The organism is Cellulomonas sp. NPDC057328 (assembly GCF_042667215.1).
Taxonomy (GTDB): Bacteria; Actinomycetota; Actinomycetes; order Actinomycetales; family Cellulomonadaceae; genus Cellulomonas.
Genome location: NZ_JBHUZW010000012.1, coordinates 1 through 57,671 on the forward strand (window position 1 = coordinate 1; position 57,671 = coordinate 57,671).

50 protein-coding genes, 1 other RNA gene and 1 pseudogene (1 of these 52 running past the window's edge) are annotated in these 57,671 nt (G+C 71.9%); 24 read left to right on the forward strand and 28 right to left on the reverse strand.

The features are described from left to right. Positions 1-30 precede the first annotated feature (30 nt). Entirely contained in the window at positions 31-2,562 is a 2,532-nt protein-coding gene (locus ACFUMH_RS03920) for an MMPL family transporter (RefSeq protein ID WP_378200713.1), read from the reverse strand. 155 nt (positions 2,563-2,717) lie between these two features. Between ACFUMH_RS03920 and ACFUMH_RS03925 the strand changes: the two genes are divergently transcribed. Continuing rightward, positions 2,718-3,371, forward strand: a complete 654-nt coding sequence (locus ACFUMH_RS03925; RefSeq protein WP_378200716.1) for a TetR/AcrR family transcriptional regulator — start codon at positions 2,718-2,720, stop codon at positions 3,369-3,371. A 49-nt stretch (positions 3,372-3,420) separates the two neighbouring features. After that, a complete protein-coding gene (locus ACFUMH_RS03930; RefSeq protein ID WP_378200719.1) occupies positions 3,421-4,914 on the forward strand; it encodes a cryptochrome/photolyase family protein in 1,494 nt (497 codons plus the stop codon). A 24-nt stretch (positions 4,915-4,938) separates the two neighbouring features. On the opposite strand, the gene ACFUMH_RS03935 is transcribed toward ACFUMH_RS03930, so the two are convergent. The 5 genes from ACFUMH_RS03935 to ACFUMH_RS03955 all read right to left on the reverse strand — a co-directional run bounded on the left by ACFUMH_RS03935 (position 4,939) and on the right by ACFUMH_RS03955 (position 9,015). Beyond that, the gene (locus ACFUMH_RS03935) at positions 4,939-6,048 is read right to left on the reverse strand and encodes a right-handed parallel beta-helix repeat-containing protein (RefSeq protein WP_378200722.1); all 1,110 of its coding nucleotides are present in this window, start codon (positions 6,046-6,048) and stop codon (positions 4,939-4,941) included. A gap of 121 nt (positions 6,049-6,169) precedes the next feature. Continuing rightward, positions 6,170-6,958: a hypothetical protein gene (locus ACFUMH_RS03940; RefSeq protein WP_378200725.1), complete on the reverse strand. Its 789-nt coding sequence runs from the start codon at positions 6,956-6,958 to the stop codon at positions 6,170-6,172. A 125-nt stretch (positions 6,959-7,083) separates the two neighbouring features. Beyond that, positions 7,084-7,450, reverse strand: a transfer-messenger RNA (tmRNA) gene (ssrA, locus tag ACFUMH_RS03945). A 126-nt stretch (positions 7,451-7,576) separates the two neighbouring features. Continuing rightward, a complete protein-coding gene (locus ACFUMH_RS03950) occupies positions 7,577-8,617 on the reverse strand; it encodes a peptidase (RefSeq protein ID WP_378200728.1) in 1,041 nt (346 codons plus the stop codon). Beyond that, the gene (locus ACFUMH_RS03955; RefSeq protein WP_378200731.1) at positions 8,614-9,015 is read right to left on the reverse strand and encodes a hypothetical protein; all 402 of its coding nucleotides are present in this window, start codon (positions 9,013-9,015) and stop codon (positions 8,614-8,616) included. The genes ACFUMH_RS03950 and ACFUMH_RS03955 overlap by 4 nt, the downstream gene beginning before the upstream one ends. 113 nt (positions 9,016-9,128) lie before the next feature. Between ACFUMH_RS03955 and ACFUMH_RS03960 the strand changes: the two genes are divergently transcribed. Then, positions 9,129-10,190: an ATP-dependent DNA ligase gene (locus tag ACFUMH_RS03960; RefSeq protein WP_378200733.1), complete on the forward strand. Its 1,062-nt coding sequence runs from the start codon at positions 9,129-9,131 to the stop codon at positions 10,188-10,190. Between the two features lie 95 nt (positions 10,191-10,285). Then, entirely contained in the window at positions 10,286-10,588 is a 303-nt protein-coding gene (locus ACFUMH_RS03965; protein ID WP_378200736.1) for a DUF427 domain-containing protein, read from the forward strand. 96 nt (positions 10,589-10,684) lie between these two features. Here ACFUMH_RS03965 and ACFUMH_RS03970 read toward each other — a convergent pair whose 3' ends face one another. Further along, the gene (locus ACFUMH_RS03970) at positions 10,685-10,933 is read right to left on the reverse strand and encodes a DUF6480 family protein (protein ID WP_378200739.1); all 249 of its coding nucleotides are present in this window, start codon (positions 10,931-10,933) and stop codon (positions 10,685-10,687) included. An 82-nt stretch (positions 10,934-11,015) separates the two neighbouring features. Further along, the gene (locus ACFUMH_RS03975) at positions 11,016-12,611 is read right to left on the reverse strand and encodes a RecQ family ATP-dependent DNA helicase (protein WP_378200742.1); all 1,596 of its coding nucleotides are present in this window, start codon (positions 12,609-12,611) and stop codon (positions 11,016-11,018) included. Between the two features lie 162 nt (positions 12,612-12,773). Here ACFUMH_RS03975 and ACFUMH_RS03980 point away from each other — a divergent pair, with 162 nt between their 5' ends. Further along, positions 12,774-14,237 carry an NAD(P)/FAD-dependent oxidoreductase gene (locus ACFUMH_RS03980; RefSeq protein ID WP_378200745.1) on the forward strand — a complete coding sequence of 488 codons (1,464 nt, stop codon included), beginning with the start codon at positions 12,774-12,776 and terminating at the stop codon, positions 14,235-14,237. Between the two features lie 102 nt (positions 14,238-14,339). On the opposite strand, the gene ACFUMH_RS03985 is transcribed toward ACFUMH_RS03980, so the two are convergent. From ACFUMH_RS03985 to ACFUMH_RS04015, 7 genes are all read right to left on the reverse strand, one after another. Next, positions 14,340-16,343, reverse strand: a complete 2,004-nt coding sequence (locus ACFUMH_RS03985) for a DUF2207 domain-containing protein (protein WP_378200748.1) — start codon at positions 16,341-16,343, stop codon at positions 14,340-14,342. Beyond that, positions 16,340-16,813 (reverse strand): SsrA-binding protein SmpB, encoded by a 474-nt coding sequence (gene smpB, locus ACFUMH_RS03990; RefSeq protein WP_378200751.1) that lies wholly within the window; start codon positions 16,811-16,813, stop codon positions 16,340-16,342. Before smpB ends, ACFUMH_RS03985 begins: the two co-directional genes overlap by 4 nt. A gap of 162 nt (positions 16,814-16,975) precedes the next feature. Beyond that, on the reverse strand, positions 16,976-18,424 hold the full coding sequence (locus ACFUMH_RS03995) for a peptidoglycan DD-metalloendopeptidase family protein (protein ID WP_378200755.1): 1,449 nt from the start codon (positions 18,422-18,424) through the stop codon (positions 16,976-16,978). A gap of 1 nt (position 18,425) precedes the next feature. Beyond that, positions 18,426-19,340 (reverse strand): permease-like cell division protein FtsX, encoded by a 915-nt coding sequence (ftsX, locus tag ACFUMH_RS04000; protein WP_378200758.1) that lies wholly within the window; start codon positions 19,338-19,340, stop codon positions 18,426-18,428. Between the two features lie 10 nt (positions 19,341-19,350). Continuing rightward, a complete protein-coding gene (gene ftsE / locus ACFUMH_RS04005) occupies positions 19,351-20,040 on the reverse strand; it encodes a cell division ATP-binding protein FtsE (protein WP_378200761.1) in 690 nt (229 codons plus the stop codon). A 184-nt stretch (positions 20,041-20,224) separates the two neighbouring features. Continuing rightward, complete coding sequence (gene prfB / locus ACFUMH_RS04010; RefSeq protein WP_378200764.1) at positions 20,225-21,346, reverse strand: peptide chain release factor 2; 1,122 nt, start codon at positions 21,344-21,346, stop codon at positions 20,225-20,227. A 138-nt stretch (positions 21,347-21,484) separates the two neighbouring features. After that, entirely contained in the window at positions 21,485-21,883 is a 399-nt protein-coding gene (locus ACFUMH_RS04015; RefSeq protein WP_378200767.1) for a hypothetical protein, read from the reverse strand. A gap of 156 nt (positions 21,884-22,039) precedes the next feature. Between ACFUMH_RS04015 and ACFUMH_RS04020 the strand changes: the two genes are divergently transcribed. From ACFUMH_RS04020 to ACFUMH_RS04030, 3 genes are all read left to right on the forward strand, one after another. Then, complete coding sequence (locus ACFUMH_RS04020; protein ID WP_378200770.1) at positions 22,040-22,336, forward strand: hypothetical protein; 297 nt, start codon at positions 22,040-22,042, stop codon at positions 22,334-22,336. Positions 22,337-22,419: 83 nt separating this feature from the next. Next, the gene (locus ACFUMH_RS04025; protein ID WP_378200774.1) at positions 22,420-23,508 is read left to right on the forward strand and encodes a LacI family DNA-binding transcriptional regulator; all 1,089 of its coding nucleotides are present in this window, start codon (positions 22,420-22,422) and stop codon (positions 23,506-23,508) included. 64 nt (positions 23,509-23,572) lie between these two features. Then, a complete protein-coding gene (locus ACFUMH_RS04030; RefSeq protein WP_378200777.1) occupies positions 23,573-24,595 on the forward strand; it encodes an HD domain-containing protein in 1,023 nt (340 codons plus the stop codon). Positions 24,596-24,640: 45 nt separating this feature from the next. On the opposite strand, the gene ACFUMH_RS04035 is transcribed toward ACFUMH_RS04030, so the two are convergent. From ACFUMH_RS04035 to ACFUMH_RS04060, 6 genes and pseudogenes are all read right to left on the reverse strand, one after another. Further along, entirely contained in the window at positions 24,641-25,063 is a 423-nt protein-coding gene (locus ACFUMH_RS04035; RefSeq protein ID WP_378200780.1) for a pilus assembly protein TadG-related protein, read from the reverse strand. A 77-nt stretch (positions 25,064-25,140) separates the two neighbouring features. Continuing rightward, on the reverse strand, positions 25,141-25,620 hold the full coding sequence (locus ACFUMH_RS04040) for a pilus assembly protein (protein ID WP_378200783.1): 480 nt from the start codon (positions 25,618-25,620) through the stop codon (positions 25,141-25,143). A 14-nt stretch (positions 25,621-25,634) separates the two neighbouring features. Next, complete coding sequence (locus ACFUMH_RS04045; RefSeq protein ID WP_378200786.1) at positions 25,635-25,973, reverse strand: TadE/TadG family type IV pilus assembly protein; 339 nt, start codon at positions 25,971-25,973, stop codon at positions 25,635-25,637. A 32-nt stretch (positions 25,974-26,005) separates the two neighbouring features. Continuing rightward, on the reverse strand, positions 26,006-26,227 hold the full coding sequence (locus tag ACFUMH_RS04050; protein ID WP_378200788.1) for a hypothetical protein: 222 nt from the start codon (positions 26,225-26,227) through the stop codon (positions 26,006-26,008). Positions 26,228-26,284: 57 nt separating this feature from the next. Further along, positions 26,285-27,214, reverse strand: coding sequence for a type II secretion system F family protein (locus ACFUMH_RS04055; RefSeq protein ID WP_378200791.1), 930 nt, complete (start codon positions 27,212-27,214; stop codon positions 26,285-26,287). After that, positions 27,211-27,462, reverse strand: a pseudogene (locus tag ACFUMH_RS04060) (type II secretion system F family protein); the annotation flags it as partial. The pseudogene ACFUMH_RS04060 and the gene ACFUMH_RS04055, both read right to left, overlap by 4 nt. A 146-nt stretch (positions 27,463-27,608) precedes the next feature. Here ACFUMH_RS04060 and ACFUMH_RS04065 point away from each other — a divergent pair. Continuing rightward, positions 27,609-28,409: a metallophosphoesterase gene (locus ACFUMH_RS04065; protein WP_378200794.1), complete on the forward strand. Its 801-nt coding sequence runs from the start codon at positions 27,609-27,611 to the stop codon at positions 28,407-28,409. Positions 28,410-29,785: 1,376 nt separating this feature from the next. Here ACFUMH_RS04065 and ACFUMH_RS04070 read toward each other — a convergent pair. Both ACFUMH_RS04070 and ACFUMH_RS04075 read right to left on the reverse strand, forming a co-directional pair. Beyond that, positions 29,786-29,986, reverse strand: coding sequence for a hypothetical protein (locus ACFUMH_RS04070; protein ID WP_378200797.1), 201 nt, complete (start codon positions 29,984-29,986; stop codon positions 29,786-29,788). A 34-nt stretch (positions 29,987-30,020) separates the two neighbouring features. Next, a complete protein-coding gene (locus tag ACFUMH_RS04075) occupies positions 30,021-30,539 on the reverse strand; it encodes a hypothetical protein (RefSeq protein WP_378200800.1) in 519 nt (172 codons plus the stop codon). Positions 30,540-30,979: 440 nt separating this feature from the next. On the opposite strand from ACFUMH_RS04075, the gene ACFUMH_RS04080 reads away from it, so the two are divergent. The 6 genes from ACFUMH_RS04080 to ACFUMH_RS04105 all read left to right on the forward strand — a co-directional run bounded on the left by ACFUMH_RS04080 (position 30,980) and on the right by ACFUMH_RS04105 (position 38,946). Beyond that, positions 30,980-31,759 (forward strand): hypothetical protein, encoded by a 780-nt coding sequence (locus ACFUMH_RS04080; RefSeq protein WP_378200803.1) that lies wholly within the window; start codon positions 30,980-30,982, stop codon positions 31,757-31,759. A 230-nt stretch (positions 31,760-31,989) separates the two neighbouring features. Next, a complete protein-coding gene (locus ACFUMH_RS04085; RefSeq protein ID WP_378200806.1) occupies positions 31,990-32,322 on the forward strand; it encodes a hypothetical protein in 333 nt (110 codons plus the stop codon). A 28-nt stretch (positions 32,323-32,350) separates the two neighbouring features. Further along, positions 32,351-35,935 (forward strand): hypothetical protein, encoded by a 3,585-nt coding sequence (locus ACFUMH_RS04090; protein ID WP_378200809.1) that lies wholly within the window; start codon positions 32,351-32,353, stop codon positions 35,933-35,935. Positions 35,936-36,617: 682 nt separating this feature from the next. Next, the gene (locus ACFUMH_RS04095; RefSeq protein WP_378200812.1) at positions 36,618-37,097 is read left to right on the forward strand and encodes a hypothetical protein; all 480 of its coding nucleotides are present in this window, start codon (positions 36,618-36,620) and stop codon (positions 37,095-37,097) included. Between the two features lie 419 nt (positions 37,098-37,516). Then, a complete protein-coding gene (locus ACFUMH_RS04100; protein WP_378200815.1) occupies positions 37,517-38,530 on the forward strand; it encodes a putative T7SS-secreted protein in 1,014 nt (337 codons plus the stop codon). Next, positions 38,527-38,946 carry a hypothetical protein gene (locus ACFUMH_RS04105; RefSeq protein ID WP_378200818.1) on the forward strand — a complete coding sequence of 140 codons (420 nt, stop codon included), beginning with the start codon at positions 38,527-38,529 and terminating at the stop codon, positions 38,944-38,946. The genes ACFUMH_RS04100 and ACFUMH_RS04105 overlap by 4 nt, the downstream gene beginning before the upstream one ends. 4 nt (positions 38,947-38,950) lie before the next feature. Here ACFUMH_RS04105 and ACFUMH_RS04110 read toward each other — a convergent pair whose 3' ends face one another. Together ACFUMH_RS04110 and ACFUMH_RS04115 are read right to left on the reverse strand one after the other, a co-directional pair. Beyond that, positions 38,951-42,658: a P-loop NTPase fold protein gene (locus ACFUMH_RS04110; protein ID WP_378200821.1), complete on the reverse strand. Its 3,708-nt coding sequence runs from the start codon at positions 42,656-42,658 to the stop codon at positions 38,951-38,953. A 685-nt stretch (positions 42,659-43,343) separates the two neighbouring features. Continuing rightward, entirely contained in the window at positions 43,344-44,189 is an 846-nt protein-coding gene (locus ACFUMH_RS04115; protein ID WP_378200824.1) for a hypothetical protein, read from the reverse strand. Positions 44,190-44,913: 724 nt separating this feature from the next. Here ACFUMH_RS04115 and ACFUMH_RS04120 point away from each other — a divergent pair. The 8 genes from ACFUMH_RS04120 to ACFUMH_RS04155 all read left to right on the forward strand — a co-directional run bounded on the left by ACFUMH_RS04120 (position 44,914) and on the right by ACFUMH_RS04155 (position 53,971). After that, positions 44,914-45,837 (forward strand): hypothetical protein, encoded by a 924-nt coding sequence (locus tag ACFUMH_RS04120; protein ID WP_378200827.1) that lies wholly within the window; start codon positions 44,914-44,916, stop codon positions 45,835-45,837. Between the two features lie 95 nt (positions 45,838-45,932). Next, positions 45,933-46,922, forward strand: a complete 990-nt coding sequence (locus tag ACFUMH_RS04125; RefSeq protein ID WP_378200830.1) for an HNH endonuclease — start codon at positions 45,933-45,935, stop codon at positions 46,920-46,922. Positions 46,923-48,081: 1,159 nt separating this feature from the next. Further along, the gene (locus ACFUMH_RS04130) at positions 48,082-48,333 is read left to right on the forward strand and encodes a hypothetical protein (protein ID WP_378200833.1); all 252 of its coding nucleotides are present in this window, start codon (positions 48,082-48,084) and stop codon (positions 48,331-48,333) included. A gap of 205 nt (positions 48,334-48,538) precedes the next feature. After that, positions 48,539-49,177, forward strand: coding sequence for a recombinase family protein (locus ACFUMH_RS04135; RefSeq protein ID WP_378200836.1), 639 nt, complete (start codon positions 48,539-48,541; stop codon positions 49,175-49,177). Positions 49,178-49,402: 225 nt separating this feature from the next. Continuing rightward, the gene (locus tag ACFUMH_RS04140; protein ID WP_378200839.1) at positions 49,403-51,232 is read left to right on the forward strand and encodes a hypothetical protein; all 1,830 of its coding nucleotides are present in this window, start codon (positions 49,403-49,405) and stop codon (positions 51,230-51,232) included. Positions 51,233-51,384: 152 nt separating this feature from the next. Continuing rightward, the gene (sepF, locus tag ACFUMH_RS04145) at positions 51,385-51,828 is read left to right on the forward strand and encodes a cell division protein SepF (protein ID WP_378200842.1); all 444 of its coding nucleotides are present in this window, start codon (positions 51,385-51,387) and stop codon (positions 51,826-51,828) included. A gap of 397 nt (positions 51,829-52,225) precedes the next feature. Then, positions 52,226-52,387, forward strand: a complete 162-nt coding sequence (locus ACFUMH_RS04150; RefSeq protein WP_378200845.1) for a hypothetical protein — start codon at positions 52,226-52,228, stop codon at positions 52,385-52,387. A 30-nt stretch (positions 52,388-52,417) separates the two neighbouring features. Continuing rightward, positions 52,418-53,971: a recombinase family protein gene (locus ACFUMH_RS04155; RefSeq protein WP_378200847.1), complete on the forward strand. Its 1,554-nt coding sequence runs from the start codon at positions 52,418-52,420 to the stop codon at positions 53,969-53,971. Positions 53,972-54,027: 56 nt separating this feature from the next. Here the strand turns inward: ACFUMH_RS04155 and ACFUMH_RS04160 are convergent, their stop codons facing one another. Beyond that, complete coding sequence (locus ACFUMH_RS04160) at positions 54,028-55,812, reverse strand: SIR2 family protein (protein ID WP_378200850.1); 1,785 nt, start codon at positions 55,810-55,812, stop codon at positions 54,028-54,030. A gap of 160 nt (positions 55,813-55,972) precedes the next feature. Between ACFUMH_RS04160 and ACFUMH_RS04165 the strand changes: the two genes are divergently transcribed. Continuing rightward, the gene (locus tag ACFUMH_RS04165; RefSeq protein WP_378200853.1) at positions 55,973-56,284 is read left to right on the forward strand and encodes a hypothetical protein; all 312 of its coding nucleotides are present in this window, start codon (positions 55,973-55,975) and stop codon (positions 56,282-56,284) included. 101 nt (positions 56,285-56,385) lie between these two features. On the opposite strand, the gene ACFUMH_RS04170 is transcribed toward ACFUMH_RS04165, so the two are convergent. Next, positions 56,386-57,030, reverse strand: coding sequence for a type II secretion system F family protein (locus ACFUMH_RS04170; RefSeq protein ID WP_378200856.1), 645 nt, complete (start codon positions 57,028-57,030; stop codon positions 56,386-56,388). Next, positions 57,027-57,671, reverse strand: the 3' portion of a protein-coding gene (locus ACFUMH_RS04175; RefSeq protein ID WP_378200859.1) for a CpaF family protein. Its footprint extends 579 nt past the window's final position; 645 of the gene's 1,224 nt are visible here — the last part of the coding sequence; its start codon lies beyond the right edge, outside the window — the gene reads right to left on this strand; it ends in the stop codon at positions 57,027-57,029. The genes ACFUMH_RS04170 and ACFUMH_RS04175 overlap by 4 nt, the downstream gene beginning before the upstream one ends.

The window sequence follows — 57,671 nt, forward strand, 5'->3', positions numbered from 1 at the left end:
GCCGTCGCTCAGACCCTGCTCACGCCGTGCTCAGGCCGTCGGCGTGCCGACGGGCTCGGGCGCCACGGGGTGCTCGCGCTCGAGCTTCGCACCCTCGACGTCGACGTCCGGCAGCACGCGGTCGAGCCAGCGCGGCAGCCACCACGCCTTCTCGCCGACCAGGTGCAGGAACGCCGGCACGAGCGTCATCCGCACGACGAACGCGTCGACCAGCACGCCGAACGCGAGCGCGAAGCCCATGGGCCGGATGACGGCGATGTGCGAGAACACGAAGCCCGCGAAGACGGACACCATGATGATCGCCGCCGCGGTGACGACTGCCCGGCCGGCGCGCACGCCCTCGGCGACCGCCTGCCGCGCCGTCGCACCGTGCGCGTACGCCTCGCGCACGCCGGACGTGAGGAACAGCTGGTAGTCCATCGCCAGGCCGAACAGGATGCCGATGACGATCGTCGGCAGGAAGCTCAGCACCGGGCCCGGGTCGTGCACGCCGAACAGGTCGCCCAGCCAGCCCCACTGGAACACGGCCGTGACGGCGCCGAACGTCGCGAGCAGCGACAGCACGAACCCGAGGGTTGCGACCACCGGCACGAGGATCGAGCGGAACACCATGACGAGGATGAGCAGCGACAGGCCGACGACCAGCGCGAGGTAGCCCGGCAGGGCGTCGCTGAGCTTCTCGGAGATGTCGATGTTCGCGCTCGCGACCCCGGCGACCGAGAACGTCGCCTCCGGCTCGTCGACGGTCATGCCGCGGACCGTGTGCACGAGCTCCTCGGTCGACGCGTCGTTCGGGCCACCCTCGGGCAGCACCTGGAACGCGAGCACCGTGCGGTCCTCGTCCGTGCCGATCGGCGCGACCGCGCGGACGTCGTCCTCGGCCATGAGCGCCGCGCCCAGGTCGGCCTGGACGCCGGGCAGCTCGTCCTCCGCGACGCCGGCGGGCACGTCCGCGACGACGAGCAGCGGGCCGTTCGCCCCCTCGCCGAACTCCTCGGCGGTCGTCATGTACGCGCTGTACTGCGTCGTGTCGGTGGCCTCCTGCGACCCGTCCGGCAGGCCGAGCCGCATCGACGCCGCCGGCAGCGCCGCGACGAGCAGGACGGCGACACCGAGCAGCAGGGACAGCACGGCGCGCGGCGTCGACATCGGCCGCACGACGGGGTGCTGCTCCGGGGTCGTGGCGGCGCGCACGCGCCGCGGCAGGACGCGCGGTCCGGCGAGGCTCAGCAGCGCCGGCGTCAGCGTCACGGCGAGCAGCACGGCGACGGCCACGCTGGCCGCGGCGGCGGTGCCCATGAGCCCGAGGAACGGGATGCCCGTGACGTTGAGCGCGAGCAGCGCGATGAGCACGGTGCTGCCGGCGAACACGACCGCGTTGCCGGACGTCCCGGTCGCGAGCCCGATGGACTCGGCGACGGGCATGCCGCGCCGCAGCTGCTGCCGGTGCCGGTTGAGCAGGAACAGCGAGTAGTCGATGCCGACCGCGAGCCCGAGCATGAGCCCGAGCACGGGCGTCACGGACGACATCTCCACGACGCTCGAGAACGCGAGCGTGCCGAGCGCCGCCACGCCCACACCCAGGAGCGCGTTGAGCAGCGGCAGCCCGGCCGCGACGACCGAGCCCAGCATGACGAGCAGGACGACGACGGCCACGGCGACACCCACGGCCTCCGACGCGCCGCCGAGCGCAGGCACGCCCGACGCCATCTCGTTGGAGAACCCGACCTCGACTCCCTCGGGCGCGGCGTCCTCGACGGCGGCGATGACCGCGTCCTTCGTCTCCGGGGTGACGTCGAACTGCGGGTCCTCGAAGACGACCGTGGCCAGTGCCGCGGAGCCGTCCTCGGAGACCTGGCGCACCTCGGCGGCCATGTCGAGCAGCGCCTGCCCGCTCTCGAGCTGCGGGGCCTGGGCCTCGAGCTCGGCGCGTCCGGCCTCGAGCTCCGCCTCGCCGGCCTCGAGCTCCGCGAGACCCGCGTCGAGCTGTGCCTGCTGCGCGTCGAGCTGCGCGCGGCCGGCGAGGAGAGCGAGCTCCGGCACGCCCTGCGCGGCGCTGGCGTCGAGCTGGGCGCGGGCGGCGTCGAGCTGGGCCTGCCCGGCCTCGAGCTCGGCACGGCCGGCGTCGATGCGCTGCTGGCCGGCCTCGAGCTCGGCGCGCCCCTGCTCGAGCTGATCGGCACCGGCGGCCAGCTGCTGCGCCTGCTCCTCGCGCTGCGCCTCGGTGGCGAACGGGTCGACGGCCGTCTCGACGCCCTCGACCTCCGCCGCAGCGGCGACCGCGTCGGCGATGCCCGTCCGCTGGTCGTCGTCGAAGGCCTCGCCGTCCGCCGTGGAGAAGACGACGGTGCCGGTGCCGCCGCTCGTGCCCGGCAGCTCCTCCTGGAGCCGCTGGGTGAGGCGGTCGGTGGCCGTCCCGGGGATGCTGACGGTCGACACGAGCGTGCCGCCGAACGCCAGGTACGCGGCGCCCGCCACGAGGAGCGCGACGAGCCACGCCGCGACGACGCGCCACGGGTGCCGTGCCGAGGACCGGCCGAGCCGGTAGAGCAGTCCTGCCATGCGAGGTCTCCTGCGGGTCGTGTGGGGGCACCGCGGCGCTGCGAGGCCGATGGCGGTCATCGGGATGCTAGGCCACGAACTTGATGCCCGGCATCCGTTTCCGCCGGCGGGAGCGCGTGAAGTTGATCGCACCTATCAGGGGTAGCCTGCCGCGCATGACGGACGACGGCGCGGCGGGGGTCGCCGAGCGGGGCCTGCGCCGCGACGCGCAGCGCAACCGCGAGCGCATCGTCGAGGCCGCGCGGGCCCTGTACGCCGAGCGCGGCCTGGCCGTCGGCTTCAACGAGATCGCGCACCGCGCCGGGGTCGGCGTCGGGACCGTCTACAACCGGTTCGCCGACAAGGACGAGCTGGTCCGCGCCGCGCTGCAGGAGCCGGCGCGCGAGCTGCTGCGGGTCGCCGAGGAGGCGCGCGCCGCGACGCGCGCCCGCGACGGCCTCGTGCTCCTGCTCGACCGCATCGTCGCCCTCCTCGCCGCGAACCTCGGCCTGCGCGACATCGCGCTGACGTTCGACGAGACGTCCGTGCCCGAGCCCGGCCCGGCGATCGCCGACGCCATCACCGACCTGCTCGCGCGCGCCGCCGTCGAGGGCGACCTGCGCGACGGCGTGACCATCCACGACCTCGTCGTCGTCTTCTGGATGGTCACGGAGGTCGCGCGGCACACGCCCGACCACCCCGGCACGTACCGCCGCTACCTGCAGCTGCTCGTCGACGGCCTCACCGACAGCGGCGCACCGCTCGCGGTGCCCGCGTCCGCCGACGCCGCCGCGGAGCTGTCCGGGCACTGGGCGGCCGCGCGCCGCTGACCCCGGTCCGCGGGTCGCGCGCCGTCGGCGCCGACCGGAGGATGACCGGGTGACCGCCGCACCGACCGGACTACGCCGCCGGTGGCTCTTCGCCGACCAGCTCGGGCCGCACTTCCTCGACCACCCGGAGCAGCCCGTGCTGCTCGTGGAGTCGCGCGCGGTGTTCCGTCGCCGTCGGTTCCACCGCCAGAAGGCGCACCTCGTGCTGTCCGCGCTGCGGCACCGCGCCGCCGAGCTGGGCGACCAGGCCGTCGTCGTCCGCGCCGACACCTACGCCGAGGCGCTCGCACAGGTCGACGGGCCCCTCGACGTGTGCGCCCCGACGTCGCGGGGCGCGCTGACGTTCGTCGAGCGGCAGCCGGGGCTGGAGGTGCTCCCCCACCGCGGTTTCGTCACGTCCCGCCCGGACTTCGAGCGCTGGGCCGGCCACCAGCGCGGCGGGCTGCTGATGGAGAACTTCTACCGGACCGCGCGGCGTGTGCACGGCGTCCTCATGGACGGCACGGAACCCGCGGGCGGCCGGTGGAACTTCGACCACGAGAACCGCGAGCCCCCGCCGCGCACCGACCGGCTCGACGTCCCGCCGCCGTGGCTGCCGGAGGAGGACGAGATCGACGCCGAGGTCCGCCGCGACCTCGACCGGTGGGAGGCCGACGGCGACGTGTCGTTCGTCGGCCGCGACGGTCCGCGGCGCTTCGCCGCGACGCGCGCCGAGGCGGAGGTCGCGCTCGACACCTTCGTCGAGCACCGCCTGCCGGCGTTCGGGCGCTACGAGGACGCGATGCTCGCCGCCGACCCGTGGCTCTCCCACTCGGTGCTGTCCGCGGCGATGAACCTGGGGCTGGTCGACCCGCGCGAGGCCGTCGACCGCGCCGAGGACGAGTACCGCGCCGGCCGCGCGCCGATCGCGAGCGTCGAGGGGTACGTCCGCCAGCTCATGGGCTGGCGCGACTACGTGTGGCACGTCTACTGGCGCACCGGACCCGACTACAAGCGGTCCAACGCCCTCGCCGCGCACGCCCCGCTGCCCGACTGGTTCCACGACCTCGACGCCGACGCCGTCGAGGCACGCTGCCTGAGCGACGTCCTCGGCCAGGTGCGCGACATGGCGTGGGTGCACCACATCCCCCGCCTCATGGTGCTCGGCAACTGGGCGCTGCAGCGGGGCTACGACCCGGCCGAGCTCACCGACTGGTTCCACGAGTGCTTCGTCGACGGCTACGAGTGGGTCATGGCGCCCAACGTCGTCGGCATGAGCCAGCACGCCGACGGCGGGTTCATGGCGACCAAGCCGTACGCGTCGGGCGGCGCGTACATCAACAGGATGTCGGACTACTGCGGCGGCTGCCGCTACCGGCCCGACGTCCGCGTCGGCGAGGACGCCTGCCCGTACAGCGCCGGCTACTGGTGGTTCCTCGACCGCAACCGCGAGCGCCTCGCACCCAACCGCCGCATGGCCCAGCCGCTGGCCGGCCTGGCGCGGCTGCGCGACCGCGAGGCGCTCGTCGAGCAGGAGCAGCTCCGGGGCGCGACGCCGCCGTGACGAGCGCACCCCCGCTGCTGCGGCTCACGACCCGCAGACGACCCCCACGCACTGCGGCTCGTTGCCGTTGCCGCGCGCGGTGTTGCCGCCCAGGTCCACCGCGTGCGGGGCGTGGATGCCCCACCCGCGGTTGCCCACGGCGCCGTTGCCGCGCAGGTCGATCTCCTCGTCCGTGACGATCCCGTCGCCGCCGTCGAGGAACCGGTTGTCGGCGAGGACGCTGTACCCGTCGGCCTGCCAGTACTCGCCCTCCTCGGTGGTGAACCCGACGTCGTTGCGCCGGAACGTGCTGCCGTGGACCGCCATCTGGGTGCTCGCCACGACCGCCGTGCCGTTGTCGGTGAAGTGGCTGGCGTCGACCCGCGTCCAGACGTGCTCGTCGGTGGCGTCGATGCCCACGTCGTTCCCGAGGAACGTGCTGTCGTCGACCCGCAGGTCCGTCATCCAGCTGCCGCGCAAGGCCACGCCGTTGGCGACGAGCGTCGTGCCGGTCAGCGCGCAGGACGACCGGTCGCAGGCGAGGCCCACGTCGTTGCCCTGCACGCGGGAGTCCTCGAGGGTGACGGTGCTGGGGCCGACCTCGACGCCGGTGCCGTTCGCGGAGAACGTCGTGCGCCGGAAGACGGCCGTCGCGCCGAGGCTGTAGAAGCCGTACCGGTTGCCCACCAGGGTCGACCGGTCGACCAGCAGGCTCTTGGAGTACCCGTTGTAGTCCAGGCTGCCGACCAGGGCCAGACGGTTGTCGCGCAGCGTCACGCGCTCCAGGGTCAGCGTCCCCTCGACCGGCTCGTACTCCTCGTCGCTGCTCGCGAGGATGCCGCGGCCCCAGCCGGTGATCGTCCCGCCGACCACGCGCACGTCGCCCTCCTCCGCGACCGTGATCGCGGTTCCGCCGCCACCACGCAGCACGTGCCCGCGCAGGTCGAGCGTGACGCCGGGCCCGAGGTGCAGGCCGTCGCCCGACGCGCACGTCAGGTCGGCCGCGAGGTGCGCGTCGGAGATCAGCACCACGCCGCACCCCGGGACCGGCTCCGAGCCGGGTGGCGCCGCGTGCGCCGGCGCGGCGGCGAGGACGAGGACGGCGACGGCAGCAGCACCGACCGCGGCGCCGGGCAGGACGGACGAGACGTGCATGGGAGCCCCCTGGTGGTCGCGCCGGCGACGTCACCGGCGGTGCGACCAGCGTGCGCGCGCCCGCGGCGCCCGATCCATGCGCTTCTGCCCTTTTCGCCCGGGTGAACGGCTCCCGCCGGCCTCAGACCGGCGGCGGCGGGAACCGGACGCCGCTCCCCCAGCCGACCTCCCACCCGGGTCCCTTGTCGAACCAGTCCGCGAACGACACCGGGAGGCGGCCCTCGCGCTCCACGAGTGCCAGCAGCTCCGCGTACCAACCGGTGTAGGTCCAGTCGCGCCACGGGCGGCCGAAGGCCGGCACGGCGGCCACGAGGGCGTCGGCCAGCGCGTCCGGCGTGGTGGCCGCGGTGACGTCGACCCCGACGACGTCCGCGCCGGAACCGCTGGACCAGCTGAGCTGCGACGGCTTCTCGTCGCCGATCGAGCCTGGCGCGGCCGACAGCGTCACGCGCCAGTACACGCCCGACGGGCTCATGCCCGGCGACACGCGCACGTGCTGCGACCCGCGCCGGTGCAGCGCCGCCACGGCTTGCAGCAGCCGGACGCCCACGAGCTGCGGCGCGTCGAGGAGCTTCGGCGACCAGTACGGCTGCTCGGTGTACAGGAAGAAGCCGTCGAGCACCTCGGCGGGCTCGCCGAACGCGACGCGGCACGGCCGCCCGGTGCGGCTGGGCACGACCCACAGGCTCGAGCGCCGGTCCATCCGGTCGAGGAACGCGGCGACGCCCGCCCGGGTCGTGTCGCCGGCGAGCACGCACTCGACGCCGCCGACGACGGCCGTGAGGTAGGCGCGGTGCGTCGACGTGCCGCCGGACACGGTGGCCTCGGTGGTCTCCTGCGTCCACCGCTGCAGCAGCCGGACGAGGTCGGACAGGTCGGTGGCGCGCTGACCGGGCGCGAGGTGCGGCACGGGACTCCTTCGGCCTTCGGGGACGGACGGGTGCACCGTACCGACGGCCGCCGGGCAGCACGAAGGCCGCCGCCCCCGCAGGGGCGACGGCCTTCGTGTCCGCGCTGACGTGCAGCGTGGGCTGGGAGTGGAGGTGGCGGGAATCGAACCCGCGTCCGATGACGTGGAACCAGGTCTTCTCCGGGTGCAGTCCGCTACAGAGTTTCTCGGCCCCCACGATCACGCGGACGAGACGTGGACGGGCCCAGTCGGCTAGAAGTCCCGCCCGCCCCACCGACGAGGACGGACAGCAGTGGCTCTCTAGATGACGCCAGTGACTAAGCCGAGAGCATGCTTAGGCTGACGGACTTCGAGGCTCGCTCAGGCGGCGAGGGCGAAGTCGGTGCGCTGAGTATCGGCACCTATGAGTCGCACGGAGCGTTTACGAGATAACCGTGCATCCTCGACCCGCTTCTCCTGGAAAGACGACCACCGTCGAAACCGATCACCCCCAGGGGTGTGTTCACTTGTCAACCGCCGTCCCGCGCCCCCAGAGGCCCGGTCCGACGAGGTCCAGCGTACGGCACAACGCGGGACGTGTCCCCGGCATTCCCCGCAGGTCGCGCGCCCGTCCGTGCGTCAGAGGTCGGGTGCGCAGACGCCCCGGCCGAGGGCGGCGAGGCCGGCGCGGTCGCCCGCCTGGAAGGTCGTGACGGCAGCCGACATCTCGGGGTTCATCAGCTGCGACGGGTCGTCGACGTGGTCGAGACCGATCACGTGCGCGACCTCGTGCCGCAGCGTGGAGAGCCACGACGGCGTGCCGTCGGGCAGTGTCGGGTCGGCGAGCGTCTCGGTGTCCAGCACCACCGCCCCGCTCACGTAGACGCGGACGTCGTCGGCGCCGGACACCCACGCGGGTCCGCCCACGCCGGCGACGTCGCCGGCGAGCACCGGCTCGCTCGTCTCGTCGGCGAACCCGAGCAGCACGGGCGCCCACCGCTCGCCGTACCGGTCCGGCTGGTACGCGTCGCGCTCGCTCGTCACCGGCTCGTCGGTCGCGCCGCCGTCGACGAACACCAGCCCGGTGGCGGCCGTGACCTCCGCGAGGACGCCCGTCACCGACGCCGCGAAGCCCTCGGGCGCACCGACCGGGTTGACGACGTAGCGGATGGGCCGGCACGGCGACCAGGCGACGGGCACCTGGGAGCCGTCCACGGCCTGCGTCTCGCTGAACGCGTACGCACCGCCGAGGGGGTCGACCGCGGGCGGCGCGCCGATCGGTGCGTCGGCCTCGCCCAGCCCGGGCGGCGGGCCCGCCTGGGCCCGCAGCTCGTCGGGCGACGCGAGCAGCGACTCGCCGATCGACGCGAGGTCCGGGTGGGCGTCCACCCACCGCCACACCTGCAGGCCGAGCGGCGCGGCGAGGAGCAGCGACACGAGGAGCGGGACGAGCCGGCGGTTGCGGGGCGCGCGCTGCTCGCCGGGCCACGGCTGCGGCGCGGCCGGCGGGGCGTACGGCCGCGGCGCGGGCGGCGGCGGCCACGACCCGTTCGGCGACCACGTCGGGGCCTGCGTGCGACGCCGCTCCGCCTCGTCGAGCACCCACCGGGGCACGCGACCGGACGGCGAGCGGGGCAGGTCGTCGGCCGGCACGCCCGTGGGGACGTCGTCGGCGCTCACGGCCGGCGCTCGTAGACGACGCGCTCGGCCCGGTCGGGGTCCGGTCGGAAGAACACCTCGTCGTCGTCCGCGACGTACAGCTGGACGCCCCGGACGCGCGACGACGACCCGACCACCTCGTCGATCGACAGGTACACGAAGCCGGGGCCGTCGAGGTGCTCCCACGTGCCGATCAGGTCCACGCTCCCCGCGTCCGCCGCCTCGAGCACCGCCGCGGGGACCCCGGCGGCGGCGAACGTCCCGTCCGCCGCGAGGGTCAGGCCACCCTCGCCCTCCCGGGCGACGTACTCGCCGGCGAGCGACGCGGCGTCGACCGTCCCGCACCCCACGCACGCGACGAACGCCGCCAGACCCACCAGCGCCCGGGCGGCACGCCGCCGCCGTCCCACCTCGTCCACGGGAGCATCATCCCCTCCCGCGGGACCCTGCGTTGCCGCACCCGCCGCCGGTGCCGACCGGGCGCGCCGTGCGTCGCGCTGACAGCGCGCTCCCCACCCGCCACGATGGGCCGATGGACCTGCCCGTGATGCCGCCCGTCGCGCCGATGCTCGCCAAGTCGGTCAAGGAGATCCCCGACGTGGGGCACGTGGAGCCGAAGTGGGACGGGTTCCGCACGATCGTGTTCCGGGACGGCGACGAGGTCGAGCTCGGCAGCCGCAACGAGAAGCCGATGACGCGGTACTTCCCCGAGCTGGTCGAGGCGCTGAAGGCGAACCTGCCGGAGCGGTGCGTGGTCGACGGCGAGATCGTCGTCGTCACCGGCGACCGGCTCGACTTCGACGCGCTGCAGCAGCGCATCCACCCCGCGGCGTCCAGGGTGAAGCTGCTCGCCGGGCAGACGCCGGCGTCCTTCGTCGCGTTCGACCTGCTGGCACTCGGCGACGACGACCTCACGGGCCGGCCGCTGCGCGAGCGCCGCGCCCTCCTCGTCGAGGCGCTCGCGGACGTGCAGGCGCCCGTCCACGTGACACCCGCGACCGGCGACATGGACGAGGCGCAGCGGTGGTTCACGCAGTTCGAGGGCGCGGGGCTCGACGGCGTCGTCGCCAAGCCCCTGGACGGCACCTACCAGCCGGACAAGCGGGCGATGTTCAAGATCAAGCACGAGCGCACGGCCGACTGCGTGGTGGCGGGCTTCCGGTGGCACAAGTCCGGCGACGTCGTCGGCTCGCTGCTGCTGGGGCTGTGGACCGACGACGGGCGGCTGCAGCACGTCGGCGTCAGCGCGTCGTTCCCGATGGCCCGGCGCAGGAGCCTGCTCGACGACCTCGCCCCCTACCGGGACGTCGACCTGGCCGACCACCCGTGGGGCTCGTGGGCCGACCAGTCCGCGCACGCCGACCGTCGCATGCCCGGCGCCGTCAGCCGCTGGAACGCCACCAAGGACCTGTCCTTCGTGCCGTTGCGCCCGGAGCTCGTCGTCGAGGTCGCGTACGACCACATGGAGGGCGACCGGTTCCGCCACACCGCGCAGTTCCGGCGGTGGCGCACCGACCGGGAAGCGCGCTCGTGCACCTACGAGCAGCTCGACGAGCCGGTGCGGTTCGACCTCGCGGAGATCCTCGGCGGGTGAGGCCGCCCCGTGCGCGACGCGCCCTCGCGACCTCGTCCGGACCGGCCTACCGTGCGAGGAGCGGCACACCGCCGCCCGTCCCACCGGAGGTCACCATGCCCACCGCCACCCTGAACGGCACCGTGCTCGCCGAGGCACCCGAGTCCGAGGTCGTGCACATCGAGGGCAACGTCTACTTCCCGCCCTCCAGCATCCGCACCGAGCTGTTCGAGACGTCGCCGACCCCGTACACCTGCCCGTGGAAGGGCGAGGCCCAGTACTGGTCGGTCCGCGACGGGGAAGAGCTGCGCAAGGACGAGGCGTGGTCGTACCCGCACCCGTACCCGAGCGCGTTCGACCGCGTCGGCAAGGACTTCAGCGGCTACGTCGCGTTCTCGCCGGACGTCGAGGTGCGCTGACGCGACCCAGCGCGACGACGGCTGCACGACGACGGCCCGGTCCCCGCAGGGGCCGGGCCGTCGCACGTCGTGGCGGTGCGGGTGGGTCGGTGCGGGTCAGTCGAGCAGACCCACCGCGTAGCCGATGAAGTACAGCGCGCACAGGGCGACGACCCCGCCGACGACCGCGTAGACGACCCAGTTCGAGCCCGTCGAGCCGACCTTGGCCTGGTGGGTCGACAGGCCCGACGTCGTCGACGACTCGCCCGGCGGCGTGTCGCCGGGCGCCACACCGCCGCCGTCCTCCAGACCGGGCGTCTCGTCGGGCTGCGGGTCGGGCGTGCTGGCTCCGGGCGACTGGCTCATGCGTCCCCTCTCGTCGGTCGTGCTCCGTCCACGGTGGGCCCGTGCGGGTGGGTCGGCAACCGGAGGCACCGACGCGGCGCCCTCATGACTCGACCGTGAGGATCTCGGCGTCGAGGGCCACGTCGGTGTCGAGGGTGACGTACCCGCGCTCCTCGAACAGCACGGTGATCCGGTCGGCCTCGACGACCGTGACGGCGCCCGGCCCGAACTCCTGGTGCCGCACGAGCTGGCCCGGCCGCACGCGGCTCTCCGACGCGCGCACCGACGTGCCGGCGTCGCACGAGTCGCAGCGCCCGCACACGTCGCGCCGCTCCTCGCCGAGCAGCTCGAGCAGCAGCCGCCGGCGGCAGTCCGTCGTGTCGGTGTAGGTGCGCACGAGGTCGACGCGGGACGTCTCCAGCCGCGCGCGTCGCTCGCGCTCGGCGCGCACGTCGGCGAGGACCCGCCGCGGGCGCGCGCCGTCGACGGTGCGGAACCGGCCGTCGTCGTCGCGGACGGCACCGACGCGCTGGAGCTCGCCGAGCGCCCGCGCGACGGTGCGGCGCGCGAGGCCGGTGCGCTCGGCGAGGCCGGCCTGGTCGGCGGCGTCCTCCTCGAGCGCGCGGACCACCGTCGTCAGGGTCTCCGGCCGTGAGCCGCCGCTCGAGCGCTGGTAGCGCGCCAGCCCGTGGTCCTCGGGCCGGTGCACGACGAGCGCACGGGCCGGCTCCTCGTCACGGCCGGCCCTGCCGACCTCCTGGTAGTAGGAGTCGAGCGTCGAGGGCGGGCCCGCGTGCACGACGAGCCGCACGTCGGCGCGGTCGACGCCCATGCCGAACGCGGACGTCGCGACGACCAGGTCCGCGTCGCCGGACAGGAACCGGTCCTGCGCGGCCGACCGCTCCTTCGCCGGGAGGCCCGCGTGGTAGACGAGCGCGGGACGCCCGTCCTCGGCGAGCGCGGCCGCGAGCTCCTCCGTGTGCGCGCGCGTCCGGGCGTAGACGATCACCGCACCCGGCTCCTCCAGCACCGCCTCGCGGACGTACGCGTCGCGCTCCTGCTCGGAGGCCGCCGGGCGCGCCCCGAGCCAGATGTTCGGCCGGTCGGCGTCGTGCACGAGCACCCGGGGGTCGCGCATCTCCAGCTGGGCGACGATCTCCTCCCGCACGTGCGCCGACGCCGTGGCGGTCAGCGCGAGCACGCGCGGCGCGCCGAGGCGCTGCACGGCCCACCCGACCAGCAGGTAGTCGGGCCGGAAGTCGTGCCCCCACTCGCTCACGCAGTGCGCCTCGTCGACGACGACCAGGCCCACGTCGGCCTGCTGGAGTGCCTCGAGGACGACCTCGCGCTGCAGCTGCTCGGGGCCGAGCAGCAGCACGTCGAGGTCACCCGACGCCGCCGCCTCGAGCGCCTCGCGCTGCTGCGCGGCGGTCCGGGCCGAGCTCACGGACGCGGCCCGCAGGCCCGACTCCCGCAGGGAGCCGACCTGGTCGCGCTGCAGCGCCAGCAGCGGCGAGACCACCACGGTCAGCCGCTCGGCGACGAGCGTCGCCACCGCGTACACGGCGGTCTTGCCGGCGCCCGTGCGCGCCACCAGGAGCGTGTCGTGCCCCGCCAGGCCGTCGAGGGCGTCCCGCTGCGACTCGCGCAGCGCCACACCCTCGCCCAGCACGCGCGTCACCGCGGCGTCGACGTCCACCCAGCACCTCCGTCCGGGTCGCCCGTGCGGCGACCCCGGACAGTCCTACCCACCCGCGGCCCGTCCCGCCCGTCGAGCCGCGATGCGCGCCCGGCCGCCGCGCGGCCCGCGAGCCGCTCACGTACGGTCGAGGCGTCCCGACCCCCCGGCAGGAGGCCGCGCATGACGACCACCGAGAGCTCGCGGCCGTCGACGGCCCGGCGGGAGCGCCCGCACGACGTGGTGGTCGTGGGCTCCGGCTTCGGCGGCCTCTTCACGACGCGCGCGCTCGCCCGCGTCCCCGGTGTGCGCGTCACCGTGGTCAGCGGCTCCAACCACCACCTCTTCCAGCCGCTGCTCTACCAGGTCGCGACCGGCGTGCTGTCGGCCGGCGAGGTCGCTCCGGCGACGCGCGACGTCCTGCGCCGCCAGCGCAACGCGCGCGTGCTGCTCGGCGTCGTCGAGGACGTCGACCTCGACGCCCGCGAGGTGGTGCACCGCTCCCCCGCCGGTGTGACCCGCACCCGGTACGACAGCCTCGTCGTCGCGGCGGGCGCCGGGCAGTCGTACTTCGGCCGTGACGAGTTCGCGGAGCACGCGCCGGGCATGAAGAGCCTCGACGACGCGCTCGAGATCCGCGGCCGCATCTTCGGCGCGTTCGAGCTCGCCGAGGTGACGCGGGACGAGGCGGCCGTCGAGCGGCTGCTCACGTTCGTGGTCGTCGGCGCGGGGCCGACGGGCGTCGAGATGGCCGGCCAGGTGGCCGAGCTCGCCCACCGCGTCCTGCCCGGCCAGTTCCGGCACGTCGACCCGCGACGCACGCGCGTGCTGCTCGTCGACCCGGTCGACCACGTGCTCCCGGGCTACCCGGAGCACCTGGGCGCGGCCGCGGCGCGCGAGCTCGAGAGCCAGGGCGTCGAGATCTGGACCGGGTGGAAGGTCGTCGGCGTCGACCAGGAGGGCGTCGAGGTCGAGGACGCCGACGGGGAGCGGCGCGTGCTCCCCGCGTCGTGCAAGATCTGGGCCGCCGGCGTGCAGGGTGCGCCCATCGGCCGCGTGCTCGCCGAGCGTGCGGGCGTCGAGGCCGACCGGTCGGGCCGCGTGCCGGTCGAGCCGGACTGCACGCTCCCGGGCCACCCGGACGTGTTCGTCATCGGCGACCTGATGAAGCTGGACAAGCTGCCCGGCGTCGCGCAGGTCGCGATGCAGAGCGCCGAGCACGCGGCCGACCAGATCCGCCGCCGCGTCGACGGCCGCCCGACCGGGCAGCCGTTCGAGTACCACGACAAGGGCAGCATGGCGACGGTGTCCCGCTTCTTCGCCGTCGCGCAGGTGGGGCGCGTCGAGACGTCGGGGCTCCCTGCCTGGCTCCTGTGGCTCGGCGTCCACCTGTTCTACCTCGTGGGGTTCAAGAACCGGGTGACGACGCTGCTGCACTGGGCGGTGTCGTTCGTCGGTCGCGGCCGCGCGGAGCGGGCGGCGACCTGGCAGCAGGTGATCGGCCGCAACGCGCTGCGCCGCGAGGGCGAGGCGTCGTTCGGCCCGCGGGACGACCCGTCGGGGACCCGGTCCGAGTCCGGCGCCGACGCGGCGGACGACGCCGCGCGCGTCACCGACCGGGGCGACCAGGACGCGCGACCGGCCTGACGGTCCGCCGCCCGCGCACCGACCGTCCCCGCACCGAGCTCGGCCGCACCGACCGGTCCCGCACCGAGCTCGTCCGCGCCGACCTGCCCGCGGCCGGGTCGGTCACCAGCCGCCGCCGCCCCCGCCGCCGACGCCACCGCCGGAGTAGCCGCCGCTCGTGCCGGAGCCGCCCGACGTGCCGGGCGTCGGCGCGCTGATGGCCTCGGTGGCGACGTGCTCGAACCGGTCCACCGCACCCGCGAAGCCGGTGCCCCAGAAGTACGGCCCGGCGGCGTACGTGCCGACGTACCAGCCCGGCTCGGCGACCACGCGGCCCTGTGCGGCGAGGTCGGCGAACACCCGCGCCCACCGGTCGGCGAGCCCGAACACGATCGCGTAGGGCAGGTAGCGCGAGAACAGGTCCTCGCCCTCCTCGAACCGCAGCTGCTCCGCCTCGGCCGTCGCGAGGTAGCGCCGGAACCCGAGCGTCTGCGCGAGGACCGCGGTCCCGTCCGCCGTGCGCGCCGGCGCCGCGCCGGAGAGCGCGAGCACGAGGACGCCCACCAGGGCGACCGCCGCGGGCACCAGCGCGAGCCCCAGCAGCGACTGCGCGCCCGCGGCGATCGCGATGACGGTGCCCACGACGCCGAGCACGAGCAGCAGCCCGCCGGTGAGGCCCCACGCCGTCCGCACGGCCTTGGGGTTGGCGCGGAACCAGCCCGTCTCCGTCACGTGCTCGTAGAGCCCGTCCTGGACCTTGCCCATGGCGGACGCGAAGGTGGTCCTGAGCTCCGAGAGGCGGACCCGTTCGCGTCCCTCGAACAGGTCCGTGAGCAGCGTCGCCTCGAACGGCAGCAGGCCGGTGGTGCCGGGGCGCAGGCGCACGAGGGTCCAGTCCTCCGGCGCGCGCCCCTCCTGCTCGGGCGCGACCTCCTCGATGCGCAGCCACCCGCGGACCGCGAGGTCGATGATCGTCGCGGTGACGTCGACCGGGTCGGCCTTCTCGTCGACGAGCGTGCCGACCTCGCCCGGCCGCGTGCCCTCGGGCGGCGTGAACTGCACCGACACGGCGTCCCGACGGTCGCGGTGACCCGTCCCGGCCTCCTGCCCCGCGGCCGGCCGCAGCCCTGGCGTCAGCCCGAGGTAGGCCTGGTCCCGCCCGGTGCGGCGGACCCGCCGCACCGCGAGGAGCGCACCGAGGCCGAGCACGCCGGCCGCGACCCCGCCGCCCACGCTCAGCGGCCGCACGGGCGCGAACGGGTCGAGCTTCTCGCGCAGGACCGGGTCGGCGCCGGTGAACGTGCCGCCGGGCCAGCCGGTCACGGTCGTGAGGCGGTCCCGGACCGGGACGACGTCCTGCGTGAACGTCGCCGACGCGCCGTCGGCCTCGGCGGCGCCGCACGGCGTCGTCGCACCCTGCGGGCCCGCGAAGCACGCCACGTCCTGGACGTCCGCCGGCCCCGTCACGGTGACCCGCACGTCGGACAGCGGCACCTCCCAGTCCCCGCCGATGACGTCCCAGTACAGCTCGTCGCCCGAGTGCTGCGCGTTCGCCGGGTTCAGCCAGCCACGCACCGTGAAGCCGACCCGGTACGTCTGCACGCCCTCGACGTCGTCGACGTCCTCGTCGCCGACGCGCAGCACCATCGCCGCGCCCTCGTCCTCACGGTGCAGGTCGGCCGGGGCGCCGGTGGGGCTCTCGACGACGACGTCGGAGTACTCGAAGACGCGGTCGAGCTCGTCGTCGTAGGACACCCGCGTCGGGTACGTCAGGTAGGGGCCGTGGCCGGGGTCGTCGCCGAAGTCGAAGTCGAGCTCGAGCTGCACCTGCACCGTGCCGTCGGCGGCGACCTCCGCCACCGCGTCGTACCGCGTGATCTCGCGCCCCGACGTCAGGTCGCCCGGCGTCGCCGGCATCGCGGACGTGGCGGGCGGCGGCGCGAGGACGACCACGCCGAGCGCCAGGACGACGGCCAGCGCGACCACCGCGAGCCGCCGGACTGCCCGCGCGACCACGTGGGCGTCGTCCGGACCGACGGCGTCGTCCGGACCGACGGCGTCGTCCGGACCGACGGCGTCGTCCGGACCGACCGCGTCGTCGGGCCGGGCCACGTCGTGCGCCGTCACCGGTCGCGCTTCTCGCGGATCGCGCGCTGCGCCTCGAGGTTGTCCTGCCGCTCGCGCAGGGTCTGCCGCTTGTCGTACTCGCGCTTGCCGCGCGCGAGCGCGATCTCGATCTTGGCGCGCCCGTCGAGGAAGTACAGGGCGAGCGGGACGATCGTCTGCCCCTTCTCGCGCGTCTTGACCTCGAGCCGGTCGATCTCCTCGCGGTGCAGCAGCAGCTTGCGCTTGCGCCGGGGCGCGTGGTTGGTCCAGGTGCCCTGCGAGTACTCGGGGATGTGCACCCCGTGCAGCCACGCCTCGTGGCCCTCGACCTCGACCCAGCCGTCGACGAGCGACGCGCGCCCGGCGCGCAGGGCCTTCACCTCGGTGCCGGACAGGACCATCCCCGCCTCGAAGACGTCCTCGATGACGAAGTCGTGCCGCGCCTTGCGGTTGGCCGCGACCATGCTGCGTCCGGTCGTCGCCTTGGCCACGGCTCGGCCCTCCTGGTGTCTGCTCGGGTGGTGCGCGCACCGCAGGGTGCGGGTGCGCGGCGGATGGCGGCGGGCGTGGTGACCGCCGTGCCGCCGCACGAGCCTACCCGCGGGCACCGACGCACCCCCAGGTGAATGCCGCGACCGTGCCCCGGCGCCGCCTCAGATGCCCAGGTAGGACCGGGGGTTCTGGGTCGCGCCGTTGACGTACACCTCGAAGTGCAGGTGGCACGCGGCGGACGTCCCGGTGTTGCCGGCGTAGCCGAGCAGCTGCCCGGCCGACACCTGCGACCCCGCGCCGACGGCGAACGACGACATGTGGTTGTAGCTCGACATGAGCGAGGAGCCGTTGACCCAGCCGTGGTCGATCATCACCTGGTTGCCGTACCCGCTGCGGTACCGGGACCACTGCACGGTGCCCGAGCGGCCCGCGTACACGGGCTCGCCGCAGCGGTCGCGCAGGTCGATGCCGGCGTGCATGCGGTAGTACCCGAGCACCGGGTGCAGGCGCATGCCGTACTCGGACGTCACGTAGATCGGGTTGTGCGCGGTGGGGTTGGCGAACATCGCGCCCGGCTTGGCGCCGCCCGGCTGCGGGCTCGTGCCACCGCCACCGCCGCCGCCACCACCGCCGCCACCACCGCCGCCACCACCGCCGCCGCTGGGCTTGCCGGCCGCCGCGGCCGCCGCGGCGCGCTCGGCCTCGATGCGGGCACGCTCGGCGCGCTGCGCCTCGACGATCTGCGCGAGGTCGGCGGCGACCGCCTGCCGCTCGGCGTCGACGGCCGCGGCCTGCGCGGCGGCCTCGGCCTTCTGCGACTCGATCGACGCCTTCTTCGCCTGCTGCTCCGCGAGCAGCCGCTCGACCTCGGCCTTGGCGTCCTCGGCCGCGGCCTGGGTCCGCTGCGCCTCGGCGAGCTTCTCGTCGGCGGCGGCCTTGATCTCCGAGACCTTGTCGCGCACGGCCGTCTGGCGGGCCTGCGCGTTCTTGTTCTTGGCGACGATCTCCTGGAGCTCGTCGAGCACCTGCGACTGCGTGCGCATCGCGGTGGAGACCATGCCGTACCGCTCGACGAAGTCCTGCGAGCTCTCGGCGTCGAGCATGACGCTCATGCCGGAGACGTCACGGCCGCCCTTGTAGGCCTCGCGCGCCATGTGCCCGATCGCGGCGCGGATCTCGACCTCGCGCGCGTCGTCGACGACGATCTGCTCCGCGATCGCCGCCTCCTCGTCCTCGGCGGCGGCGAGGCGGGCGGTCTGCAGGTCGGCCTCGCGCTGCGCGGCCTGCGCGGCGGCGACGGCGGTGTCGAGCGCGGCCTGCGCCTGCGGCAGCTGCGCCTCGACGGCGGCGAGCTCCTCGACCGCCTGGCGCAGCGCGCCGTCGAGCTCCGCCATCGCCTCGGCGAGGTCGGCGGCCCGCTGCTCGGCGGCGGAGACGCGCTGCTCGGCGGCCGCGCGGCGGTTCGACAGGTCGTCGGCGAGGGCGGGTCCCGCCACGCCGAGGAACGTCGGCACGGCGACCGCCGCGGCGGCGAGGGCGGCGGTGAGCCGGCGTCGCTGTGCGGGACGGTCGGCGGCGGGACGGTCGGTGCGGTCGGTGCGTCGTCGCATGTCAGACCTTCGTGTAGCGGCTCAGGGTGACGAGGGACGAGATGGCGGCCAGCACGACGGCCACCACCAGCAGCAGCGGTGCGATCGCGAGCACGTCCGCGGTGCTGACGTACGGCACCCACGTGACGGTCTGGCCCAGCCAGTCGGTCACGAGGTACTCCACGCCGAACCACAGCGCGGCGACGGACAGCGCCCCGCCGACGAGCGCGGCGATCGCGCCCTCCAGCATGAACGGCAGCTGGATGAACAACGTCGACGCCCCCACGAGTCGCATGATGCCCGTCTCGCGGCGCCGGCTCAGCGCGGACAGCCGGATGGTCGTCGTGATGAGCAGGACGGCCGCGAGCAGCATGATCGCCGCGATCCCGCCGGCGGCCCACGTCGCGCGGTCGAGCACGAGGAACAGGTTGTCGAACAGGCGGCGCTGGTCCTCGACGTCCTCGACGCCGGGTCTGCCCGACACCACGTCCGCGACCACCTGGTACTGCTCGGGGTCGGTCAGCTTGATGCGGTACGAGGCGTTCATGTCGTCCACGGTCGCGGCCGACGCCCAGAACTGGTCGCCGAACTGCCGCTGGAACGACTCGTACGCCTCCTCCTTCGTCTCCGTGAAGACCTGCTCGATGTACGGCGCCACCTCGGGCGCCTCGAGCGCGCCGAGGATGTCCTCGCGCTGCTCCTCGGTGACCTCGCCGGCGGCGCACGTGCGCTCGGCGGAGTTGGCGGGGCAGAGGAAGACAGAGACCTCGACCTTGTCGTACCAGTCGTCCTTCATCTTCCCGATCTGCGTCTGCAGCAGCGCCGCGGCGCCGAGGAAGGTCAGGCACACGAACGTCACGAGCACGACCGAGACGGTCATCGACAGGTTGCGGCGCAGGCCGATGCCGATCTCGGACAGGATGAACTGGGCGCGCACGGCGGCCTCCTCAGCGGTCCGAGCCGTAGACGCCGCGCGACTGGTCGCGCACCATCTCGCCCGTGCTCAGCTCGACCACGCGCTTGCGCATCTGGTCGACGATCTCGTCGTCGTGCGTCGCCATCACCACGGTGGTGCCGGTGCGGTTGATGCGGTCGAGCAGGCGCATGATCCCCAGGGAGGTCGTCGGGTCGAGGTTGCCGGTGGGCTCGTCGGCCAGCAGGATCGACGGCCGGTTGACGAACGCGCGGGCGATCGCGACGCGCTGCTGCTCGCCGCCGGACAGCTCGTGCGGGCGGCGCTTCTCCTTGCCGGCGAGGCCGACCATGTCGAGCACGTCCGGCACGGTGGTGAGGATGTGGTGGCGCGGCTTGCCGATCACCTGCAGCGCGAACGCGACGTTCTCGAACACCGACTTGTTCGGCAGCAGGCGGAAGTCCTGGAACACGGCGCCGATCTGGCGGCGCAGGTGCGGCACCTTCCAGCTCGACAGCGAGCCGAGCTCCTTGCCGGCGACGAACACGCGGCCCGCGGACGCCCGCTCCTCGCGCAGCACGAGCCGCAGGAACGTCGACTTGCCGGATCCGGACGCGCCGACGAGGAACACGAACTCGCCGCGCTCGACGTCGAGCGACACGCGGTCCAGCGCGGGGCGGGCATCCCGGGCGTAGACCTTCGTCACGTTCTCGAAGCGGATCACGGCTCGAACCTCGTCCTCGGTCGGGCACGTCGCGGGCACGACGGGCCACCCGCAGGGTCGCGGGACTCGTCGAGGGTAGGAACCCGTCCGCGCGGTCCGGGGCAGGACACGCCGCCGCGGAACCTGTGAATCGGTACGCCCGACCGGGTGATGCCCGGCTCGTCCCGGATCGTCCCGGGACGGCTCACGCGTCGGCGGGCGCGACCTGCTGGTTGCGGCGCCAGCGCACGCCCGCCTCGATGAAGTCGTCGATGTCGCCGTCGAAGACCGCGGCGGGGTTGCCGACCTCGTGCTCGGTCCGCAGGTCCTTGACCATCTGGTACGGCTGCAGCACGTACGAGCGCATCTGGTCGCCCCAGCTCGCCTTGATGTCGCCCGCCATCTCCTTCTTCGCGGCGCGCTCCTCCTCCTGGCGCTGCAGGAGCAGCCGGGACTGGAGCACGCGCAGCGCGGCGGCGCGGTTCTGGATCTGCGACTTCTCGTTCTGCATCGACACGACGATGCCGGTGGGGATGTGCGTCATGCGGACCGCGGAGTCGGTCGTGTTGACGGACTGCCCGCCGGGGCCGGACGAGCGGAAGACGTCGACCTTGATCTCCGACTCGGGGATCTCGATGGAGTCGGTCTGCTCGATGAGCGGGATGACCTCGACCGCGGCGAACGACGTCTGCCGGCGGCCCTGGTTGTCGAACGGCGAGATGCGCACGAGGCGGTGCGTGCCCGCCTCGACCGACAGGTGCCCGAACGCGTACGGCGCCTTGACCTCGAACGTCGCGGACTTCAGGCCGGCCTCCTCCGCGTAGGAGGTGTCCATGACGGTGGTCGCGTAGCCGTGGCGCTCGGCCCAGCGCAGGTACATGCGCATGAGCATCTCGGCGAAGTCGGCCGCGTCGACGCCGCCCGCGCCCGCGCGGATCGTCACGACGGCGTCGCGGATGTCGTACTGACCGGCGAGCAGCGTGCGGATCTCGAGCTCGCCGAGGTCCTTGCGGATGCCAATGAGCTCCGCCTCCGCCTCGGCGAGGGTGTCGGCGTCGTCCTCCTCCGCGGCCATCTCGACGAGCGTCTCGAGGTCGTCGATGCGCCCGCCCAGCTTGGTGACGCGGTCGAGCTCGGACTGCGCGGACGACAGTGCGCTCGTGACCTTCTGCGCCGCGTCCGGGTCGTCCCACAGGTCGGGGGCGGACGCCTGCTCGGAGAGCTCGGCGATCTTCGCCCGCAGCGCGGCGGGGTCGCTCACCGACTGGATGGACTCCAGGGTGCTGCGCAGCTCGCGGATCTCGGCGGGGAAGTCGGTGGTGGCCACGACCGTCCAGGGTACCCGCTGGGTGCGACGCGGTCGGCGCGCTGCGTCGGGTGCCGCAGCGCCGGCGTGCGGCGGCCCGCGGACGACGGCGCGCGGGCCCCCGGTCGGGTCCGGTGCCCGGTCGGACGAGGCGGACGGTCAGACGAGGCGCACGGCGACGACCGCCACGACGGCGAGCGCGGGCGGCACGAGCGCGACGAGCAGCGCCGCGACGGGCACCGCGCGGCCGGCACCGCCCCGCAGCGCCCGCACCGCGAGCACGGCCGCCGCGGCGGCGAGCACGAGCCACAGGACCGCGGCGACGAGGAAGAGCGGCCCGGCGGCGGGCGCCGTGCCCCCGAACGCGTCGGCGACCACCGAGCCGAACGCGGCGGCGGCGCCGTGCGCGGCGGCGAACGCCCCGATCGCGAGCCCGAGCGACCAGCGGGCCGCGCGCGAGCCGCGGGTGGCACGTCGCCCCTCGTCCGGCGGACCCGTCGCGCGACGGGTTCCGACGTCGGTGTCGAGATCCGTGCGGCTCGTCCGTCGAGGGGGCATGACGCGCAGCGTGACAGGCGCGCGGGGCGGAGTCACGGTGAGTCGTCCGGACGGACGCACCACGCGATGACTCGGGAGGTCTTGACCGGTCCAGGAATCGGTGGGACTGTAGCGGTACAGGCTGCTGGAGCGGTACAGAGCGAAGGGGTGAGGACCATGTCGGACCCGATCGGGATCGGTGCGCTGGGTGTGCGGCTGACGCGCGCGGAGGCGGAGAGCTCGCGCCCGTGGGCGCCGGAGGTGCCCGAGACCGCGCACGACCGGCGGATGGCGGAGCGGCGGGCACGACGGGCGCAGCGCGTGCTGGCGCGGGCGCACGCACCGGTGGCGCGTCCGCGAGCCGCGGCCGCCGGTGCCCTGCACCGCCTGGCCGACGCGCTCGCGCCCGAGGCCCGCGACGCCCGGTACGTCGACCAGCGCGCCGGCCAGCACGTCGGCCACGCGGCGCACTGACGGCCGTGCACGCGGACGGGTGGCGGCCGGCTGGGAGCCGGGCGACCTACGCTGGTCCGCATGACGTGCGGGGCGGGGCAGCCATGGGTCGCGTGACGCTGCAGACGGTGGCCGACAAGGTCGGCGTGAGCCGCATGACGGTGTCGAACGCGTTCTCGCGCCCCGACCAGCTCTCCCAGGCGCTGCGCGAGCGCGTCCTCGCGGCGGCGGCCGAGCTCGGCTACGTCGGGCCCGACCCCGCCGCGCGGGCGCTCGCGCGGCGCAGCTCGGGCGCGGTGGGCGTGGTGCTGACGGACTCGCTGGGCGAGGCGTTCCTCGACCCGGTCGCCGCGGCGTTCTTCGGCTCGCTGGCCGAGTCGCTGGCGCCGACGGGTCTGGCGGTGTCGCTCATCCCCGCGGAGAACGTCGGCGGGCACGTCCCCGCACGCGACCTGCCGGTGGACGCCGCCGTCATCTACGCGTGCGCGGGCGACACGGAGGCGGTGCAGTGGCTGCGCCGGCGTCGGCTCCCCCTGGTGTTCGTGGACCAGGACCCCGTGCCCGGCAGCACGGGCGTGCTGCTGGACGACCGCGCGGGCGGCCGCGTCGCGGTGGAGCACCTGCTCGCGCTGGGGCACCGCGACGTCGCCGTCCTGACCATGAACCACCGCCGCCCCGCTCCGGGGTGGGCGGACGACCCACGCGCCGCCGGGTCCAACCACGTCGCCCGGCAGCGCACCGCCGGTGCCCTGGACGCGCTCGAGGCCGCCGGGCTGACCGGGCGCGTGTACGAGGTCGTCGACAACCACGACCACCTCATCCGGCCGGGCGTCGCGGACCTCGTCGCGAGCCCGGACCGCCCGACGGCCGTCGTGTGCTTCTCCGACCTCATGGCCGCGGAGCTGGTGCGGGCCGCGCAGGCCGCGGGCCTCGGCGTGCCGGACGACCTGTCGGTGGTCGGGTTCGACGACAGCGTGCACGCGCACACCGTGCGCCCCGCGCTGACGACGGTCCGCCAGCACTTCGCCGCCAAGGGCCGGCTGGCCGCGGCTGCGCTCACGGAGGCGATCGCGCGGACGCGGGACGCGGAGGACGACCAGCCGGACGACCGCGACCCCGTCGTCCAGCACATCCCCGTCGAGCTCGTGGTGCGCGGCAGCACCGCTCCCCCGCGTCCGGCGCGGCGAGGCTGAGCGTGCCGTCGCGATCGCACGGGCGCGGGACCGTCGCCGCGGCGACCTCCTCCGGCGTCCGCGGGTGACCGCCCCGACGCGCCAGGTGCACCCCCACGCCGACACCGTCGGCGTGGGCGGGCTCCACACCGACCCGCTGTGGGGCACGGTCACGACGCTCACGCCGCTCGAGCTGGCGCTGCTGCGCACCTGGCCGGTCCGGCGCCTCGGGCACGTGGCGCACGCCGGGGCGGTCGCGACCGTGACGACGCAGACGTTCTCCCGGCTCGAGCACTCGCTCGGCGTGCTCGGGCTGGTCGCGCACCTCGACGGCGACGACGCCGTGACCCGCGCCGCCGCGCTGCTGCACGACGTCGGGCACGCGCCGCTGAGCCATACGCTCGAGGGGATCGCCGGCATCGACCACCACGTCACGGGGATGGCGCGGGTCCGCGCCCTGAGCGACCTGCTGGGCGAGCACGGGGTGGACGTCGACGACGTGGTCGACACCCTGAGCGGCGCGCGACGGTCGGCGCTCCGGCCACGCCTAGGGCTGGTGACGCTCGACCACCTCGACGGGTACGTCCGCAGCGCGCGCGCCCACGGGCGGCGGATGCCCGCGCCGCCACGTCTGCTGCGCCGGCTCACCCTGCAGGACGGCGTCCTGCGGACCGACCCCGCGGGCGCGCGGGTGCTCGCGCAACTCGTGGACGCCGAGGTGGCCTACCACCGCTCGCCGCTGAACGTCCTGGCGGTGGGCGTGGTGCGCCACCTCGTGCGCCGGTGGCTCGAGCCGGGGGCGGACGCCGACGCGGTGGTGGGGATGACGGACGGCGAGCTGGTCGCGGCTCTCCTGCGTGACCCGCGCACGGGCGACGAGACCCGGCACTTCCTGACCGACCCGCTGGCCTGGTGCGTCGTCCCGGCGCGCCCGGGCCCGGCGCCGGAGGGCGTCGAGCTCGTGCCGGGTGGGCGCTCGTACCACGCCCGCGCGCTCGTGCACGGCGAGCCGCTGCCCGACCACGTGCCCGTGCCGGACCGCGCTCCCGACCGGTGGGTGCTGCGCCGTGACCACCCGGAGGCGGGGTCCGCCGTAGCGATGCCCTGACCGGGGCGCGGTCGACAGGTCGCCCTTGTGCGACACCGTAGGCCGTCACGACGCGCGTGCGGTGGCCTCCGCCTCGAGCGCGATGCCGTCGGACCACGGCGCCATCACCCACGTCAGCAGCGCCGGGCGCGTGACCGCCCCGAGCCGCACGACGACCGTGCGGCCGTCCGGCGTCGACGCCTCGAGGACGGCGACGCCGTCCCACCGGGCCGCCTGCTCCGGGTGGTGGGCGACGTAGTCCGTGACCGCCGCGCGGACGCTCGCGTCGGTGAGCGGCACGCCGGACGGCCCCCGGGCCGCACCGCCCGCGAAGTAGCGGTCGTCGGCGACCTCGTCGGCGGCGGCCAGCGCGGCGAGGTCGGCGAGCGCGAGCAGGCGCTTGCGGTCCAGGTGCACACCGGTCGCCGAGACCGTGACGGTGACGAGCAGGAGCGCGAGCACCGCGAGCCCGAGCGCGAGGACCGTCACCTGGCCGTCCTCCCCGGAGGCCCGCGCGCGGCGGACCGCGCGTCGTAGCGGTCCGCTGACGCGCGCGCCGAGCGCCGTCACGGCTGCACCACCCGGTACGCGTCGACGGCTGCGGTGCGCTCCGCCCGCACCGGCACCTCGAGGGGCACGACGTCGCGCACGAACGACGGCACGAACGGCAGCGGCACGCGGACCTGCACGGTCGCGGTCACCTCGGCACCGGGCTGCAGGCAGGGGTCCGCCGAGCAGCCGACAGCGAGCGCACCGGACGGGTCGTCGCCGACGTCCTGGTCCCGCAGCGCCACACCGACGGCCGTGACCGCCCGCGTCCGACCCGTGGAGGCATCCGGCGCCGCGACGTACACGCGCGCCGCCTCCCGCGCCGCCCCCTCGACCGCGAACGTCGCCGCCTGCAGCCGGCCGAGCACCAGCACGAGGTAGATCACCGGGACGAGCAGCACGAGCGCGACGCCGAGGAACTCGACGAGCGCGCTGCCGCCGTCCGCCCCGCCGGACAGCACCCGCCGCCGCACACGGTCGACCCTGCGGGTGAGCACCCGCCGCACCGCCCTCACGGGTCCTCGACGGGCGCGTGCCCGTCGACCTCCAGCGTGCCCGCCGGGCCGAGCAGCCCCACGAGCGGCAGCGGGGCCCGCACGGTCACACGGACCAGCGCCAGACCGTCGACATCGACCCGCCGGGCGGTGACGTCGCGCCCGTAGCTCTCGGCGAGGGACGACTGCAGCAGCGTCACGGTGCGCGCGGCGCCGTCGGCGGTGGTGCGCCCGGCGTGCGCGCCGTACCGGGCGCCCTCCGCGGCGGCGTCGATGCAGGTGTTGCGCACGTGCTGGACGATCGCCAGCTGCAGCACCGACATGAAGAGCACGACGACGAGCCCGCCGACGAGCACGAAGTCGACGACGGCGGACCCGCGGTCGTCGCTCAGCCGGCGCGCGGCGCGACCGACTGGATGGCCGTCTCGAACAGCTGCGTCAGCGCGTTGCCGGCGACGAACCACAGCACCGAGACGATGCCCGCGGTCATGAGCGTGATGAGCACCCAGCCCGGGACGTCGCCGCGCTCGCCGTTCTCGGTCAGGTCGTCCGTCAGCACGTGCAGCCGCCGCTGCAGCCGCACCGCGCAGGCGCGGGCCCACTCCGTCATCGTGCACTCCCGTCGTCGCGGGACCGCCGGTCGGCGGTCCCTGCACTCCTCCGCGGGTCACAGACCGACCCGCAGGACCACCACGCTGGGGAAGACGGCGAACAGGACGGTCACCGGCAGGATGAGGAACACCACCGGGATCATCATGAGCACCTCCTTGCGCCCACCGGTCTGCATGAGCGCGCGGCGCCCCTCCTCGCGCACGTCCTGCGCCTGCGCCCGGAGCACGTCCGCCAGCGGCGACCCGCGCTCGACCGCGACGGCGACGCCCTCGGCGAACCGCGCGAGCGGCGGCATGCCGGTGCGGTCGGCAAGCCCGTGCAGGGCCGTCGTCAGGGGTGCACCGGCGCGCGCCTCGGCGAGCGTGCGCGCCAGCTCGTCGGTCAGCTCGCCGCGGGTCTGGCGCACCACCCGCTCGAGCGCCCCGACGGCCCCCTCGCCGGCACTGACCGCGAGCGCGAGCAGCTCCGTGACGGTCGGCATCTGCGCGAGCATCCGCTGCTCGCGCCGCCGCACCTGCCGGCCGAGCAGCCAGTCGGGCACGAGCACGGCGGCGAACCCGACCGCGAGGACGAGCCCGACCAGCGCGGGCGCCGCTCCCCCGCGGCTTGCGGCGAGGAGCAGCGCCAGCACCAGGCCGACCGCGAGCCCGAGCACGCCCCACAGCACCTGCTGCGCACGGAACTGCTCGACGCTCTCGCGCCGCCCGGCCCGCTCGAGGCGTCCGCGCAGCTCGGCGGCCGGCGACCCGATCCGGCCCAGCAGCCGCACCGCGTCGGCGAGGAACGGCGCCACGAGCCGCTCGAGGGTCCCGAGCGGCCCCCGCGCGACGGGTGTGCGCAGCAGGCCGGACGTGCCGCGCACCCGCAGGTACGGCGCGACGCGCTGGTCGAGCGTGATGCGCCGCGACCCGAGCCGCCACACGACCAGGGCGAGGCCCGTGCCGCCGAGCAGCCCGACGAGCGCACCGGCCAGCGCGGGGCTCACCGCAGCACCCGCGGGTCGTCGGGCAGCCGCGCGACGCGGAGCATGAGCCGGTAGGCGACGACGGTCGCGACGGCGCCGGCGAGCAGCACGAGCGCCCCCGCCGTGGAGTCGTACGCGCGCAGCGCCTCCGGGCGGGTCGCGAGCATCGCGAGCACCGCCCACGGCGCGGCGACGGCGAGCCGGGCGGCGTAGACGGTCCAGCTCTGGCGCGCCTCGATTTCGCCGCGCGTGCGCAGGTCGTCGCGCAGCGAGTAGGGGTAGAGGTGCGCTGGTTGCCGTGCCGCGTGGCGGAGGCGCGCCAGAACGGCCGAGCGGCCTTGACACCGGCGGTGCTGTTTCCCGCATCCTGACCCACCCTCTCGTGGTTGACCCATGCGGGCTGGCAGGAGACGTAATGCGCACGGAGTGGACCGAGGCGACCAGGGTGGTCGTAGCCGGTGACTGGCACGGCGACACGTTGGCCGCGGGTGCCGTCGTCGAGCTCGCAGCTGCGCGCGGGGCGACGACCCTGGTGCACGTCGGCGACCTCGGGATCGGGGTTCCCGGGTTCGTCCGCGACCTCGAAGCGGTCCTGGCGAGCGCGGGCTCGATCCTCACGACGTGCGGCGGCAACCACGACGACTGGTCTTGGCTCGCACCGGCCCACCGCGACGCGCACGGCATGCGCTGGCTCGCACCCCACCTCGCATGGGCACCGCGTGGCCACCGGTGGAGCATCGGCGGCCGCAGGATCGGAGCGCTCGGCGGCGCAGTCAGCGTCGACGCGTTCACGCGCCAGACCGACGGAGCGCAGTACCCCGACGAGGCACCGACGGCCGACGACCTGGAGATGCTCGGCAGCGAGCCGCTCGACATGCTGCTCGCACACGACGTCCCCGCGGGTGTGCCGCTGACGAGCCGCATGCCCGGCATCCCCGCCGACGTGGCCGCCAAAGCGCAGGCCGTGCGTGAGCTGCTCGCCACCGCCGTCGAGCGAACGCAGCCGAGGCTCGTCTTCTCCGGGCACTGGCACCGGCGCCTGACCCACCGACTTGGCAGCACGACCGTCGAGGTGCTCGACATGGAGTGGACGACCGGGAACGCGGTCATCCTCGACCTCGCGACATGGAGCATCGAGCCGCTCGTCCGGCCGCCCTCCGTGACCGACAACCCGAGCTGGTCGGTGGGCCTGCGGCGCACCGCCGAGGGCGAGTGATCGGGCACCGCCCCGCGGTCGTCGCCACGCGTGCAACGCCGCACGCCGTGGTCCGGGTCGCCGCATAGAGGCGGGATAGGTGGTGCCGTTCGGTCCTGTGCGGCCCACCTGAGAGGCGCCTCTCTTCCTCCAGACCCCGGCAGGTTCCCTGGCCGGCCGGGGTCCTCTCATCTCGGCGCCTACCGCGCAGGGCGGACCTCGTGCTCGCGATCCTCTGTCCGAGCTGTCTCGACGTCGCCGTCGAGGCGTGCGGCGCGTGCTCGCAGACCGGCCGGCTAACCGTGCCGGGCTCTCACGCTGACGCGCTAATGGGGGTCGTCGCAGAACAACTCGGGACAACCACGGGCTGGCTGCGCACAGCGGGAGTCGTCACAGAACTACCGCACGACTGACGCAACGCACCCCCGCCCGCCTGCGCAGATGGGCGCGTCGACGCGCCCAGAACATAGGGGCGCACTTCTCCCTATTCATCCCCTTCGTGACCTGCGGCGGTGCCAGACACCCCCGCCAGGAAGTCTCCCTGGGTAGATGGTGGGGTTCCGGTGCTCGCGGACTGGCGTGGCTGCGCTCCGGTGGGAGATGGCCAGTCGCTGCGCGACGTCAGGCGCTGCGTTGCTCGTTGCGAGCCTCCACGTCTGTTCCGGTTCTCGCTGCGCGCCCGCTTCGCCGGTGCGCTCAGACGCCGCTGTGGCTTCTCGACCCCCGCTCCGTCGGCGCGTCGGTCACCCAGCCACCCTGTCCCCCGCTCACACGCCGCGTCGGACCGCCGGGCTCATCTTCAGCCCCAGCCCCGGCGGCCCCGGCGGCGGCTTGGCCGCTGGCACGGCAACGGCGGCGGCGATGGCAGGCCCGGCGGCGGGCAGGGGCAGCGGTCGCGGCGGCGGGCGCGAGCGGCCGCTGGCCGGGAGGGGCAGTTGCGTCGGCGCCAAGGGGGTGGGTCTAGCGAATGCGACCGGTGGCTGCGCCCCGGTGCCCCGGTCTCGGCGTCGCCCCCGCTGACGCGGGCGTCGCCCCCGAGGGGGCTCGTCGTCGCTCACGCGCCGTCGTGCCGCCAGCTCCGCCCAGCCGCGACGCTGCGCGTCGCGCCTGGTCGGAGCAAACAGCGCACTGCGGCCCAGCGTGCGGGACGACCACGCCGCCGTGCCAGCGGCGGACAGGCCGACCCGCGAAGCGGACACCGCACAGACCCACTGCGGAGCCGGGCCGCGCGCCAGCGCGGAACGGCGAAGCCTCATCTACCGGCTCGCGCTCGCCCGGCGGCGGCACCGCGGGACAACCCGGCCTACCGGCCAGCAGCACGACCGCCCGGGACGGGCCCGGACGGTGACGACGAGCATCGCCTAGCGGCGGGCGGAGACGGCGCTAGCGCGAGTCGGCTAGGCGAGCAGCGCGTCGAGGCGCTCGGGGCACGGGACGGTGTGGCGCAACCGCTCGTCGCGCTCGGCGAGGGTCTCGTCGGTGTCGAGCGGGGCGAGCAGGGGACGCAGCCGTTCGGCGTGCCGCTCATCGACGTCGTCCCACGGTCCGAGGGTCGCCCCCGGCGCGAGCGCGTAGGTCTCGACGAGGACGTGGACCACGAGCGCGGGTCAAGGTCCGCGTCGCCGTCGTGCGTCACGCGCGGGGCGAGAGGGTCACGAGCACCGCGGTCGCATCAAATGCGGGGCCGTCGGCGAACAGGCCGAGGGCGATGCGCGCGATGGCGGTGCATCGGCCGGTGGCGGCTCGGCCCCACTCGCACCAGGCGCGCTTGTCCCCACCCCACGGCAGCGGCATCGTGGTGACGACGGTCCGCAGCGTCCCGCGCATGCGGGTGTTCGCTCCGGCCTGCCAGTCGCGGTCGCCGTGGGTGACCTGCGCCTGGGACTCCAGGACGACGCGGCCGAACACTGCGGTCAGCGCGCGCACGCTCGCCGCAGTGACCGGCACACCGTCGCGGCTGATCGTCTCGACCGCGAGCTCGGTGACGCCGAAGACGGCCGTGGCGGCGTACGAGTTCAAGTCGAGGTGGCCGTCGATGACCGCGCCGTCGTACGGCTTGCCCTCGCGCCACGCCCGCTGCGGCTGGCGCTGAGCCGGGCCGGTCGCTAGGCGGCGGGTCGTCGTGCGCGGGCGGCGGGTCGCCGTCGTCATGGTCGTCTCCGTCTCGTGGGTGGTGGTTGGTCAGTCGGTGCGGCCGAGCGCGCTGAGCGCCTGCGCGAGCAGAAGCGCGCACGACGATCGAGGCTGCTCCGCAGGCTGCGGCCGGGGGCAACCGCCAGGCTGGCGGCCGAACGGGGGGAGCGGGCCACCGAGCGGGTCGTCCGCGACCTCGACCGTGCCGAGAAGGCTGCCGCCACAGCGACGTCGGCCGCGGATGAGCTGGCGACAGCCGAGGCTGAGGTCCAGGCGACCTTCGTTGCAGGCGCGCGGGGCGAGGTGCTCCAGGGCTCGTGGTTCGGCACCCCGACTCGACGGCTGGACGGCGCCACGCGGCAGCGTCTGCGCCGCGCCGAGGGTCGAGAGGCGATGCGCTCGTCGGGAGGCTGAGCCTCACCGCGTACGACGACCTCCAGCCGGACCAGGTCTTCACCATGCCGTCCATCCGGGACGTGCTCGACGCGCTGCCCCGGCTCGCCCCCGGGAACGAGCGCCTGCTCGACGGCTACCGCACAACCCACCTCGTGGCGGCACGGGGCGTGCTGGAGCGGGTCTGCGACGAGATCAGCGACGAGCTCGTTGGAGGGCTGTTCCGTGTCGAGCCGGACGGGCGGGTGCACCGCGTCCGCGGGCAGCGCCTGCACCGCACGGACACCGCGTACACGAGGCGGCTCTGGTACGCCCGGCTCTGGTCGCAGGGCACCACCGACTCCGGAGACGACATCCGCCTTGATCTGACGTCCGCCGACTCGTGGGACAAGGTGCTCACCGAGTGGGAGCTCGACCCGTGGGCTGAACTGGACCGGCAGATCGCCGGGGCCATCGGCTCCAGCGCCGCGGACCGCGGCCCTGCGGCGACTCGCCCGCCGCGGCCGACCGCCGCCGCCGGAGCCGGAAAGCCCGCCCCGACGCACCACCTGCCGCCCCAGCCGCAGCCCGCACCGCAGCAGCAGCCCCAGGTCGGCGGTGTCGGTGGCGGCTCGGGCTCCGCCCCGACTCCCCCTCGTGCCCCCTCCCCGGCCCAGGCTGCACGGGCGGCGGAACGCGCCGCGGCCGCACTGGCACTGCGGGACCTGGCGGCCACCGACCCGCGCACCGGCCCCATGCTCCGACCCGACGGCACGCCTCGTTCGCGGCTCTCGCAGCGCACACGCGCTGCCCTCGGAGTCGGCGCGCCTCGGCCACGACGGACGAGACGATCCGCGCCGCGTTGAGCCGGTTTCTGCGCTGATCGGACCCCTCGGACACCTCAAATCTGACGAACGTCACACGCAGGTGGAGGCCCGATCTTGCACCTTCGCCCCAGTGCCGATCGGGCGCGATTGGGCCTCAAGCCTATGACCTCGGCAAACACCCGAAAGGGCTCCGCGATGTCTTCGCCGCATAGGGAGTAGTAGGAGCTCCCGCCACGGGGCGAGGGCGACTGCCACAGGGAGTAGCAACGATGGACGACACAAGGGACGTGGCGGCCTCGGTCCAGACCGAGGAGCCCGGATGGCGGGAGTTGTTGGAGGCATGGGCCTCCGCGGATCCGGCCTGGTGGACGGCGACAGACCTGGACGTGGAGTTCGGCAGGCTCCCCCACCTGCCGAACCCGCTCGTCTGCGAGCGGAACATGAGCGCACGAGGACGTGCGGTCGTCTGGGGGCAAGCGCTCAAGACGCTCTCGACGTTCGGGCAGCCGGTGTGCGGCTACCGCATCTACCGGCGACGGCCCGACAGCACCCGTCCGGCCACCTGGCGCATCGTCGCGGCTGCCTCCGCGCCGACCGTCTGACCCCGCGCACGCTCGGAAGAAGGACACCATGGAGAAGAACCGAGCCCTGCGGGCGGTCGAGCCGCCCGAGGACGAGTGGCCACCGGAGGAGGTGTGGGCGGCCGAGTCGGACGAGTACGACGGCTACGACCCCGCGGGTCACTACCGCTCCCCGGACGAGGAGCCGATCACCGTCAAGCGGCACCTGTCCCTCGTGCGTGACGATGACCTCGACGACGCGGACCTCCCCAGGCTCAACCTGGAACATGTAGTCGAGTTGCCTGCGAGCAATGACCCCTACGCCCAGTGGCACGCCTACTGGACCACGCTGTGGGGCTGCTTCGACTACGGCAACACACCCGCATATGTCGGACTGAGCCGGAACCCCTTCCCGGGAGACGGACACTTCGGACTCGTTGGGTGCTACGACGTGCGCGACCCTGACGCCATCTGGGACGCCATCCAGGGCGAGGAGCGCTGGGTCAAGGCTGTCCACATCAACGTCGGCCTGCTCTCCCACCGCATCGACCGCGGGCGCGGCAAGGCAGAGGACGTGGGCTGGCTCACCGGGTTCTGGGTCGACGTCGACATCGCTGACTCCGGCGCGCACGCCGAGACCAACGACCACCGGCCGCACCCGACCGAGGCGCAGGCACGCGCCCTCATCGACTCCGCGGCCTGGGAGCCGGGTCTGGTTGTCACGAGCGGGTACGGCCTGCACGTGTACTTCCTGTTCGACCGCCCGATGGACGCCCAGGCCCCTGAAACGGCCGACCTGCTCCAGCGCTGGGACGCCTACTGGACGAACATGTTCCACAGCGCCAACGTCCGCACCGACTGGGAGGACACCGAGAAGGGCACGAGCGGCACGGTCCAGGGCTTCCACATCGACAAGGGCGTCCAGAAGGACATGGCGCGGGTGCTGCGCCCCGCCGGTGCGTTCAACCGCAAGGACCGGAACAACCCCCGCCCGGTGCGGATCGTCTCGATGAGTGGAAAGCGCTACTCGGCGGAGGACTTCGCCAAGGCGCTCCCGACCATGGACGCGCAGCGCTCCGAGCGTGGCGTCAACAGTCGTACGGCGCTCACCCGCGCAGGAGAACGCAAGGCTGCTGTCGGCGACCGTGTCGGCGACCGGTTCGCCATGACCGACGGTGCCCTCGACGCGATGCTCAGCTTGCATCGCTGCGCGCCGCACGAGTACGAGGCCGACCGCTGGGTCTACGCGCGACCTGACGGGAGCTTCGGTGACGAGAGCCATGCTGTCGTGCACCACGACCCTGACGGAGTGGACCGCATCTGGCCTGCGACCGGCACCCGGATGCAGGCCGACTGGATGGACGGTGAGGAGCACACCTGGAGCGCCTGGGACATCCTCGGCAACCTCGACTGCGGCGGCGACTGGCACCTGGCCGCACGGGTCGTGCGCGCGTTCAGGAACGACGACGGGTTTGACCTGGACGCGCTGTGCGAGACGCTCGCGGACGCCACCCCCGAGACGCTGGCCGAACAGTTCCCGGAGCAGAGGCCCGCCGGACTGACCTCCGGTGAGGACATCGGCAAGGCGTTCGCGAGCCTGCCGTGCGACGACGTGCGCGGGTACGCGCTCCGCTGGGCACTCATCGAGGGCCCCCGGTTCCTGTGGAGCAGCACGTCGGAGGCCGTGGACGTAACCGACGTGGTTTGGCGCGGGTGGAACGGGCAGGTCTGGCACAAGGAGGCACGCAGCGGCCCCACCGGGCTCCAGGCGAGCCTCAACCGCATCGCCACACTGATCGAGGAGGAAGAGTCCCCCGTACGCGAGTGGGAGGCTGGAAACAAGGCCGCGGAGGCGGCCGCGGCCCGGGGAGAGAGTGAGAAGGAGGTCGCCGAGGCGAGGGCTGACGCCAGGGCTGCTACCCGCAAGTACATGCGTGCCTACGCCTCGGCCCTGACCCGCACCTCCGGGTACAGGGACGCCATCGCGCAGATCACCGCATTGTCGAGCGCCGAGAAGGAGCGGCTGGCGAGGATCGACCCGTCCATCCACCCCGACCGGCGCGTGCGCCCCGAGGTCTGGAACGCCAACCCGGCGCTGCTGGCACTGGAGGGCGACCTGGGCGTCGTCGACCTGCGCACCGGCGAGATCCGCGACTACGACCCGACCGACCGCATCACGGCCGCAGTGGCCGCGCCGTTCGACGGGCGCGATAAGTGGCTGGCCGTCATGCGAGCCGGTCTGGATGCCATCGCCAAGGGCAAGCCGCTGACCTGGCCCCGGTACATGCAGGAGATGTTCGACCGGTGGGACCGGAGCACCGCTGGGCTCGCCGAACACCTCCAGCGCTGCGCGGGCACGGCCGTGTGGGGCGACCAGGTGGGACTCATCATCCTGCTGCACTCCCCGGAGGCGACCGGCACGGGCAAGTCGACGGTGTTCAACGCCCTCGCCCGCGCGCTCGGCAGCGAACTCGCCTGCGACACCACCTTGGAGGTCTTCGGCAGCACCAACGACCCGGCGGCACCCAACCCGGCGAAGGCTCGCCTGGTCGGCAAGCGCTTCTGGTGGTCGGACGACTCGCGCTCCGCGGGCGAGGGTGAGCGGGTCTCCCGTCGCAGCACCCCCGGGCTCCAGGTGGACACCGGCGAGATCAAGCGCCTGACAACCAATGGGGCTCGTCTGACCGGGGCGCGCATGCTGCACCAGCCGGAGGAGGAGGAGCCGGTCCGCGGAACCCTCATCGCGTCGTCGCAGCACTACGTCGCCTTCACCGAGACCGACGTCGCCCTGCTGCGCCGACTCGTCGTGATTCTGTTCAGCCCGGCCGCACAGATCCCGGTGGAGCAACTCGACGACGACAAGGGAGCGCTCTGGCTGACCCCCGAGGGTCAGGCGTGGGTACTGCTGTGGGCCATCGAGGGGTGCGTCAAGTCCCGCCGGGAGCACGCCAGGCGCAAGGCCGAGGCCGGTGACGAGGGGGTGTCCTTCGTCGACTGCCTGGCCGCCCCGCCGGAGGCCGCCGAGTGGAAGGCCGCCTACGGCGAGAAGATCAACGAGGCCAGCGAGTTCTGGAACGCCTGCTTCATCCCAGGAACGGACGACGACACGGTCACCCCCCGGGAAATCGAGAAGGCGTACGAGGACTGGTACATGGACCGGTGGAGGCTGGACGGAGCCCCCGACCGGTACAAGCCGAACGCACCTCGCATGCTGAGCGACCAGCGGCTGCTCATGCTCTGCGGGCAGCTCATCTCGGCGATGGGTGGGCACAAGGTACGCCCGTACATCCTCGACGCGGATGGGAAGCGCACGGGCCAGAAGGCGACGGTCTACAAGGGGGTGCGGGCCATGCGGGAGACGGAGAAGGCGGACCGTGCCGAGCAGGCCCGCCGTGCCGAGCGACCGTGCACCGTCAAGCAGGAGGACGGTCGCGTGGTGCGGAGCACCTGCTCGGTGCCAGACTGCAACGAGAACTGCGGGCTCGGGGTCCACTCGGTGGAGCGGCAGCGCCACCTGTGCGTCGCCCACGAGAACGTGGAGAAGAAGCGGGGCGGCGACGTGGCCGCGGCAGGCTCCAGGCCCCGCGGCACCGCATCGAAGCACCTGGCTCGCCGTCGCGGCGGCGAGCCCGAGCCGTCAGACGACGAGTTCTGACGGCGAACAGGACGAGAGCCCCGGCGGGTGAACCTGCTGGGGCTCTCGTCTTGTCGTGGACAGGGGTTGGACAGGGGTTGGACACACCCACCCCTGTCCACGATCGGGGGCCATCACCGCAGGTCACAGCGCTATGGGGTGCCGAAAAGTGGCCGTAGACAGGATGGACAGGGGTTTTTCGAGTTTTCTCGCGTAGGAGAACGGACAGCACCACCTCGCTTCACGGCGATCTACTGCGACAACAATCTGCCGTAACCCCTGTCCAAGCTGTCCACGCGGCGTTTCCGCCGGTCAGAGGGTGTGCGATCGTCAAATCAACCCCTGTCCAACCCCTGTCCCAACCCCCGTCCACCCGCGTCCACGCTCATCACGACGTCCAACTCCCCCGGGAAGCACGCCGGTTTCTCCTTCGCTGCATAGAGTGCGGATGAGGTTCCTTCTCCATGGGCTCCTCCGAGCGGGCGAGAGTCAAGGGCGAGACCCCTGATCCAGCACGAAGGCCAGGCAGGGCCGCTGGATCGGGGTTCGTCACGTCCGAGCTCGCATACGCCTCTCTGCGGGCCTGAACTGCTCGCCAGAGGCAAACCCAGGCACGGGTTGCCCTGATCGCTCCGGGGAGCGGCCAGGAGCGCTGCGAGACGGCCGGATCTGCGGCCTCGGCTCCGCCGCATAGGGTGCGGGCGTGATGATGCACCGCGGCACGACCATCGATGACGTGCTGGACGCTCTCCCCGAGTGCCCGGATGAACTGAGCGCTGCACGCTACGACTATCTGTGGGCCCTGGTGCCGTATGCGGCCGTCGAGGTGCGCGGGATGGTCACCGACTTCTCCGTCGGGATCAGCACGGTCGACGGGGACGACGCGGAACTGCTCGTACAGGGCGAGGTCGCGGCCCTCTCCCCCGAGGACGCCTTCATCGCTCGCCACGCCAGCATGGCCCTCCGCGCGGCGCTCGCGCCGGAACTGCGCGTGCGAAACGACTCTCTGCGCGAGGTACATCCCCGCTTCTACGCGCAACTGTCCTTCGAGTCGAACGACCTCACACTCCTTCCCGCGGCCGTCCGACAGACCGCACAGTCGTTCGCGGGTCTCCTCGCCTCGCTGGGCCTCGTACTCGCGTTCGAGCACTACGTCGCCCTACAGACCGTCGCGGGCGAGTAGCGCACTGCCGCACGGACACGGGCGAAAAACGGAAGCAACGGCACTCCCACCGCCACGGCGGTGTGGCACCCTACGAAGGCTCATCGCGACATAGGGGGCACCTTGCCGCACTCCATCGACCGCATCGCCGTGGATCCCGACGAGGTCCGCCAGGCGGCACGAACCGTCCGGGTCATCTCCGAGGACATGCCACGGAGGCCGCTACTGCCAGGCCGAGGGGCCTACGGACACGCGGGCCTCACACATGCCGCGCGAGCCTTCGCAACGACCTGGGAGCACGCCGCCGAGGGGCTCAGCCGCGAGCTGGCTGGGTACGCCGACTCCCTCACCGCATGCGCGAACGACTATGACGCGGCGGAGAAGCAGGCCATCGATTCGCTAGGTGGGATCGACTATGCGTGCGAGGGTCCGATGCTCCGATGAGCCGACACACACTCGCCTCAGCACGTCACGGCCGCGATCTGATCCCCGGCGACCCGGAAGCGCTCTGGGAGGACGCGGCAGGGTTGGCGCGTCAAGCAGCAGATTTCGACGACTCGCGCGATCGCCTGGGGAAACTCGAAACGGGTTCCTGGGAGGGGCGCGCGGCCGACCGCTTTGCCGCCACGGTCGAAGACGCGCGACTCAAGCTCGATATAGCGCGAGACAGCCACGACGGCGCGGCACGAGCACTGGCCGAGCACGGCAACGTCCTCGCGTGGGGACAACGTGCGGCTGCGGAGTGCATCCGCAAGTGGGACGCCGGGTCGTACTGCCTGGACACTGAGCCAGGGCTGATCCGGCCGACAACGACCGCTGAGCAACAGCAGGCCATGGCGGAGCTGCACGCCGTCCGCGAAGCGGTGAACCAGTCAGCAGAGGCCACTGCGTCACTGCTCCACCAGGCAGCGTCGTTCGGCCCCGACGACATCTACGTCACGCTTGGTGGACTCATCTCTTCGGGACTCGGGGAGGTCGAGCCCAACCCGTGGCACAACAATGCGCTCGACCAGATCGCCGGACTCTCGTTGGGCATGCTGATGCCGGGGCCTGGTGTTGCGCAGTCCCTGAAGGCCGGTGCGCCGCAGCGAGTTCCACTGATGAAGCTCGGTTCGAGCACCACGAAGGACTACCGGGTCACGTTCTTCCGGACGTACCCGCACCTGCGCGACGAGAAACTGGTCGTCCACCATGCCATCGAGAAGCAGGTGATGAAGCGGTACCCCGGAACGATCACCGTCGGTGAACTGCACTCGGCACCCAACCTGCGCGGCATCCCCGCGACTGTGAACGGTGAACTTCACCTGCGGACGATCCGCACGCTGTGGGACGACTTCTATGAACTACACCCCCCGGGCACGGCTACGCGACAACAACTGCTGGAGCACGCCCGATTCGTCGACGAGCAGGTCGGGCACCGATTCCTGCCGCCATCCAAGTGGGAGACCCCGTGAGCTATGAAGTGCGACCCGAAGTAGCTGGCGGCCTCGGCGAGGGCACGATCATCGCTTTCGACCAGCCGGGCGCACCGATCACCGTCCTTCACTACGAGTTCGAAGGGTGGGGCGGTGACGACATCGTCACGACCAGCCCGGAGCACATCGTCACCGAGCGGCTCGCCGAGGCCCTCAGTGAGGCAGGGCTGAGCGGCTTCCGGTTCGACGACGTGCTAACCACCAAGTCCGAGCAGTTCGAGATGTTCCACCCCGAGGTGGTCCTGCCCCGTTGGCGGTGGTTACGCATCACCGGCCAGCCTGAGGTCGATGACGCCTGGCGCGGCGAACTCAACCGCCTCACCGTGTCGGACCGGTTCTACGCCGTGCTCAGCGGCTTCAACATCGCGAACGGTCGGAACCGCCCGCTCGAATAGCCGGTTACCGGAACTTGTGTACCCGGATCACCTTGCCCTCAACCTTGATGCTCGATACGAACCCTGCCTGCTTCATGCGCTCGACGACCGCGAGGTTCCCCGGAGTGTTCTCCACCTGCGGCTGGTCTCGTCCCCGGTAGGTCAGATCGGGATAGTCCCCGCCGAGCAAATTCAGGATGGCAATCACCTCGTCGTCGCTGAGCACATCGCCCGATTCGGCGAGCATGGCGGCGACGGCTGTGTCGGCGACGTTGCCCGCCAGTGCGCTGATCCGCCTAGCGTCCAGGGCGAGTCTGTGGGCGACGACATGTTGTGCGATCGGCTCGGCGGTGGCGGGGGAAGCGTTCACGAAGTCAATGAGGCGAGAGACAACGGCATCCTTCACGCTGCTCGAGATCTTCGGGCTCGCTAGGAGGTCTGGGACGTGAGCCGGGTGGAGTGTCTTGGGTCCGACGAACTCTCTGTAGCGCTTCGAGCGACCGATGGCGAACTCTACTGTCGGCCAGTCCGTCATGAGCGCCGGTTGGAAGGCGTACTCGTCGTCATCGATCAGGCCCTCGCTTATCAGGAGGCCGATCAGGCGGTTCGGCGACGGGTTGGACAACGCGCTCCGCCCCCCAGAGTCGGACTGCAGTTCCTCGGCGGTGATCGTCCCGGGTTGCAGCGACTTCGCGAGGCGAACCCGGAGTTCCGGATCGGGGAGGACGTCGGCGGCGTGCAAGATCGCTACAGCAAGCTGCGCGCGCTCGCCTGGGTCATCGCCGAGTTCAGTGATCGCGCCGGAATGGGTGAGTAGTACGGCGAGTGCTTCGTCGATATGCCCTTCCCATCCCACGTAGGCCCAGACGTTTGCGAACGTCGGCGGAACCCGTAGGTCGGTGACCAGCACAGAGCGTAGAGCTGTCGGAGCAGCCGTCAGGTCGGGGATCGAACAGGCGCGACTCGCGTTGGTGACCAGTGCCGCTGCGTCCCTAGGGTGACGGCTTGCTGCGTCGGTGATCAGCGCAAGAAAGCCGTCTTGATCGCTCGTAGTCCAACGCGTGTCCGAGCCGTCCCGGTACGCCGCTAGGTACGACGGCAAATTCTCGATCATGTGCTCCGCGACGATCGGGCTCGCAGCCCGGAGACTGTCCAAGGACAGGTCATTCGTGCCGGTCACGGCGACGAGGTTAGCAGCGGTAATCTGGAACGCCGGCACCGTAAGGAGTACGCGCCGGGCCTCGCTGGAGAGGCTGGTGACGTCCGCGAGGACCGCGCCCTGGTGAGCGATCATCTGCACTGCCTTCTCAACGTGCTCCGGCGGTGTGTTCGAGCGCAGGCAGTCTAATTCGGTGTACGAGTGCTCAATCCAGGCGCGAACGTGGTCAGACGGCGCGTAGGCGTCCTTGTCCTCGTCAAGCCACGAGACCAAGGCCGCGTCGACCAGCTCGGACAGATCACTAGGTGCATCTGCGATCAGGAATTCGAAGATGGTGGAGCATCGAGGGGTCAACTCGGCGACCAGCCTGGACTTCCGCCTGCCGCTGCGAAGATACAGGCGCACGAATTCTTGCTCGGACTCGCTCCACCTCGCAATTCGCGCCGCAATTTCTGCTACGTGTGGTGACTGATCATCCAAGAGGTGATCGACAATCGAGATGTTCAGGGCGCTGCGCTCTTGGATGAGGCCGTTACCGCGTTCCTTGAGGAGCGCTTCGACATCGGCACCGGTCAAGGGGATCTCAGCACCGGCCTTGCCACTCTCGACGTAGCGCATGAGGTAGGTCAGCGCTTCCTTGCTCATCATCGTTCCGTAGAACGAAGCCGCGTGCAGAGCGAAGTGTGGTGTGATGTATCCCTGCGTGACTAGATCTCTCGCGAGGGGAGAACGCATGACCGCATCGACCCACTCGCGGAAGGCCCTTGGGGAGTCGTCGCCTGGTCGCGCGTAAGTGAATCGGGTGTCAAGCGCCAGTGACTGCCAGTCGCAGTAGCGCAGGAAGTGCATCTCCCGCGGGATCTGGACAAGACGGCGCCGTCGGCGCTGGTCCGCGGGCTTCCCGCCGGCGTCAAAGTCGAACGGGTCTCCGGTGATGGCGCGCAAGTCGTCGACGGAGATCGTGATATCCGGCTGGGTATTGCCGTAATAGTCCTGGACATTGGCTACCGAGAGCGCGCGTCCCTCGCGGATCAAACTCCGCCAGAAGTCCGCCTTCGACATGTCCTCGCGGGAGACGGCAACCGAGTTGACGCGCAATCGAGGCTCGAAGTGCATACGATGCCGTTGCCCGATCAGCGACAGGTTCCGGACCACCGCCTCGGTCTTGAGCGCAAGAGCCGCGGCGTACTCGTCCGCGGACGCGTTGCGCTCGAGGAGAGCGCGGACCGTGTCCGACTCGACCCGCAGGCGCTCGAGGTTGCCCTCGACCAGGTCTCGCCAGAGTTGATACAGCTTGTCAAGGGAGCTCTCTCCGATGCGGATCGCTTCGAAGTCAGCCAGATGCGAGTTCTTGAAGAGCATCATGGCGAACAGCCGGTCGGCGGTTAGGTCTGGTGCAGGTTTGGGCACGTCTAGCACGCGCGCTTTGAAGACGGCGAACTCGTTGATGATGTTGTGAATGAGGCGCATGTCCGCCGTGTGGCGCGCGGCAACGTCCACCAGGTCACGCGATATTTCGAAGCCGCGCTCCTCCAGAAGCTCGATCATTAGGTCCCGCGCATTCTTGTGCGTGATGAACGGCGCGACCGGGATGACTAGATCGAAGAATTTCGTCCGGTTCGACCGCACGATCTCGGCTTTCGCCTCGTCGGACCCAGCCAGGTCCGCGTTGTGGCCGAGCTTCTCAAAGATGCTGTCCCGCAGCGCGTACACAAAGCGTATCGAGCGTCCGTCGAGTTGCTTCGCAGTGTTGAGCAGGTTGTTGAGTGCGCGCAGGGCCTCGAAGATGTGCGGGTCGTCGAAGCGGTCCAGGTCCTCGAGGATCACGACATTCCGGCGGTTGTTCGTCTCGAAGAAGTAGATAATCTCGTCGAGGTACTCGTCGAAATAGCTTGCCGAGCGTGGGGGCAAACTGATCGTCGCCGGGCCAGCGGTGACCTTCTCCACCTGAAGTCGCTGATGCATAAGATGACGCGCGAGGTAGATCAGCGCACCGATGACGGCCGTGGCCCCGACGTATGCGCCAACGGCGAGCAGCCAAACAGGAGGCTTGCCCATCTCGACGCCGACAAGATTCGTCAGGACCGGATTGACTAGGCCGGTAAGCGCGAGGAAGGTCATGAGCAGCAGGCTCGCGCCGAGCGACGCCTGCATCACACGAGCGCGCGGGAAGTGAGCGATCCGACGAAAGCGCGACTCTGGCGCCTCAGATGGCAACTGCTGGTAGAGCAGTTGCTTAACGATCTCCTTCTGAATGCGGTTGGTCTTCGTCGTCGCGGCAGGGTTGCTATCTTCCCCGAGCTCTACGGTCGTCGGCTCGCTCCCGAGTGTCGACAAAGAGACTTCGACGACCGCTTCCTGGTTCATCTCGATGACGCGTCGCAGGATGCTACTCTTTCCGGTCCCGTAAGCGCCTGTAAGGGCGATGTTGCGGATCGCGGGCTCGTCCTGAATCGTTGCGTTCAGGATCTCGACGTAGGTGCCATGATTGGCGTCGCTGTACTTGGGTGCCAAGCTCTGCAGGCGCGGGACCTGGCGAACGTCTGCCGGTAGCGACGATTCAGCGGGCGTCATGGTGCTGATGCTAACGCCGACCCGCGCCAGTTAGACTCGCCTTGCCGATAGCGTCGTGGCCTGACCCTCGTCGAGTCTTCCCCAAGGGAGGCAGCTCAGCGGCACGATGCCGACTGACGGCGCGTGTCCACACCCGCACCATGACGGGCCGGGTTCGTGGCTGGCATCGTCACGACAGTAGCCCGAAGGTGGAACGACACTCGCCAGGCTGTAACAGACGAGAAGCGAGAAACTTTGAAGTTGAAGGCGCTGGAGCGCGCCTGAGCGAGGGCCGCGCCCCGCGCGGGTGCTGTTCACGACGGTCTGTCTACGACGATGTCTCGGGCAAGGCATCAGAACGGACGCGTAACGGCGGCCGGGCGACTCGAGTGGGCCAGGTGATGTAGCGCCACCGCTCGCGCGTTCGATGAGGGACTGTTCGCCGTCGGATCTTCACCTTTCAAGGAGCTACCGAAGTGGCAGTGGCTGCTCCTCGACGAGCATGGAAGGCGGCACACAAAGTCCTCGAATGTCGCGATCGAGATGCCACTGCGAGGGCAAGACCCTGGTCGTCGCCCTGCTCATCGCCAGATCGCGTCCGCCTTACCCACCCGCCGACGCCACACTCCGTGCTACGAGCAGGGCACCGCCGAGTACGAGAGGATCACGCCGGTACGAAAACCGGCGTCGGCATGACAGGGTCGGTTCACTCTGCTGGGCGTTCGGTCGGCGCCTCGGCGTCACCCCTGGCCCCGAATAACCCTGCGGGGTCGAACGTCTGCCAGTGGCCCTCAAGCGGTTCTGTGGCGCTGTTCGGCTTTGGAGTGCCGACCTCGCCAACGTAGAGCTCCACCTCGCGCTCGTAGTGATCCTCCGCCACCACCGGCACGGTCAACGCCTCTGCCGAGACCGTGAGCCATCCCTGCTTATCCATCTCGCGGATGTTGGCCAAGACATTGATCGCCTCGATCATGAGATACGCGACCAGCGGGACGGCTGCGCGGAACCGCTCGCCCACACCCCAGGGCTTGGTGCGCTCCAGGTGCTCGGGGTCGTGGTGCACGACGTCGCCGTAGATCCAAGCGAGGGCAAGTTGTAGGTGGTCCGTGGCGTCGCTCTCACCCGACGTAGGCGAATGCACGAACGCGACAAACCCCGAGTCGCTGGGCACCTTCCCCGTCCGCTGGTTCCACGCTTCGCGGCGCGTCTTGACCCAAGTGTGGATCATCTCGCGGTGGTCCGAGTGGGCGGTCAGGGACTTGATCGCCTTGAGAACATTGAGCATCGATACGTCGTCCAGAAGCAGCGGACGCACCCGCGCGGCGGCTGACTCGACCTGCTCCTCCGGCGGGTAGTCGAAACTGATGGTGGTCCTGCCATCCCGATAGGTGATCTGCATGGCGCCGCCCGACAGCTGAGCGAGCCGGTCGAGATCTTGGGCGAGGGAGTGCGCTTCGATGCGACGCGCACGCACCACGAACGTGTCGATGCGGGCCTGGTCCAATTGCCGTTGCCGTTCGCGGTGGTCGACGGACGGGTCGGTCTCTGCCATGGCACTAGCGTCTCGGCCGTACGCGACCTAGTGAGGGCGACGCGCCCTGGGACGGCCGAAACGCGCCGCACGGGGCCACCGCCCTGCCGTCCATCCCTGATCCAAGACACTGTCACAAGTCGAGCCGCGTGGATGAGTGTCTGGCGCACCCACTACCGCGAGTTGCGTCCAACCTCCCTCCTGAAGGCGGCACGTTCGATGCTCGGGAAGCAGCGAGCCCCGGCCTCTCTCCTGAGCCGAGGACCAAACCTGCCGGGGATGGACCTCACGCACCTCACGGCGCCAGGGCCCGCGCTCGGGCGGGACGGGAAGCGCGTGCCCGACGTCTTCATCGTGGACACAGCAGGGGCTCGCCCACATCTTGTCGTCTCAACCGAGCAGGACAAGACGATCTGCGCCCTGCGACCTAACAGGGTTAGCCGGCCGCGGTGCGCGTTTACGCGGGTGCCAGGAGTGCCGTCGGGCTGCCGCCAAGCAGGGCGTTGTCTCCATCACGGACGTCGATGGCGAACGCTTGACCTCTGAGCCGCGCGATCTGCGGACCGCGACGGGCGCCGGCGATCGCCGCGAACGGCACCGGGACAGACAGGGCCGCGCCGAGCCGCGGGGTTCCGGCGCTCTGCCGCCTTCGCCATGTGATGGATGGGAGCCCTCGCGCCTGACCAGCACGAGCCGTCGGGCGGACTTGGCGTGGGGGCCCCCGAGCGATGGCACCATCTGATGCGTGCCCTGGGAGGATCAGGAAGAGTCAACGACGGAGCGGCTGTATCTCGCCGCTCAACACCACGCACGACGCGCACGCGAGCTAGTCGAGGCGAGGGACCGTTTCGACCGGATTGACGCCGCCTACCATGCGGGCGGGGCCGTCGAGATGATGGCGAAGGCGCTCGTCTCGCACCTGGACGAACGACTCCTTGCCGATCAGGAAGCGGGAAAGCACCACTTCCTTGACGTACTCGTCGCTCACTACGGACGCGAGGACGTAGGCAGCAGCCCGCCCAAGCTCAGTACCCGGGCGATTCCGGCGAGGATGGCCGTCGACCTCGCAGCCCGCCTCTCCCCCGAGTGCCGGAGGGAGCAGTTGAAGGCCAGAGCGGCGCTCGAAGCGAGAAATCGATCGAGTCACATGGCCGAACTCGACGAGGGCAGCCTGGCGGAAATCGTGACCGGGATGGCAGCGTACGTAGGTGCGGGCGTGCAAGCGTTCCACCGCGCTCAGCCAGACTTCTGGGGGTCTGTCGAGTGGGACAACATCCGCCACGAGCTGGATGTCCTGATCCGCGAAGGAAGGGCCAGCGCGCAGAACAAGCTCGCCGCTGCAAAGTCGGCGTATAGCAACCTCATTTCAGTCCTCGCACCCGAGAAGCTGTCCGAGTTCGTGATCCAGTTAGAGTCTCGCCCCGCCCCCGCGATGGTCGACGACGAGTGGCGAGTTACGTGCCCTGCTTGCGGTCATCAGGCCTGGCTGCTCTGGAACGTCAACGATGAACCCATGCAGGTCGCGCCGGACGTGTGGGAATCCGTGGACACCTTGTCCTTGGTGGCACTGTCGTGCCCAGTGTGCGGCCTGCACCTAAACGGTGACGAGGTCGACTACACCGACGTGGATACCTCGCCTCCTCGCGAGGCCAAACCTTCGTCTCCCTGAGCCGACGCTCGATCATGCGCGGATCGCAGATCGGAGGATGCGGCCATTCGAGTTGCGTTGCTTGTGCATGCGGGCACGGCGTATAGCGTTCACACATGGGCTTGCTAGACATCACCGCTGACTCTGTATCCGCTGCACTGGCCGAGTTCGACGACCTCGGCCGAGAGGCCTTCCTCGCCAAGTACAGCTTCGGGAGCGCGCACACCTACTATGTGGAGCGCGACGGCAATATGTACGACTCGAGGGCCATCGTCGGCGCCGCGCACGTGCACGCCACAGGCGAGCCGCTGCTGTGGGCGCGGTTCCATGGCGGTGACGCCACGGTCGCGCCTCTGCTGCGGGCCCTCGGCTTCAATGTCGTGTCTAGGAAGCGCCTCGACTGGGACTGGCAAGAGATTCTTCTCGCCTGTGCGCTCGTCTACGGCAACGGATGGCGGGAGTTGCGAACTCCAGACCCGAAGGTGCAGGAGCTCTCGCAAGTGTTGCGCCACCTCCCGATCTACCCACAGTCTGAGCGGCCTCCGAACTTCCGCAGTCCAGACGCGGTCTCGCGCAAGACGACCGATCTGGCGACTGCGCACCCTGACTACCGGGGCAAGCCGACGCGGGGGAACAAGTTGGACCGGCTGGTCATCGATCAGTTCATCGCCGACCCGACGCACATGCTTGACCTCGCCTCCGCTTTGCGGCACGGACTCCAGGAGGGGCTCTTCACTGACATCAGTGAGGCGCGAGTGCGCGGCGAGGAGGACCCTGAGAGCGAGGAAGGCGGACTCCTTCAGAAGGTATACGCGCGGCGCGAAAGAGATCCGAAGTTGCGCGCGGCGAAGATCGACGTTGCGAAGCAGTTAGGACGCGGCCTCGGCTGCGAGATCTGCGGGTTCGATTTCGAAGCGACGTACGGTAATCGCGGAGCGGGCTACGTGGAGTGCCACCACATTGTGCCTTTGCACGTGACGGGGCGGCGGACGGTGCGCCTCGACGACCTCATTCTCATCTGCGCCAACTGCCACCGCATGGTCCACCGGAAGTCCCCGTGGTTACGCCCCGAAGAGGTGCGGCAGCTTCTGCGCACGCGGACATGACCTGAGCCTGCCGCCGACCCCAGCGGCTCGACGGCCGGGGCTCAGCAGCGCAGCAGGACGTGCTGGCGGGGAGGCACGATAGACGCGGCGTTCGAAGACTCTCCGCGCCCTTATAACCGCCACACGATCGGGACATCGTGACGAGAGGCATGGCCAACCAACAACACTCCCTCCCGCCACGGAGAGGGGGGCAGCGCCCTGACTCGTAGTGACTGGCCGCGCGTGCCGGCCTCCGTTCGGGTCAGGCGGCAGGACAACCTCGCCTCACTGCATGTGAGCGAGCGCCTCGGGTTCGTCCGGATCGGCGAGCAGGTCGCCATCGACCTCGCGCCGGACGAGCGGGCTCTCAGGCGCGCAGCCAGGTGATGATGGCGGCGAGGACGACGGCCCTTCGTTGGTCTGAGCGGGTTCCTTGAGCAGTTCCCACTCGACCCGGAGGTCCCTCGCTACGTCAACAACCTGCGTGGTCAGTACATCTAGCGCTCGAGACATGGCGGGACCCCACCCCGGCGGATGCGGGGTGGGGTCCTTCGCGGCTAGCGGCGAGTGCCTCGTCAGTCGCCCAGCGCGCGCTCGGTGACGATGCGCTGACGGCGCTTGGCTCCGGTCTCGTCGACGGTGATGCGGTACGTGATCTCGCGCACGACCGGTCGCTTGAAGTACGTCATGGTGATGTGTCCTTTCGGTCGGCGAGGCGCGTAAGCGCCGCCGAGCCAAGAGGTCCCGCCGCTCACCTCGCGGAGGTAGACCAGGCGTCTACTTCCTCGGTAGATCACCGGTAGACCACCGGATGAGGTGGGCTAGACTTCAGGACACACGTGAAGTCGGGAAACCTTGCGTGTCCTAGCGGTCAGGCCCTCTTGTCTCGGTGGAGCAACCCCCATCAGGCGAGGGGGTCTTTCCGTGTCTCGTGTTCCCTCATCCTACGGGCCGCGCCCCACACAACGTGGGGCGCTGGCGCGCTAGACCGAGCCACAATCGCCGACGTCCCTAGAGAACCCTCTAGAGCCGCTTCGCGCTCATCGCTCTGACCTGCGGTTTCGCCACGGTCACAGTTTGATAACGCTCGATCGCAAGGGGCACTCGGTACGCCATCACGGCTGTTCTCGGCCGTCTTCCGTGAGCTCCTGTGCGGCCATGGCCTCGCCTCGATCAACAGATGGTCGCCTCGCTCGTCGCGCTGCTCGACCGCGACGAGGGCGCCGACCGCGAGCTGGTGGCGTGGACAGGCTCCACCGGCGCGGGCTACCTCTCCGACCGCTACGAGGCCGTCACGGACGCCTACCCCGTGCTCTACCGGGCCCCGACCGCGTCAGCCACCACGTACAACTTGCAGCCCGAGGACTTCGCGCTCGTGGAGCACCTGCACGCAGGGGCAAGTGGTCAGGGCAGCCCTACGGGCTCCCGGTGATGGGCACCACGGTCCGGGGGTGTCGGATTGGCTCCGATCCAACACCCGGGGAAGAGCCCTCGACGGCACCCCTCAATCGGCACTTTCGATTGTCCGGTTTACGTCTGGAAATTGCGTGTCCAACAACGCGCCCCCGATGGTGCCAATTCAGACGCCTGGGCCCACTAGAGGCCCGGAGGACCAGGAGGAGGAAGGACTGACCACCATGTTGCTCGGCTACGCCCGCGTCAGCACAACGCAGCAAACCGTCGACGCTCAGATCGATGCGCTCATCGCCGCCGGTGTCGAGCCGACGGCCATCTGGCAGGAAAGGATGAGCGCGGCCTACCGCAACCGGCCCCAGCTCGAAGCCGTGCTCGCCTACGCGCGCGAGGGCGACACGATCATCGTCTGGAAGCTCGACCGGCTCGCCCGCAACCTGCGCGACGCGCTCAACATCATCGGGGAGTTGCGCGAGCGCGGTATCGCCGTCCGCACCCTCGCCGACCCGGTGACGATCGATACCGGGGACACGTCGCCCATGGGGCAGTTCGCCGTCCAGCTCATCGCCATGCTCGCCGAGTTGGAGCGAAACACGATCAAGGAGCGCACCAGCGTTGCCCGCGCCGCCGCCGTCGCGCGCGGGAACCCGCCCGGGCGCAAGCGCGCCCTCACCCCCGAGGACGTTGACCGCGCTACATATCTGCGGGACGTCAAGGGCTGGTCCTACCCCCGGCTGGCGAAGGAGTTCGGTTGCTCGCGAGCAACGCTCTACGCCTGGCTGCCAAGGCCGTTCGAACCCTCCGAGGACACCGATACCCCGGCGCCGGAGAGACCGCCGCGGGCCGAGGAGAGGAGCAAGTGACAGGCGACATGGAAGAGGAGGTCGCCGCCCACGACGACCGTGACCCAGACGCGGCGCGACGCGGACGGCAAGGTTCTCCACCGTGGCGAGTGCGGTCCGCCGAACGAGACCACCAAGGTCCCGCACGTCTACTTCCCGGCCCTTCGTCGCATAGAGGAGTGGCAGCAAGCACTTTGTGGCACAGGGAGCCACGAGTCGGCCAGCGCTCGTAGGAGGACAGGACCGATGCCGACCGCGGATATGGTGCTCGCCAAGCGCGAGCGGACGCGCGCCGTGATGGCGGTTGCCAACGACGGCAGCAGCCCAGAGTTCGCTGGCTGGCCGCAGGCGAGCATCGAGGAGGTCATCGACGCCGCCACGGTCGAACCGAGCCTGCTCGGTATCCGACTCGTCGACCTCCTCGCCGCGTCCCGGCATGGGGTCTCGTCGGCCACCGCCCGCGCCTGGTCGCGCCGGCAGCTCGTCAAGGTCCGCGCGCTCGCGCACGACGAGACGCTGCCGACGACTATCGGCTGGCTGCTGGACCCCAGGCGGCCCGGCCGCATCTTGGCATGGTTAGACGTCCTCTACGGCGCCGAGGCGCGCGCACGCACCGAGCCCTGGCCGGGGTTCCCGTACACAGCGCCGGATGCGGAAGCGCCACGCACGCCCCGACCTGACGTCGTCACACCGCCAGGAGCAGCGCGGCTGGTGGGCCGCCGGTACCCGCTCGCGCAGATCGCTCAGCGGCACAGCCCGCTGGCCGCCTTGGGGATCTCGTGCGCCGACCGCACCGACCCGTACTGGTGCGACGCGTTCGAGCACAGCCACCTCGCAGCATGGATGTCGCGCGACCGCATCCGGCGCGCACGTCGCCAGGGCGTCCGCGGACCTGGGATGGGCCGGTGGCTCGCCATCAACGAGAACGACGCGATGCGGCGCCAGTACACGCACGAGCGGTCGGTCCGGCTTTCGCTCCTCGCCGTTGCGCAAGCCTGGCGCACGGTCAGCACCGAGCAGGCGGCCGCCCTCCTCGGCCTGCCGCAACTCGCGCACCCCGGGGGCACGTACGTGGCGAACGCGGTCGCCGCAGGGCTTCTCGACCATGGCACGCCGCAGGGATACCGGCCCGAGCTCGCGGCACCAGAGGCCCGGGCAGAGTTCGTCCGCCCCTCGCACTCCAACGCGTTCGAGCGCGAGCTCGCACCCCACCTCACGGTGAGCGAGATCGCGCAGATCCGCGGGGGGGTCCGCTGGACCGGCCAGGGCCACTCCGAGCGCCACGAGGTGCTGGCCTGCGAACTGCTCCTGCGCGCCGCGGAACTGTGCCGCCCACAGGTCGCGCTGGTCCTGCCGGAAATCTGGGCGACTGCCGGCCAACTCGGCCAGGACGCCCGGCTGGGCACGAAGGGCGGCGACGGCGTACTGGTCAGGCACGACGGGCTTCACATCGTCGTCGAGATGACCGCGACAGGCAGCAACCGGGACCTCCGCGCGAAGGCCCGCGCGTGGCAGAAGTTGCTGGCGAACAACTTCCTGCCCCACGTGCGCGTCCTGTGGGTCGTCGCGCCGAGGGACCGGTCAACGACCGCAGCCATGGCGTCCACCGTCCGTAGAGAGCTTCGCGAGATGCTCCGCGACTGGGGTATCGGCGCTGATCGGCACGCAGTGGTGACGTGGCCGGACTGGTTCCCCGAGCCTGGAGTGCTCGACGGCGCCTTCCGCCAGATGCGCGCGCAGACACTCCGTTCCGCCTCCGGCGCCTGGGAGGACATCTACGCGCTTGACGAGTCCTCTTGGACGTGGGCCGGCGACCGGTACGTGGACGACGACTGGCTGGCGGTCATCGGGAACGCGGCCCTCCTGCCTGCCGTGCCGTGGTGGATGCGTCCGTCGGCCGCGCCGTGCGACCTCGGCGTCCGGCTCGCGCTGGAGGGCTCGCCGTGGGACGACGCGCCCGCCTTGACGGAGGGCCTGGGGGGTCGCCCCGCCGGGAAGGCGGCCGCAGCGGCGCACTCTCGAGAGCGCTACGACGCGCTGCGCGCGACGCCACGCGCAGGTCGCGCCACCCGCTGAGGCGACAGGCCCGAATCTGGCCGCCTCGCACCGCTCGTGGGGCGCTGAGCGGCGTTCTGAGGCTCCTTGGGCAACTGGGGCTGAACGTGTGTCCAGGCCGCCAGATCGGCGTTAGGCCTCGACGCGCAGCGGCACTCACTACCGTTCGGGGCATGGAGCCGTCGCTCGTCGTTCTCGAATACGTCCGCGCGCTCGCCTGGCCGATCGTGGCTGCCGTCCTGGGCATCGTCTACCGCCGGGATGTGCGGCGAGTCCTCGCCCGAGTGACGAAGGTGGAGGCACTCGGCACCTCCCTCCAGTTCGAAGCAGCGATCGCCGAGTTGGGCTTGGACACGAGCATCGAGCCGTCCCCAGAGCCGCAGCCCGCGTCGCCACAGTTCATCGAGGCGGCGACCATTCAAGACGCCGCGGCGGTCCTCGGCGCCTACGAGAAGGGCCCTGTCGTCGTGCACCTCGCCGCCGCGTCGGACAGCGAGGCGAAGCGACTCATCGACTTCATGGCGGGCATGGTCGGCGGCACGACCGGTGCCATCGACCGCATTGGGCGCAAGTCGTTCACGCTCACACCGCCAGGCAGCCGCTCAGCCCCGCGCTGACCCGCGCCGCGCGTCACGAGCCGCAGCCGCAACCTCTGGGTCGGCGTCGACCGCCAACACGTCCAGCGCCGGACCAGGCACCCGCTCATGCCGGGCGACCGCGAGCCGCACAGCCGCGTCGGAGGCGGTGGCGTAGCGACCCACGACTTCCTCGGACGCCGCCGGGTGCGCCAGCGCGGCCAGCACGAGTTCTCGCGGGCCCGCGCGGCGTCTTGGTAGGAGGGGGCGCAGGCAGACACCGCCTCGGCTGTCGAGGTCGAGTCCCGCAGCACCGCGAGCCCCTCGGCGCGCGTCCCGCCGAGCGCGACGGCCCCCGGTGACGGGCGGGCTCGACGACCTGGCACCTCGCCAGCGTAGGGACGGTGCCGGTGGCCCCGCTCGATCCCACCCGCGGGGCATGGAGAGGGAGATCCACACCGTGCCTGCCGACGTGCGGGCTGCCAACGCGGCCTACGTCTCGAGCCTCACGCTGCCGCCGCTTGCCGCCACGCAGGCAGCCCGCGTGCGTGCCGTCCTGACGACGACGCGCCGCGAGCAGGAGCAGAGCGCCGCCGCGTAACCTCCCCCTGACGGCACCCCTACCGCACCGGTGCCGCGCACGGGGAGCAGGGAGACGTTGGCCAGAGCGAGACACCTGCGCGCCGTCGGTGCCGAGGAACGCCCCGACGACCAGCCGCTGCGCGCCGTCATCTACGCGCGCACCTCGCACGACCCCGGACGACGTGGACGCTCGACCGCGAGCCAGACCGAAGCGTGCCGCCGGGAGGCGGCGCATCGGGGCTGGACCGTCGTCGCCGAACACCTGGACGACGACCGGAGTGCGTCGACCCGCGCACGCGGAGACCGCGACGGGTGGACGCACGTCGTCGAGCTCATCGAGCGCGGAGACGTGGACGTGCTCCTCATGTGGGAGCTGTCGAGGGCGACACGCGACCTGTCGTTCTACGTCGACCTGGAGCGGACGCTGCAACGCGTCGGCGTCCTCCTCGCCTACCAGGGGGACCTCTACGACCTGACCCGCGCGGGTGACCGGAGGCGCGTCGCCTCCGATGTTGTCGAGGCGCAGTTCGAGGCCGACCGGACCAGTGAGCGCGCGCTGCGCGCGCAAGCCAGCGCCGCCGAGGAGGGCCGACCGACCGGCCCTGTCCCGTGGGGGTATCGACGCGTCTACGACCCGCGGACCGGGCACCTGCTGCGCCAGGAGCCGGACCTGCCGGACGCCGACCATCCGGACGCGACGACGGGGCTGCTGGTGCGCGAACTCGCCCAGCGGTTCCTTGGCGGAGAGTCCCTGAGCGCCCTCGCGCTGGATATGGAGCGACGCGGGGTGCCGACACCGAAGCCGCCGCGTGACGCGGCCCGCACGCGCGGCTGGACCGCCTCGACCGTGAGCCAGGTGCTGCGCTCGCCGTCGATCGCGGGGCTGCGCAAGCATGCGCGTGGCGGCACCGTGACGCTGCACGCCGCGCAGTGGGAGGGCCTCATCACCGCCGACGCGCGCGCGCAGATCCTCGCCGTCCTCGCCGACCCGGCGCGGGTGGTGCACCGCGGTACCGAGCCCAGGCACCTGCTCTCACACCTGGCCGTCTGCGGGCTCTGCGGCACACCCGTCAGGCACCGCGCGCAGCACCACGGGGCCGTCACCTACCCGGCCTACACGTGCGATCGGACCGGTTGCCGCGGCGTCTACGTGACCGCACCAGCGGCTGATGACCTCGTGGCCCAGGCCGTCATCGCGCGACTGACGCACCCGGAGTCCGTGCGCGCGCTGCTCGGCGCCGACGCGCCCAGCGCTGACGCCCGCACGGCCGCTCGTGCGCGAGTCGTGGCGCTGCGTTCGGACCTCGCCGAGCTCGTCGAGCTGCTGCGGGCGCGCACACTCACTCCCGCCGCCTACGCGGCCGCGGCGCGGTCCCTGGAGGCCGACCTCGCCGAAGCGGAGGCCGCCGCCGAGACGAAACCGGTAGGGCCGCTCGTGCGCCAGCTCGCCAGCGCCGCCGACGTGCGGGCGGCATGGGACGGGCTGCCGGTGGACGGCCGACGCGACGTTGTGCGCGCGCTGTTCGAGGTGCGCCTGCACCCCGCCGACCGACGCGGACAGCGACGCTGGGACCCTCGCCGCGTCGAACTCGTGCCGCGCTGAGCCATCGCGACTCGCCGATCGACCCCGTCGCGCAGCGAGCCACTTCCGGTGAGTCATCACCCCCAGCGACGGCCCCTCTGGACGTGCTGCCGGTGGTTCGCGAGCACGTCGCCGGTGTCCCCGATCGGGTCTCCGAGCCGGTCGTTCCACGGCGACTGCAATCCGAGCCGACCATGCCGCACGCGGAGCCTACGTTCAGCGAGAGGCTCAGTTCCGTCCCACTTGGATTCGACCGCGAACTCTCCAGCGTTCGGAGGGTAGACCGTCTCCACACCGCCTGGAGCGATCCGCTGGAGGAGCCCCGTCGCATACTCGAAGTCGTCGATCGCTTCGTGATACCGGCTCACCGGTAGCACTTCAGTGATGACGGGCTCCAGAACGACGCGGAGAAGGTGCGACTGCGGGTAGAGCCAACGCTGTCCCGGCCGTTCCCAACGCGGCATCGTGTTGATGTGCTCGCTTTCCAGGAGCCAGTTCTGGTGCAGTGCTTCGACGGACCTGGCTGGTGCCCGGTCGAACGGCGACTTCCACGTGGGCTCGTCTGACAGCCGGATGAAGAGCTTGTCCCGAGACCGAGCGAGAGCGATGGTGCCAAGGGTCGTGTAGGCGAGCAACGCGGGGTAGTGCTGCAACTTCCATGCGGTCTCGTTGTAGCTGCCGCTAGGCAGTTGGCGGACCTCCAGCAAGTCACCCATCACCCGGACCCAGAGGTCGTCGTGAGCGCCGTCGTCGTGGTAGGCACCGACGGCAAGAACAGACAACAGTGGCCGCGTGGCAGCGAAGTACGAGTCGTACAGGCTCTCGGCACCCTCCCCATTCGCAATCCCCCGCGCGGTGCCCTGGGTAGCAGCCTCCGCGCGAACGCGGTCGAGTTGCGCCAACACGAGGTCGTGGACGTCGATCCGATGCAACGGGTCCGGGAGGTAACGCTTCACCCTGGCGACGGTCATCGCGGTCGTCAGGGGCGGCTCCGACAGGCGGTCGAGGGTCTCGATGTTGTCCAGCAGTTCGGTGAACATGGCGTCAGCGTCGGGGGTGTCGATGATGTGGCCCCCTCGCGCAACGAGCAGCCTCGACGCGTTGTCCCCCTTGGCCGATCGACGGTCCCAGTAGACGGGGTAGCGACGTGTGGGCGCGCTCTCGATCGCCCGCACCAGAGCGACGTCCCAGTCGGCTGACCACCCCGACACCACGAGCCCGTAGTCCTCGAAGATCCTCGCGAGCAGGTCCACCCAGGGCTGCGGGTAGGTAGCTAGCTCTTCGTCAGTGTTGAGCGACTCCACATCCTTGTAGTCGCCGTGCAACTTGATCACGGTGGCAGGAGCGTGCGCGAGCGGCCTCATTCCTGCGACCGCTTCGGGTCGCGATACGACCTGAGGCTCGATCCCGGCGGCCGACAGGGCTTGCTCCATGAGTCGGTCGAAGTTCGTCGTGACGATCACCTTGACTGCGCCCCGCTTGACGAGTTGCGCGAGCGCGTGATGAGCCTTGGACGGCCCGGCAGGTTCATCACCCCCACTGGGCTCGAAGAATCCCTCTAAGACCCCTTGGCGAGTCGCCGGTGTTGGCGCCAGCTTCCCTAGCAGGGACGAGTACCCCAGGGCCTCCCCAAATGTCTGCGCCCACCACGCTTCGGGGTCCTCCGCGGCGGCCGTTGTGTGGTCCGTGCCTCCCGTAGACATCTGAGCGGCGACCTTGGCGACCAGGTTCTTGACGATCCCCCAGCCGGTCGGTAGCCCAGCCCCCGTCGAGACACCGGAGCCGAGTAGGACGGCATAGACCCCAGGCTGTGCGTGCATGGATGTGGCGAGCATGATCGCTGACGACAGAGGTTGTGCCATGCGCCTGAGTGTGCCGTGTGGGAACACCGAGGATGCCCGTTTCACTCGGTGCGGTCGCGTAGGTCCGTCGATCAAGGGAGGGCGACGCACCCACGCCACGACGCCCTCGGTCGGAGGGGCGCTATGCACGGCGTCGCACTGCCGTCGCTAGGCTCGCTGCGTGAACGACGAGAGTCCCGTCTTGCTTGTCCTGACGTCGCCTCGCTCGACCTGCGTCTGGGCGCCGGACGATGACGCGTCGCGACGTGTCCGGGCTTCGCTTACCGAGGCTGGCTCGTCGTGGAGCGCCTCGCCGCACCACGGCAAGAACGTCACCGACATCGAGATCGGTGTTGACGCCTACTCGTCTTGCCAGGTGCTCGCCGACGCGGGCTTCGCCTTCGCCTGGCACCCTGAGCAGCACCCACTCAACCGCCGCTCGTCGCGACTCGGCGTGCGCATCCCGGGTTCGCTCGACAATGAAGGGCTGTGATGGGTCAGCCGGCATCCCGCGGGACCGCCTGCGCGGCGCTCTAGTCCCGGGGCGAGACGACACCTCCTTCGCGTTACCACCTCCCACCCTGGGCGCGACGTCTACCCCTTCGCAGTGCGCAGGTCGTCGCGCAGGAACGACGACAGCGTGCGCAGCAGCCGGCCGAGGTCGGTGCCGCCGACGTCGCGCGTGAGCCGCAGCGCCGCCACGACGCGGTCGGCCACCGGGTCCGCGAGCCGCTCCTTCAGGGCGTCCAGGCTGTCGCCGAAGCGGCCGGTCGCGCGGTAGTCCTCGGCGAACGCGCGGAACGGCGCGCGCAGCTCGGCCGGCCCGCGGTCCCCGACCTGCGCGACGGCCTCGGGCAGCGACAGGCCGGCGCGCACGCCCGAGGCCAGGTGGTCGACGACGTCCGGCCACAGCGCCCGCGTGCGGGCGAGCCGCCGCCGCGCGCGCCCGCGCACGAGCCCCCACGGCGCCAACGCACCGAAGGCGCCGAAGCACGCCGCGACCGCCGGCACGGGCACGAGCACGAGCGCCACCGCCGACACCAGCAGCCCGACGAGCGCGCTCACGGCAAGGAATCCGCCGGGCGTCACGCCGGCCACCTCGGCCTGCGTCAGCGTGTCGCGCACGCGCACCGCCCACCGGGCAGCGCTCTCCTCCCGGCGCACGAGCGGCCAGAACGACCACCACACCGACGCCAGCCCGGCACCCAGCAGCAGCCCCGCGACGACGCCCACGCTCACGCCCTCCGCAGCAGGGCGACGACGTCGATGCCGGCGCGCGCGAACCGCTCGACGTGCGGCGGGAAGCCGTCCGCGCGCACGAGCACGCCGTCACGGGTCGTGAAGACGTCGGCCGTCTCGACGACGCCCGCCTCGACGCGCCCGGGCACGGCGACGACCTCGCGCGTGCGCCGGCGCCCGTGCCGGTCGAGCTCGAGGTGCACGACGAGGTCGACGGCCGACGCGACCGTGGGGACGACGAACCGGTCGGTGATGTTCTCGCCCGCGAGCAGTGGCAGCGTGCAGAGCTTGGTGATGGCCTCGCGCGCCGAGCTGGCGTGGATGGTGCACATGGCCGGCACGCCCGCGTTGAGGGCGATGAGCAGGTCGAGCGCCTCCGCCTCGCGCACCTCGCCCACCAGCAGGCGGTCGGGGCGCATGCGCAGCGCCTCCTTGACGAGCCGGCGCAGCGGGATCTCGCCGGTGCCCTCGAGGTTCGCCTGCCGGCACTGCATCGCCACCCAGTCGCGGACGGCGGGCCGCAGCTCGAAGACCTCCTCGCAGCTGATCACGCGCTCGCGCGGCGGGATGGCCCCCGCGAGGGCGTTGAGCATCGTCGTCTTGCCCGCCTGCGTGGCGCCGGACACCAGCACGTTGAGCCC

Coding starts and splice junctions, on each gene's coding strand:
- ACFUMH_RS03920 (WP_378200713.1), bottom strand. CDS start 2,562: ATGGCAGGACTGCTCTACCGGCTCGGCCGGTCCTCGGCACGGCACCCG.
- ACFUMH_RS03925 (WP_378200716.1), top strand. CDS start 2,718: ATGACGGACGACGGCGCGGCGGGGGTCGCCGAGCGGGGCCTGCGCCGC.
- ACFUMH_RS03935 (WP_378200722.1), bottom strand. CDS start 6,048: ATGCACGTCTCGTCCGTCCTGCCCGGCGCCGCGGTCGGTGCTGCTGCC.
- ACFUMH_RS03960 (WP_378200733.1), top strand. CDS start 9,129: ATGGACCTGCCCGTGATGCCGCCCGTCGCGCCGATGCTCGCCAAGTCG.
- ACFUMH_RS03965 (WP_378200736.1), top strand. CDS start 10,286: ATGCCCACCGCCACCCTGAACGGCACCGTGCTCGCCGAGGCACCCGAG.
- ACFUMH_RS03970 (WP_378200739.1), bottom strand. CDS start 10,933: ATGAGCCAGTCGCCCGGAGCCAGCACGCCCGACCCGCAGCCCGACGAG.
- ACFUMH_RS03980 (WP_378200745.1), top strand. CDS start 12,774: ATGACGACCACCGAGAGCTCGCGGCCGTCGACGGCCCGGCGGGAGCGC.
- ACFUMH_RS03995 (WP_378200755.1), bottom strand. CDS start 18,424: ATGCGACGACGCACCGACCGCACCGACCGTCCCGCCGCCGACCGTCCC.
- ACFUMH_RS04015 (WP_378200767.1), bottom strand. CDS start 21,883: ATGCCCCCTCGACGGACGAGCCGCACGGATCTCGACACCGACGTCGGA.
- ACFUMH_RS04020 (WP_378200770.1), top strand. CDS start 22,040: ATGTCGGACCCGATCGGGATCGGTGCGCTGGGTGTGCGGCTGACGCGC.
- ACFUMH_RS04025 (WP_378200774.1), top strand. CDS start 22,420: ATGGGTCGCGTGACGCTGCAGACGGTGGCCGACAAGGTCGGCGTGAGC.
- ACFUMH_RS04050 (WP_378200788.1), bottom strand. CDS start 26,227: ATGACGGAGTGGGCCCGCGCCTGCGCGGTGCGGCTGCAGCGGCGGCTG.
- ACFUMH_RS04065 (WP_378200794.1), top strand. CDS start 27,609: ATGCGCACGGAGTGGACCGAGGCGACCAGGGTGGTCGTAGCCGGTGAC.
- ACFUMH_RS04075 (WP_378200800.1), bottom strand. CDS start 30,539: ATGACGACGGCGACCCGCCGCCCGCGCACGACGACCCGCCGCCTAGCG.
- ACFUMH_RS04080 (WP_378200803.1), top strand. CDS start 30,980: ATGCCGTCCATCCGGGACGTGCTCGACGCGCTGCCCCGGCTCGCCCCC.
- ACFUMH_RS04085 (WP_378200806.1), top strand. CDS start 31,990: ATGGACGACACAAGGGACGTGGCGGCCTCGGTCCAGACCGAGGAGCCC.
- ACFUMH_RS04090 (WP_378200809.1), top strand. CDS start 32,351: ATGGAGAAGAACCGAGCCCTGCGGGCGGTCGAGCCGCCCGAGGACGAG.
- ACFUMH_RS04100 (WP_378200815.1), top strand. CDS start 37,517: ATGAGCCGACACACACTCGCCTCAGCACGTCACGGCCGCGATCTGATC.
- ACFUMH_RS04110 (WP_378200821.1), bottom strand. CDS start 42,658: ATGACGCCCGCTGAATCGTCGCTACCGGCAGACGTTCGCCAGGTCCCG.
- ACFUMH_RS04115 (WP_378200824.1), bottom strand. CDS start 44,189: ATGGCAGAGACCGACCCGTCCGTCGACCACCGCGAACGGCAACGGCAA.
- ACFUMH_RS04125 (WP_378200830.1), top strand. CDS start 45,933: ATGGGCTTGCTAGACATCACCGCTGACTCTGTATCCGCTGCACTGGCC.
- ACFUMH_RS04130 (WP_378200833.1), top strand. CDS start 48,082: ATGGTCGCCTCGCTCGTCGCGCTGCTCGACCGCGACGAGGGCGCCGAC.
- ACFUMH_RS04135 (WP_378200836.1), top strand. CDS start 48,539: ATGTTGCTCGGCTACGCCCGCGTCAGCACAACGCAGCAAACCGTCGAC.
- ACFUMH_RS04140 (WP_378200839.1), top strand. CDS start 49,403: ATGCCGACCGCGGATATGGTGCTCGCCAAGCGCGAGCGGACGCGCGCC.
- sepF (WP_378200842.1), top strand. CDS start 51,385: ATGGAGCCGTCGCTCGTCGTTCTCGAATACGTCCGCGCGCTCGCCTGG.
- ACFUMH_RS04150 (WP_378200845.1), top strand. CDS start 52,226: ATGGAGAGGGAGATCCACACCGTGCCTGCCGACGTGCGGGCTGCCAAC.
- ACFUMH_RS04160 (WP_378200850.1), bottom strand. CDS start 55,812: ATGGCACAACCTCTGTCGTCAGCGATCATGCTCGCCACATCCATGCAC.